This window comes from Pseudomonas agarici (assembly GCF_900109755.1).
Classification (GTDB): Bacteria; Pseudomonadota; Gammaproteobacteria; order Pseudomonadales; family Pseudomonadaceae; genus Aquipseudomonas; species Aquipseudomonas agarici.
Window position 1 is genome coordinate 57,672 of sequence record NZ_FOAR01000009.1, and the last position, 57,671, is coordinate 115,342.

45 protein-coding genes and 2 tRNA genes (2 of these 47 cut by a window edge) are annotated in these 57,671 nt (G+C 57.8%); 33 read left to right on the forward strand and 14 right to left on the reverse strand.

The window, feature by feature from the left end:
* Nucleotides 1-589, forward strand: partial view of a flagellar motor protein MotB gene (motB, locus tag BMX68_RS10560; protein WP_017133340.1) — the 3' portion only. 452 nt of this gene lie to the left of the window's left edge; the window shows 589 of its 1,041 coding nt (coding positions 453-1,041); its start codon lies off the left edge, out of view; it ends in the stop codon at nucleotides 587-589.
* Nucleotides 590-631: 42 nt separating this feature from the next.
* Here motB and rsgA read toward each other — a convergent pair whose 3' ends face one another.
* The gene (gene rsgA, locus BMX68_RS10565; protein WP_017133339.1) at nucleotides 632-1,663 is read right to left on the reverse strand and encodes a small ribosomal subunit biogenesis GTPase RsgA; all 1,032 of its coding nucleotides are present in this window, start codon (nucleotides 1,661-1,663) and stop codon (nucleotides 632-634) included.
* A 110-nt stretch (nucleotides 1,664-1,773) separates the two neighbouring features.
* Here rsgA and orn point away from each other — a divergent pair, with 110 nt between their 5' ends.
* The 5 genes from orn to BMX68_RS10590 all read left to right on the forward strand — a co-directional run bounded on the left by orn (nucleotide 1,774) and on the right by BMX68_RS10590 (nucleotide 12,150).
* Nucleotides 1,774-2,316, forward strand: coding sequence for an oligoribonuclease (orn, locus tag BMX68_RS10570; RefSeq protein WP_074862133.1), 543 nt, complete (start codon nucleotides 1,774-1,776; stop codon nucleotides 2,314-2,316).
* Nucleotides 2,317-2,400: 84 nt separating this feature from the next.
* The gene (locus BMX68_RS10575) at nucleotides 2,401-3,015 is read left to right on the forward strand and encodes a trimeric intracellular cation channel family protein (RefSeq protein ID WP_176986863.1); all 615 of its coding nucleotides are present in this window, start codon (nucleotides 2,401-2,403) and stop codon (nucleotides 3,013-3,015) included.
* Nucleotides 3,016-3,214: 199 nt separating this feature from the next.
* Nucleotides 3,215-7,207, forward strand: a complete 3,993-nt coding sequence (locus tag BMX68_RS10580; protein WP_248672855.1) for a hypothetical protein — start codon at nucleotides 3,215-3,217, stop codon at nucleotides 7,205-7,207.
* Between the two features lie 41 nt (nucleotides 7,208-7,248).
* Nucleotides 7,249-10,281: a hypothetical protein gene (locus BMX68_RS10585; protein ID WP_017133335.1), complete on the forward strand. Its 3,033-nt coding sequence runs from the start codon at nucleotides 7,249-7,251 to the stop codon at nucleotides 10,279-10,281.
* 12 nt (nucleotides 10,282-10,293) lie between these two features.
* On the forward strand, nucleotides 10,294-12,150 hold the full coding sequence (locus BMX68_RS10590) for a hypothetical protein (protein ID WP_074862137.1): 1,857 nt from the start codon (nucleotides 10,294-10,296) through the stop codon (nucleotides 12,148-12,150).
* 415 nt (nucleotides 12,151-12,565) lie between these two features.
* Here BMX68_RS10590 and queG read toward each other — a convergent pair whose 3' ends face one another.
* Nucleotides 12,566-13,654, reverse strand: coding sequence for a tRNA epoxyqueuosine(34) reductase QueG (gene queG, locus BMX68_RS10595; RefSeq protein ID WP_017133333.1), 1,089 nt, complete (start codon nucleotides 13,652-13,654; stop codon nucleotides 12,566-12,568).
* Nucleotides 13,655-13,717: 63 nt separating this feature from the next.
* Between queG and BMX68_RS10600 the strand changes: the two genes are divergently transcribed.
* The 12 genes from BMX68_RS10600 (at nucleotide 13,718) to BMX68_RS10655 (ending at nucleotide 28,076) form a co-directional block, all read left to right on the forward strand.
* Nucleotides 13,718-14,578 (forward strand): NAD(P)H-hydrate dehydratase, encoded by an 861-nt coding sequence (locus BMX68_RS10600; RefSeq protein WP_026013328.1) that lies wholly within the window; start codon nucleotides 13,718-13,720, stop codon nucleotides 14,576-14,578.
* Complete coding sequence (tsaE, locus tag BMX68_RS10605) at nucleotides 14,566-15,036, forward strand: tRNA (adenosine(37)-N6)-threonylcarbamoyltransferase complex ATPase subunit type 1 TsaE (RefSeq protein ID WP_026013327.1); 471 nt, start codon at nucleotides 14,566-14,568, stop codon at nucleotides 15,034-15,036. Before BMX68_RS10600 ends, tsaE begins: the two co-directional genes overlap by 13 nt.
* Nucleotides 15,037-15,039: 3 nt before the next feature.
* Nucleotides 15,040-16,467 (forward strand): N-acetylmuramoyl-L-alanine amidase, encoded by a 1,428-nt coding sequence (locus BMX68_RS10610; protein WP_208599957.1) that lies wholly within the window; start codon nucleotides 15,040-15,042, stop codon nucleotides 16,465-16,467.
* 11 nt (nucleotides 16,468-16,478) lie between these two features.
* Nucleotides 16,479-18,383, forward strand: a complete 1,905-nt coding sequence (gene mutL / locus BMX68_RS10615; protein ID WP_169316115.1) for a DNA mismatch repair endonuclease MutL — start codon at nucleotides 16,479-16,481, stop codon at nucleotides 18,381-18,383.
* A complete protein-coding gene (gene miaA / locus BMX68_RS10620; protein ID WP_017133329.1) occupies nucleotides 18,383-19,363 on the forward strand; it encodes a tRNA (adenosine(37)-N6)-dimethylallyltransferase MiaA in 981 nt (326 codons plus the stop codon). The genes mutL and miaA overlap by 1 nt, the downstream gene beginning before the upstream one ends.
* 93 nt (nucleotides 19,364-19,456) lie before the next feature.
* Entirely contained in the window at nucleotides 19,457-19,717 is a 261-nt protein-coding gene (gene hfq, locus BMX68_RS10625; protein ID WP_017133328.1) for an RNA chaperone Hfq, read from the forward strand.
* Between the two features lie 12 nt (nucleotides 19,718-19,729).
* Complete coding sequence (gene hflX, locus BMX68_RS10630) at nucleotides 19,730-21,040, forward strand: ribosome rescue GTPase HflX (protein ID WP_017133327.1); 1,311 nt, start codon at nucleotides 19,730-19,732, stop codon at nucleotides 21,038-21,040.
* An 88-nt stretch (nucleotides 21,041-21,128) separates the two neighbouring features.
* Complete coding sequence (gene hflK, locus BMX68_RS10635; protein ID WP_017133326.1) at nucleotides 21,129-22,298, forward strand: FtsH protease activity modulator HflK; 1,170 nt, start codon at nucleotides 21,129-21,131, stop codon at nucleotides 22,296-22,298.
* A complete protein-coding gene (gene hflC, locus BMX68_RS10640) occupies nucleotides 22,298-23,167 on the forward strand; it encodes a protease modulator HflC (RefSeq protein WP_017133325.1) in 870 nt (289 codons plus the stop codon). Before hflK ends, hflC begins: the two co-directional genes overlap by 1 nt.
* A gap of 299 nt (nucleotides 23,168-23,466) precedes the next feature.
* Nucleotides 23,467-24,654 (forward strand): ATP phosphoribosyltransferase regulatory subunit, encoded by a 1,188-nt coding sequence (locus BMX68_RS10645; protein ID WP_017133324.1) that lies wholly within the window; start codon nucleotides 23,467-23,469, stop codon nucleotides 24,652-24,654.
* A gap of 54 nt (nucleotides 24,655-24,708) precedes the next feature.
* Entirely contained in the window at nucleotides 24,709-26,001 is a 1,293-nt protein-coding gene (locus BMX68_RS10650; RefSeq protein ID WP_017133323.1) for an adenylosuccinate synthase, read from the forward strand.
* A 140-nt stretch (nucleotides 26,002-26,141) separates the two neighbouring features.
* The gene (locus BMX68_RS10655) at nucleotides 26,142-28,076 is read left to right on the forward strand and encodes a methyl-accepting chemotaxis protein (protein ID WP_026013326.1); all 1,935 of its coding nucleotides are present in this window, start codon (nucleotides 26,142-26,144) and stop codon (nucleotides 28,074-28,076) included.
* Between the two features lie 121 nt (nucleotides 28,077-28,197).
* On the opposite strand, the gene BMX68_RS10660 is transcribed toward BMX68_RS10655, so the two are convergent.
* Nucleotides 28,198-28,284: transfer RNA gene (locus BMX68_RS10660), tRNA-Leu, on the reverse strand.
* Between the two features lie 211 nt (nucleotides 28,285-28,495).
* Nucleotides 28,496-28,582, reverse strand: a tRNA-Leu gene (locus BMX68_RS10665).
* A 224-nt stretch (nucleotides 28,583-28,806) separates the two neighbouring features.
* Between BMX68_RS10665 and rnr the strand changes: the two genes are divergently transcribed.
* From rnr to dnaB, 7 genes are all read left to right on the forward strand, one after another.
* Nucleotides 28,807-31,413 (forward strand): ribonuclease R, encoded by a 2,607-nt coding sequence (gene rnr, locus BMX68_RS10670; RefSeq protein WP_017133320.1) that lies wholly within the window; start codon nucleotides 28,807-28,809, stop codon nucleotides 31,411-31,413.
* Nucleotides 31,410-32,171: a 23S rRNA (guanosine(2251)-2'-O)-methyltransferase RlmB gene (rlmB, locus tag BMX68_RS10675; RefSeq protein ID WP_074862140.1), complete on the forward strand. Its 762-nt coding sequence runs from the start codon at nucleotides 31,410-31,412 to the stop codon at nucleotides 32,169-32,171. Before rnr ends, rlmB begins: the two co-directional genes overlap by 4 nt.
* Before the next feature lie 250 nt (nucleotides 32,172-32,421).
* Nucleotides 32,422-32,844, forward strand: a complete 423-nt coding sequence (gene rpsF / locus BMX68_RS10680) for a 30S ribosomal protein S6 (RefSeq protein ID WP_017133319.1) — start codon at nucleotides 32,422-32,424, stop codon at nucleotides 32,842-32,844.
* A 28-nt stretch (nucleotides 32,845-32,872) separates the two neighbouring features.
* Nucleotides 32,873-33,103: a 30S ribosomal protein S18 gene (gene rpsR, locus BMX68_RS10685; protein WP_002551829.1), complete on the forward strand. Its 231-nt coding sequence runs from the start codon at nucleotides 32,873-32,875 to the stop codon at nucleotides 33,101-33,103.
* A 36-nt stretch (nucleotides 33,104-33,139) separates the two neighbouring features.
* A complete protein-coding gene (locus tag BMX68_RS10690; protein ID WP_017133318.1) occupies nucleotides 33,140-34,030 on the forward strand; it encodes a YybS family protein in 891 nt (296 codons plus the stop codon).
* 19 nt (nucleotides 34,031-34,049) lie between these two features.
* The gene (rplI, locus tag BMX68_RS10695; RefSeq protein WP_017133317.1) at nucleotides 34,050-34,496 is read left to right on the forward strand and encodes a 50S ribosomal protein L9; all 447 of its coding nucleotides are present in this window, start codon (nucleotides 34,050-34,052) and stop codon (nucleotides 34,494-34,496) included.
* A gap of 115 nt (nucleotides 34,497-34,611) precedes the next feature.
* Complete coding sequence (dnaB, locus tag BMX68_RS10700; protein WP_017125058.1) at nucleotides 34,612-36,009, forward strand: replicative DNA helicase; 1,398 nt, start codon at nucleotides 34,612-34,614, stop codon at nucleotides 36,007-36,009.
* A gap of 60 nt (nucleotides 36,010-36,069) precedes the next feature.
* Here dnaB and BMX68_RS10705 read toward each other — a convergent pair whose 3' ends face one another.
* Nucleotides 36,070-39,774: a dermonecrotic toxin domain-containing protein gene (locus BMX68_RS10705; RefSeq protein ID WP_143063274.1), complete on the reverse strand. Its 3,705-nt coding sequence runs from the start codon at nucleotides 39,772-39,774 to the stop codon at nucleotides 36,070-36,072.
* A gap of 176 nt (nucleotides 39,775-39,950) precedes the next feature.
* On the opposite strand from BMX68_RS10705, the gene BMX68_RS10710 reads away from it, so the two are divergent.
* On the forward strand, nucleotides 39,951-42,248 hold the full coding sequence (locus BMX68_RS10710) for a YgiQ family radical SAM protein (RefSeq protein ID WP_026013325.1): 2,298 nt from the start codon (nucleotides 39,951-39,953) through the stop codon (nucleotides 42,246-42,248).
* 124 nt (nucleotides 42,249-42,372) lie between these two features.
* On the opposite strand, the gene BMX68_RS10715 is transcribed toward BMX68_RS10710, so the two are convergent.
* The 3 genes from BMX68_RS10715 to ssp4 are packed head-to-tail and all read right to left on the reverse strand — an operon-like array spanning nucleotide 42,373 to nucleotide 44,644.
* Complete coding sequence (locus tag BMX68_RS10715; protein ID WP_017133313.1) at nucleotides 42,373-43,284, reverse strand: hypothetical protein; 912 nt, start codon at nucleotides 43,282-43,284, stop codon at nucleotides 42,373-42,375.
* Nucleotides 43,281-43,733 (reverse strand): hypothetical protein, encoded by a 453-nt coding sequence (locus BMX68_RS10720; protein ID WP_017133312.1) that lies wholly within the window; start codon nucleotides 43,731-43,733, stop codon nucleotides 43,281-43,283. Before BMX68_RS10720 ends, BMX68_RS10715 begins: the two co-directional genes overlap by 4 nt.
* Complete coding sequence (ssp4, locus tag BMX68_RS10725; protein WP_074862146.1) at nucleotides 43,733-44,644, reverse strand: Ssp4 family T6SS effector; 912 nt, start codon at nucleotides 44,642-44,644, stop codon at nucleotides 43,733-43,735. The genes BMX68_RS10720 and ssp4 overlap by 1 nt, the downstream gene beginning before the upstream one ends.
* Before the next feature lie 190 nt (nucleotides 44,645-44,834).
* Between ssp4 and BMX68_RS10730 the strand changes: the two genes are divergently transcribed.
* From BMX68_RS10730 to BMX68_RS25145, 3 genes are all read left to right on the forward strand, one after another.
* Nucleotides 44,835-45,323 carry an Hcp family type VI secretion system effector gene (locus tag BMX68_RS10730; protein WP_074862149.1) on the forward strand — a complete coding sequence of 163 codons (489 nt, stop codon included), beginning with the start codon at nucleotides 44,835-44,837 and terminating at the stop codon, nucleotides 45,321-45,323.
* A gap of 132 nt (nucleotides 45,324-45,455) precedes the next feature.
* Entirely contained in the window at nucleotides 45,456-46,049 is a 594-nt protein-coding gene (locus BMX68_RS10735; protein WP_017130262.1) for a hypothetical protein, read from the forward strand.
* A 361-nt stretch (nucleotides 46,050-46,410) separates the two neighbouring features.
* Nucleotides 46,411-47,283, forward strand: a complete 873-nt coding sequence (locus BMX68_RS25145; protein WP_017130261.1) for a hypothetical protein — start codon at nucleotides 46,411-46,413, stop codon at nucleotides 47,281-47,283.
* A 246-nt stretch (nucleotides 47,284-47,529) separates the two neighbouring features.
* Here the strand turns inward: BMX68_RS25145 and BMX68_RS25895 are convergent, their stop codons facing one another.
* Nucleotides 47,530-47,703, reverse strand: coding sequence for a hypothetical protein (locus tag BMX68_RS25895; protein ID WP_017130260.1), 174 nt, complete (start codon nucleotides 47,701-47,703; stop codon nucleotides 47,530-47,532).
* A gap of 513 nt (nucleotides 47,704-48,216) precedes the next feature.
* Between BMX68_RS25895 and azu the strand changes: the two genes are divergently transcribed.
* Nucleotides 48,217-48,660: an azurin gene (gene azu / locus BMX68_RS10745; RefSeq protein WP_074862152.1), complete on the forward strand. Its 444-nt coding sequence runs from the start codon at nucleotides 48,217-48,219 to the stop codon at nucleotides 48,658-48,660.
* A 36-nt stretch (nucleotides 48,661-48,696) separates the two neighbouring features.
* Here the strand turns inward: azu and BMX68_RS10750 are convergent, their stop codons facing one another.
* The 5 genes from BMX68_RS10750 to BMX68_RS10770 all read right to left on the reverse strand — a co-directional run bounded on the left by BMX68_RS10750 (nucleotide 48,697) and on the right by BMX68_RS10770 (nucleotide 53,892).
* Nucleotides 48,697-49,392: a hypothetical protein gene (locus tag BMX68_RS10750; RefSeq protein ID WP_017130239.1), complete on the reverse strand. Its 696-nt coding sequence runs from the start codon at nucleotides 49,390-49,392 to the stop codon at nucleotides 48,697-48,699.
* 109 nt (nucleotides 49,393-49,501) lie between these two features.
* A complete protein-coding gene (locus BMX68_RS10755; RefSeq protein WP_017130238.1) occupies nucleotides 49,502-50,524 on the reverse strand; it encodes a DUF1338 domain-containing protein in 1,023 nt (340 codons plus the stop codon).
* 264 nt (nucleotides 50,525-50,788) lie between these two features.
* A complete protein-coding gene (nadE, locus tag BMX68_RS10760; protein WP_017130237.1) occupies nucleotides 50,789-51,616 on the reverse strand; it encodes an NAD(+) synthase in 828 nt (275 codons plus the stop codon).
* A 36-nt stretch (nucleotides 51,617-51,652) separates the two neighbouring features.
* Complete coding sequence (gene pncB, locus BMX68_RS10765) at nucleotides 51,653-52,852, reverse strand: nicotinate phosphoribosyltransferase (protein WP_017130236.1); 1,200 nt, start codon at nucleotides 52,850-52,852, stop codon at nucleotides 51,653-51,655.
* Between the two features lie 134 nt (nucleotides 52,853-52,986).
* Complete coding sequence (locus tag BMX68_RS10770) at nucleotides 52,987-53,892, reverse strand: LysR family transcriptional regulator (protein WP_017130235.1); 906 nt, start codon at nucleotides 53,890-53,892, stop codon at nucleotides 52,987-52,989.
* A 325-nt stretch (nucleotides 53,893-54,217) separates the two neighbouring features.
* Here BMX68_RS10770 and amaB point away from each other — a divergent pair, with 325 nt between their 5' ends.
* The 3 genes from amaB to BMX68_RS10785 form a co-directional block, all read left to right on the forward strand.
* A complete protein-coding gene (gene amaB / locus BMX68_RS10775; RefSeq protein WP_017130234.1) occupies nucleotides 54,218-55,708 on the forward strand; it encodes an L-piperidine-6-carboxylate dehydrogenase in 1,491 nt (496 codons plus the stop codon).
* Nucleotides 55,709-55,949: 241 nt separating this feature from the next.
* Nucleotides 55,950-57,233: an L-pipecolate oxidase gene (gene amaA / locus BMX68_RS10780; protein WP_017130233.1), complete on the forward strand. Its 1,284-nt coding sequence runs from the start codon at nucleotides 55,950-55,952 to the stop codon at nucleotides 57,231-57,233.
* Between the two features lie 361 nt (nucleotides 57,234-57,594).
* Nucleotides 57,595-57,671, forward strand: the beginning of a protein-coding gene (locus BMX68_RS10785) for a branched-chain amino acid ABC transporter substrate-binding protein (RefSeq protein ID WP_017130232.1). It continues 1,057 nt past the right edge of the window; only the first 77 of its 1,134 coding nucleotides appear in the window; it begins with the start codon at nucleotides 57,595-57,597; the stop codon falls past the right edge of the window.

Here is a 57,671-nt window from a genome sequence, read left to right on the forward strand (position 1 = left end):
GGACGGCCTGCGCATCCAGATCATGGACGCCGAAAACCGGCCGATGTTCGATTCCGGTAGCGCACGCCTGAAGCCTTACTTCGAAGACATCCTGCTGGCCATGGCCGACACCATCAAGGCGGTACCGAACAAGATCAGCATCAGCGGTCACACCGATGCCAAGCCGTACTCCGGCACGGGCGACTTCGGCAATTGGGAGCTGTCGGCCAGCCGCGCCAATGCTGCCCGTCGTGCCCTGGTGGCGGGTACTTATCCGGACACGCAAGTGGCGCGAGTGGTGGGTTATGCCTCGTCGTCGTTGTTCGACAAAGCCAATCCGCTCAATCCAGTCAACCGTCGCATCGATATCGTGGTGCTGACCAAGAAAGCCCAGAAGGCCATTGAAGGTGAGCAGGGCAGCGATGATGGCAAGCCCGCGCCGGTCCCGACTCCGGGCCAGGGCGCGCCGGGCGAAGTGCCTGTCGACCCGAATGCGCTGCCGGCGGACAAGCAACCGCTGCCCGCCCATGAGGTGCGACAACGGTTGAATATCTTCGAGGACGGAGTGCTGAAAATGGATGAGCCGGGCCAACCCAAGGCCGGCTCATGAGCGAAGCCACAAGAGCGTCCTCCACGAGGTATCGGTAGTCGCTCAGTAGCCTTCTTGCGGCAAGCTGGCAATGATCGAGCGGTAACTATTCATTCGCTGCTGTTGCACGCGGCCATCTTCCAGGGCTTTGAGCAGAGCGCAGCCGGGTTCGCGATCATGTTTACAGTCGCGGAAGCGGCAGGTGCCGATCAGGTCGTTGAACTCGATAAAACCGGCTTCGACGTCGGCGCGGCTGACATGTCCCAGGCCGAATTCGCGAATCCCCGGAGAGTCGATCAGCTCACCGCCTCCTGGGAAATGGAACAACCGCGCGGTGGTGGTGGTATGGGTGCCTTGGCCGGACAGTTCGGAGAGTGGGCCGACGCGGGTGTCTACCTCGGGTAGCAGGCTGTTGACCAGCGAGGATTTGCCGACCCCGGACTGGCCGACGAACACGCTGATGCGCCCGTCCAGTTGGTGTTGCAGTTGTTCCATGCCGTTGCCCTGGTGGGCCGAGACCTCCAGCAAGGGATAACCCAATTGCCGATAGACGGTCAGCAGCGCATTCAGCGCCGCCGCGTTGTGCTCGTCGATCAGGTCGAACTTGTTCAACAGCAGCAACGGTCGGATGCCGGCATGTTCGGCGGCCACCAGATAACGGTCGATCAGGTTGGCATGGGGCTCGGGTAGCGGCGCGAAGACGATGACGATCATGTCGACGTTGGCCGCCACCGGCTTGAGCAGGCCGCGGCTGTCCGGACGCTTGAGTTCGGTGGTGCGCGGCAGTTGCGCGACGATCACGCCGATGCCCTGGTTGCCGGCGCGCCAGACCACCTGGTCGCCGGTCACCAGCGCCGGCAGGTTGGCCCGCAGATGGCAGCGGAACACCTGACCCTTGAGCTCGCCCTCCAACGCCTCGACTTCGACCTGCACGCCGAAGTGAGCGATCACCAGGCCGGTCTGCTCAGCCCCCAGGTCGCCGCCCTCCAACGCTTCTACCGCCTGGGATTCGCGTTTGGCGGCGCGTGCGGCGCGTTCGCCCTGGATCTTTTCGATGCGCCAGTTCTGGCGGCGATTGAGCTGGCGTTTGGCCATGGGTGTTCCGTATCGTTGAATCGGCGGGGAAGGTCGAGCGGTCGCGAGTTTAGCACGCCCGGCAAGCGCGGCCTGCGCTAAACTGTGCGGCTATGTCGAGGAGCCAACTCATGCTAAACCCACAGAACCTGATCTGGATTGACCTGGAGATGACCGGCCTGAATCCGGACACCGACGTCATCATCGAAATGGCGACGATCGTCACCGACAGCAACCTCAACACCCTGGTCGAAGGCCCGGTGATCGCGATCCATCACAGTGATGAAATCCTCGCCGGCATGGATGAGTGGAACACCCGCCAGCACGGCGGTTCGGGCCTGACCCAGCGCGTGCGCGAAAGCCGCATCGGCATGGCCGAGGCCGAGGCGCGGACCATCGCCTTCCTGGAACAGTGGGTGCCCAAGGGCAAGTCGCCGATCTGCGGCAACAGTATCTGCCAGGATCGTCGCTTTCTCGCCCGGCATATGAAGGCCCTGGAAAGCTATTTCCACTACCGCAACCTGGATGTCTCGACTCTCAAGGAGTTGGCCGCCCGCTGGGCACCGGACGTGCGTGACAGCTTCCAGAAGGGCAGCACGCACCTGGCGCTGGACGATATCCGCGAGTCGATCGCCGAGCTGCAGCATTACCGCAAGCACTTCATCAAGTTCTGATCCGCACCGGTGCTTACCGCGCTGCGCTCTTTTGGGGCGCGGCGCAAGCCAGTAGACTGCGGGCCTTCTCCTGCCCGGATCGCCATCATGTTGCTGATGCTTTACCTCGTCGCCATTACCGCCGAAGCCATGACCGGCGCCCTGTCGGCCGGGCGCCGTGGCATGGACTGGTTTGGCGTGGTATTGATTGCCTGCGTCACCGCGCTTGGTGGCGGTTCGGTGCGCGATGTGCTGTTGGGGCATTATCCGTTGACCTGGGTCAAGCACCCGGAATACCTGGTGCTGACCTCCGTGGCGGCGTTGGTCACAGTGTGCATCGCGCCGCTGATGCGTCATTTGCGTTCGCTGTTTCTGGTGCTCGACGCCCTGGGGCTGGTGGCTTTTACCCTGATCGGCTGCCTGACCGCCCTGGAAATGGGTCAAGGTATGATGGTGGCTTCGGTCAGCGGAGTGATCACCGGGGTGTTTGGCGGGGTGTTGCGAGATATTTTCTGCAACGATATTCCCTTGGTCTTCCGCCGTGAACTCTATGCCAGCGTGTCTTTTGCCGCCGCTTGGTGTTTTCTGGGGTGCACTTATTGGCAACTGCCCAGTGAGCAGGCGGTTTTGATCACCTTGTTCGGTGGTTTTCTGCTACGCCTCCTGGCGATTCGTTTTCACTGGGAAATGCCGAAGTTTGTTTATAATGACGAGGCTTAGTGGGCGTATATATCTACCTTTTTAACTCTCATTGTTGATTCGTTCGGGCAGTATCTGATCAATAAATTCCGTTTTTCTTTTGAAAAGGACAGCGAGTAGCCTTGTGACTCATAAGTAGTAATAAGGATATTACGATGTTGGACTCGATTTTCCCTGATGGCCGCCTTCCATGCATTATTACGCGGGAAGGGGTGATTGTATGAATACATTGCTGTTTGACTATGTCGGGAATCGTTATGAAATATCGGGCGATGCATTAGACAGCGACAGTCTTGCCTATCTTGGCGAAATTCAACGGGTCCTGGAAAAATATGAAGTTGTTTTTCCTGAGCTTTATCTGGAAGGTAAAGAAATACGTGCCAACCAACATGCAAAGGCCTATACGCTGGGCACCATTTATACCCAAGGTGCCAATGATCAGCGTATTATTTATCCCTGCTTTCGAGATGATTTTTTATTTGATTTCATTCGAGAAGTACCGTCTTTTTCTCTATGGAATGATCTGGATGGAGAGTTAGCCGCATCTTATGTGAAGCTCAAGTCGAACTTGATAAAGGATGGAACCGTTGACGAGCATCAGGTTAACCTGATGTTGATCCAGGATTTTATTGCCATGGTCAGTCCGGAGGGCGAGAATTTCAGGGCTAAAAAAGCAGAGCTGGATTTTTTGAAAGGCCTGGTCTCCCTCTATCAAGTTGGGGTGGCACAGGCGAAGGTTAGAAGTTTTCAGGGCGTGAGCCTGGTAAGTCCCACGACCGCAGATATCAGGGAGCGGCGCAAGCGTGCTGTCGAACATGCGTTAAATCTTCTGGTAGGTGACGATGTTGCCGATGTCAAACTTTATCAGGTGATTGCACAAAGAAGTCCCGATTCCATTGCGAGCATGTTTTTGATTTCAAAATACTACACGCGATGGAAAGGGCGCATCAATACAAGACAAGAATTTTCCAATTTTTTGCTTTCGAGTAACCTAGGGTCGATGCTGCCTGCTCTGTTTGCTGGATTTCATCAATTAAGTGCATTAAGAGCGCGGCGTGTGACACAAATTCTCCTGACACTCCCTAGCGAGGGTTCCCCTGCGTGGCGAACGATGCTGGTCAATATCCATGCCGAGTTTGATCTGTTCAGGCAACGAGCAGTGGGTAACATACTTAGGCCAGGGGGGCGTCACTACCTGGAGTTAGGAGCTGACTACTCAATCAGTAATACTGAGTTAGCCATAAAATACTCTGCCGCAGCGGCACAAGGCGTCGATTTTGATGGGATTGTCAATGTCATGGCTCATGGTCATGATATCGAAAGACGTTTGTCCGGGCATCCTGAAAAAGTTGCAGGGTGGCTATATGACAATATCTTCACCACCTATGGCGTGACGGGGTTCAGAAGATTGAGAGCGATCAATTTTCAATCTTGTTATATTCCTAAGGTACTGGCAATGCACATTACTTGTCTTCTTCTGGAGAAGGCGATAATTTTTTTTGAAAAAGATAAAATCCCTAATGTGATGGTTATTTCCAGTCCCCGGTCGCCGCTGGTATTGACTTCGCAGATGTTGCTCGGTCGCCCTCGATCGAACGCATGGCAAGAGCAGCATTTTGTTTTTCCAGGGCATGTACTCAAGGCCTTCCGGTATCTCATCGATAATTCCTCAGATATTCAAGTGGCAATCAGAGAGGACTTTTATTGGTCCTATGATTCCGCCAGTTCTAACTATCTTTCCTATGTGGACTACTTAAGGAGCACACACGTTTTAGAGGTGGAGCGGCTTTCCGCGTATTCGACAGATGTTTATTATGTCAATAGAGCATCGCTCGACTTTCTCAAGGGATTTACACGAACAAAAATAGATATCCGCAACAGCGCTATGTACCAATGTACTCAGTTGATCAGTGACACGTTCCCCGAGGCGGTTAGCGATATCCGCAAGCTAGTGGCGATTACTTCTATCGGTGCGCCATCAGAGCTGCTTCCGCTCGGCGATGTCGAAACCACCCGCAAAGTGATAGATTTTCTGGCGAGCTTGAAGTCAGCAAGAGATCGCCGCGATTTCCTGGGTGGTTATCAGATTTACAATGAGACAAAAGTAAAAATTCTGATTGACCCCTACGATCCCCATGGACCTGCGAAGATAAAGCATTTCACTGATCTTATCTTCAGACTGTGCAGCTCCTTGGCTCCTAGCAGTGAAGCTCGCTATGAGGCCGCTTATAAAAAACTCTTTCTGCTCGACAAGGAAGACTATCGGGCGATGACCGGCATTGATATCGATTTCGCCGCTCGTCAATTTTTCAAAAATTATCCGTATATACAGTTTGCTCCGGTGGAGTTTCATTCCTTTCAAGGGAGTAGCCCTCGGTCGGACATGATGACAGTGGACGTTGGCCTGCGGCAAAGTCTATTGAGTAGCGAGCAGTTCGGGGTGTCGACACGTGAGCTGAGGGCATTGCTGGAGGGCGGAGACGAAACAAAGATCCTTCCAGCCATGGATCGATTGGAAAGCAGCTTGAGGGAGAAGAAGCCGCTTCTCAACGACTCGCGTTCGCTGAAAAACCTGCAAGAGACCCAGGAAAATCTCGCTCGCACCAAGACCCGTCTCGAAAAAAAACAGCTATCGCCTGTCGTTCTGAAGACTACCGCCCGCGTGGCCGCCGGCTCCAGCCGGCTGCTCGGGGCTTTTGGGGTCTTCGTGGATTTTCGCACCCAGCCCTTCCACCTCGATTTCTCTTCGGTTAAATCCAGCCTGTTCACCACCAGCGATTCGCTGGCGGTGGTCAAGGGGGTCTTTGATTTCACCACTGATGTGGGGCCGGCACTGGCCTTGCGCCTGGCCTCCAGCGCGTCGCGAGCGCTCTGGCAGCCCCGGCTTGATCATCTCTTCTTCAAGCTGAATAAGGTGCTACTGCCCCTGGATGTGCTGTTCACGGCAGTCAGCCTGTATCGCAACGTTGAAGGCGCGCGGTTGGCGAAGACCGTCGAAGAGCAAGCGCTGTATATCACCATGACGGTGATCGATGCGGCTTCGTTCGGTGTGAGCCTGGCGGGATTTATCCTGATCGGTGTACCTGGGGTCGGGGTTGCCCTGATTCTGGTGGGCATGGCCTTGGCAGTGGTGAACATCCTTTTGAATGCCATCGTCAGTCTCTCCCAGTTGGAGAACTACCGCTGGGACGAGAAGGTGGGACTGTTCTTCAGCAATCTGTTCGGTGCTACGACGCTGCCGGGTATTCTGACCCAGCAGCAGATGCGCCAAGCGGCGGATCAGTTGTTCGCCGGCTTGCGGGAAGAGGGCATCGATCTGCTGCTGACGCCGATGATCAATGATGCGGACGACACTGACCAGACCAATCCGCTCAAGGATATCGGTGCGCACAGCCAGAGCGCCAGCGTCAAGGGTTATACGGTGTCGCCTTTGGGGCTTGGTCCCAATGATCTGAATACCCGGTCAGACGCTAACACTCAGGGAAAAAACCGGCAGGTCTACAGGGGCTGGTACTTGCGTCGCCGAGAGGCCCGCCGGGGGCAGGAGCGCAAGCTGATGGTGACCATGCCGTCCACGCCGAGCACGCGGCTGGAGGTGCTGGATTTCGGTCCGATCCCGACGATCCTGCTGTTCGGCGCCACGCCCCACTTGTTACTAGAGGCCAATCCGTTTGGCTGGGCGGCGGGAGAGTCGCCAGAGGAACAGGCCCTGAATAAATATCAGGTCAAGCTACATGCGCAGACGGCCTATACCCTGCAGTTCAAGAAAAGCGTGATGACGTCAAAGGACTTTGACTCGAACTTTGGCAGTCGCACGGAGCTGGTCGTCCCGCAAGAGGTCTTCCAGAAATTGCCGCAAGTGAGCCTGGACCTATCCGGGCAGGATCGCGAGACGCTGGCGGAACTGGACTTATCTCGGTCCTCGCTGGAGATCGTCAAGTTCAAGGGCAAGAGCACGTTTCGGCTCGACCTGGTGAACACAAATGGCCACAGCCATTGCGCGTTGGAGCAGGTAGTACGGACGGTTCAACTGCCTGCCTATATCCAGTTCAAGAGCGGCGAGACGCACCCGGTGATGGCGGTGGTGGGAGAGGGAACACGGGTTACGTTGAGAAACTCCACAGGCCATTCCCTGCTGTTGCTGAAGCGAGAGGTGCGTCGTTGCGATATCGATCTGCATGCCTCGGTCACGGGTTTTGCGATTTCCGTTTAGTTTTAAATAAAGTTGAAGCACTTTTTAAGGGAGTATAAGTGATGAGTGACAGGAAAGTAATAAAAATTACCGGTCATGGAGCCGCGACGGATTCCAGGCTGGATAAAGTCGAGTTGATTCTGACGGATACCTCTCTACGGTACTATGATCTCACCAGCCGACTAGATCCGCGGGTGACTCCCATTAAGAAGCAATCATTTAACGTGGAAGATCGTGATCAAGCCAAGCTGCGGGTGTCTTTGGAAGGCAATTTTTTTGTCAGCGAAGTCAAAGGCAATGAGTTGGTTTTAAGGAAAAACATAGAAAGCAATTTAAAAATTATTCTGCAGAATCAGACTATAACCTTGAACCCTGATCTCTATTATGGAGGTCGGTTATATAACGTTATGGAAATGGATCTGCCGCAGTTGCTTATTCCGGGTAATAACCAGCCGGTTATGTTGGGTAGTGCCGCTAGCCGTTCCTATGACTCGACAGCGCTGGTATTCAATGCAGAAAGAGAGGCGGAGCTTGATCGGTATCCGGGCGATTCCATTGTCAATTACGAGATCAGGCTTGCCCGGTATGACGGGCAACCGACAAACCCAACGGCGGGATATCTGAGTTTTGAGGAAATAAAAAACACCAAATCAAAGGGGTTTGTTATTCTTTCGAGTGCTCCAATGTCTGCTTTTGATTTGAGTTCAATCCAGTTTTCCTATCGTATTACGACGCGCGGAGGCACTCGGATAGATTCCTTGGGGGATGAAAAAAAGGATTTCTTGCAGGTTAGGGTCAGCGCCTCGATCCATCAGCTTATCGATATGAAAGCGATTAACAAAACGCACACCCTCGATTCTTTGGAGATGAAATATCTGTTGAATGGCAGGGACTTGTTCAGGTACTTGAATATAGCTTTTCCTCGATTCAGGGTTTTTTATGAGTCAGGCAGCGAAGTGGCCTATAACAGCGTGCATCATCTTGATCTTTCGACGGCGGCAAAAAAGACAGAGCATGGATTGTTGATCGATATGGCGTCGCTTGCTTCGGTCGATTCTCTTGATAAGAAATCTTTTTTACGTATAAAGGGATTAGTGTACTTTGAGCAGGGGCCCCCAGAAGTCGCTAATTTTTCATATGAGATGCTCGACTCAGACTATAAAACGATGAGCGAGGAACATTACGTTGGTCGCTGCCACTTCAGGCAGGTTGTCGAGGACGCTGCTTCGGCGCGCGTACTCAATCTGGATGTCCGAGGAAATCCCTATTATTTTGAAATGGATATCAAGGATCCATTAAAGGAAGGTCTCTCAAAGCATGGCCCTTCGGTCTGTTATTATCGAGTCCATCTGATTTCTCCTTTCCCCCCGGTCGCCATGGACCAGCTATTTTTTTCCGAGGTTGATTTTTATTTCAACAGAAAATTGACCTTTGCAGATATTGCTCAAGGTTTGGATCTCCCTTATGAGGAGTTGGATATAGCGCCTGTGGTCCAGGAGGCAAAGCTGGAAGAATTTCTTGAGGAGTATGTGCTGGCCTATACGGCTATTCCTTTCTCTTTTGAGCGGATGGCGAAAGATGTGCTTATGCGAGCGGCTTTTCCCCAGGCAGTAGCGAAGCATGTTTCTGTACATGGTTATTCTAGAACGGGAAGAAAGCTGTTCAGTACGCGCTGGTTGGAAAAAGACCAAGTCGAAGAAGATCCCGTTTGGTGGTGTGGAGTTGAAATGCTGGTGCTCTGTATCTGGATGAAAAAAGAGGCCCTTGCGCAAACTCCTTCACCTTATAGCTACCGTGCGGAAAGAGAGTTTGACGGTGGAACCTATGATGCTCCGTACTTCCTGAACGTGGAAGGGAAATTCAATCCTTATACCTACATTCCTTGCCTGAAAGGCAACCATATCTATGAGCTCGATCCGCTTTTCTCCAACACCCTGTATGTGGGGCAGGGGCGCAGCCGAGTTCAAGGCCGAGGTTCAGCCAACACGATTTACCTGATGTGGGATTCTCACACCGTCTTTGATTTCGCCGCGCAAGAAGACTTCCAGAAGAGGCTGGCGCCCTCCCGCCTGAAACTCATGGGGGTCGAGTTGGAGAGCGTCGTGATCCAGGTTCCGGGGCCGGAGGATGAGCGCTGGGGGAGTATCGTTCTGGAGTGGGCGCTGTTGGTTGATCCGGAAAAGGAACTGGCAGCAACCGAGGATCCTGCGGTTCTGGCCAGATTGAGGGGCAGTCGGGCATCGCTCAAAGAAGGGTCATTGACGCTGGTCAATTTCTTGAAAGAGCCGATTGGCGAGTTTCTTGAAATCGAGATAAGGGGGCGTCTTTATGCCTTGGAAGTATCACCTAACGACGGCAAGATTTATTGGCGGCGACAAGTTGATCTCAGCCGTGAAACGTTGGGTGAGAAAACAGTGCTTCGGCGCTGGAGCGACAAGACCGAATACGTATTGCGAAACAGCATTTTAGGCAAACCCAATACGCCTGTTTATCCCAGCGACGACGGCCTGGATATCCTGATCGCTCGTGGAGAGGTGGCCTATCTGCATGGCGGCAAGCATGAGACTCAACTGGTCGGCAATCTGCCCGAGAACTTTTTTTACCTCGATCAGGGTGGCGCCGACAGTGTGATCGCCAACGGTTATAGAAACACCATTGAGATTTCCAGCGCGTTGGGTGGAGACAAGGTCCTCTTCCTGTCGACTAAAAAGGAGGCAACCCATTTCATCTCTGCTTCCGGCATCAGTTTCAGAACGGCTCAAATACAGGACGACGACCTGTTCTTTTTCCTGGAAGCCGAGACCTACCTGCTGACGATCTGCCTGAAGGGCGTCGTAGCGTGGCCGCGCTCCGCGCAAAGCCGAGTCAGGCTATTGCTTGAGGAGGGGACCTTCAGCGCCGATCAGTTGATTGATTCTCTGCGATGGTTGGCGTTGAGTCATCGAGAAGAAGCTTACCGGTATCAATCTGCCTTGCCGGAGCCGGCCCTGCAACAAGGGTTTACTCAATTGGCCGATAGAGTAGCCAAGGATGAACACTCGAGGGGCTATCTGAAAGATCAGATCAAACAATATGACGTTGTCGAAAAAGAATAAGGAGAGTCCCTGATGTCTGTGCAAGCCAAGCTATTGGAGATGAATGAAAGTCGTTATAAAGTGGCGTGTCCTTTTTATGGAGAAAAGGACTATACGTTCACGTTTGAATTTGCGGCGGTCAACGCCGTCTGGCAGGTACATGATGCCGATTCCGCCAGTCTTGTCGCCAAGCCGAATATCTGGATGGGCGAAGAGAAAGAAGATCATTATACCGTTGAGCAGCGGCAAGGAGCGACGGGTGAACGGGTGTTTGCTTATCGGCTAGGCCGCAGTTTTACCCTGGTCTGCCTGAACGATCAGTTGTACCTAATGCTTAGAATCTGGGAAGAAAATAAAGAGGGAGAGGTTTCATCGGCAAGTCGACGCAATAAAAGCGCGGTTAAAGTCGCCACTCGAATGGTTTCAGGAAAAACCGAGCCGCTGATTTTCTCCCACCAGGATCCCTGTGTCATCAAGTTGGAAACACAGGCCGGTCTCTCGACGATCAAAGTCTGGAATACAAAAAAAACCGGGGAGGCGCCTTATATTCTGGGTGATTTCGGTGATGCGTTCAAAGATTTCTTCTCCGGCTTCGGCGAGTTCCAGTTCAATACGATTCCGCTGGACATAAAAAATGCCCAGCACTCCTTGCGTATGGAGAGAGTGGCGGCCTGGGTGGGCAACACTCGGCCAGAGAGCGAGGGGAATTTCAGAGATTACCTGGAGGAAAGAAAAGCGCTGTTGAAGTGCTTTGGGTATCGACAACTCCCCCTTGAGCGATTAAGCGCTCATTACCCGCTACTGAAGAACAGATGGGGGACGCTCGATAACAGTCTGTTTTACTCCGTGGAAAGCGCTGACTTCTCCATCGGGGCGGATCGAGGGCTCTGCTTTGATGCCTTCAGGAATAAATGTTCTATTTCTTTGACGCCCTCGGCAGATCGAGGTGTCTCCAGTGCTTTCATGTTGGATGTGAGGCTAAAAGACCCACGGTCAGTCGAAATCCAGACGGTGGCTTCGTTGATTAACACATGGAGTCAGTCAGAAACTGTTTTCTCAAGGCGAAAGTACGGGTTTGATTTAAAAAAAATCGTTGAGGATGTGGAGCGTTTCGATCCGGCTGAACCCTTTGTGGCCGGCGCGCATTATAAAGATCCAAACCTCGCAGTCGTCATTAAGAGCAGCACATTGGCGAGTAGCCTCGCGAATTTTATCGGGCAGTTGAGTGCGTCCGATTTTGCCCTCAAAGGGCAGTTGAAGGACACAATGAATCAGCTTCAGTTCAAACTGAACGAGGATAAAAAAATACTCTACACCCGTCGCACGGATATTGGTGTTCTCACCTGTAAAACCTCCGCACCCGAGAGCAGTACCGTGTTCTCCGTGCAGATTCTAAGGCAAATGAGGTCAGGCTCGGCGGATGGAGACCCGAGTTATGAGGAGAAGATGGTTTTCAACGACCATCAGGGGCACGAGCGTGGGGCCATAGACTTGAAGGGGTTTCCCTGTTTCCTGCTGCTCTGCCTGAGTGACGATCGAAAGGCGTTCAATTTGTTTGCGGCACGGACCGACAGCGATCTTTGTACCGGGTTGGAAGCTTCTTTGACTTATGCGATGTCTCCCTCCACCGATCAAGCGACATCTAGAAAAGATCAAACCATCGATGAAGTCATTCTGACGCTTGGCCGGGGAACAGGAGCGGGGAATGGCCCGATGATCTCGATCAAGGATTTGAGTCTTTGGCGCAGCGCCTTGTGGCGACGTGAGGGGTTGCTGACAGCGGGGGAGAGGATTGACAGGGACTATAATGTAAAAACATTGGCCCATCTGAGTTTTTCTGGCTCGCTCGGTTCTCTGATCGAACAATATGAAAAATCTTCGAAGTTCTAGTGGCCTGTACGGTGAGTTCGTTAGCTCAAGTTCGGATGCCATAAGTCCCTGGCCAAGGCGCTGTGACGAGTCATAGCCGGGCTATAGCGAGGAACAGCAACGCAGGCCAGGGATTTAGGGCGCCGAAATGGACTCATAGAACTCACCACACGAGCCACTAGGTGGGCGTATGCAATGCTTATTGTTTGACTACAGCCTGAATCAATATGAGATACCAGGCTTCGGACTGGACGGCGCAGAGAATTGTATATCCCTGTTTCCGGGTTGGACCTGAGCAGGAATGGTAGGAGCACGGGTCACGTTGAGGCGCTCGACAGACCATGTCCTGCTGTTGCTGAGACGGGAGGTGCGTCGTTGCGATATCGATCTGCATGCCTCGGTCACGGGTTTTGCGCTTGCTGCCTGACTCGCGAGATTAGCGGCGCACGCCACTCGGTGTCCCACGCTCGGTATGTTGATGCAGTGCCCACTGCACATGTTCCCTGACCAATTCCGAGGGATAGTCCCGGCGGGAGTTGAGTGCCTCAAGCACCACAATCGTCGACGGTGCGTTGCCCAGGCCGACCGCCAGGTTGCGTAGCCAGCGCTCGTAACCGGCCCGGCGCAGCGGTGAGCCCTCGGTGTTTTTCAGAAAGGTCTCTTCGTCCCAGAGGAACAGTTCGGCCAATCCGGCATTGTCCAGGCTGTGCCGGGGCTTGAAGTCGCCCTCGTCGGACGTGCGGGCGAACCGGTTCCATGGGCAGACGATCTGGCAATCGTCGCAGCCGAACACCCGGTTGCCGATCAACGGACGCAAATCCTCCGGGATCGCAGTCTTCAACTCGATGGTCAAGTACGAAATGCAGCGCCGCGCATCCAGCACATAAGGCCCGACGAACGCCGCCGTCGGACAGATATCCAGGCACGCCGTGCAGCGCCCGCAATGCTCAGTGACGTGGGGAGCATCTACTGGCAACGGCAGGTCGAGGAATAGTTCGCCGAGAAAGAAGTAGCTGCCGGCCTTGCGGTTGAGCACCAGGGTGTTCTTGCCGATCCAGCCGAGCCCGGCCTGCTCGGCGATGGCCTTCTCCAGCACTGGGGCGCTATCGACGAAGGCGCGGTAGCCAAACGGGCCGATGACCTGCTGGATACGCTCGGCCAGTTGTTGCAGGCGTTTGCGGATCAGCTTGTGATAGTCGCGGCCCAGGGCGTAACGCGAGACATAGGCTGTTTCCGGCTGCCCCAGACGTTGGGCCATTTGCGTGTCGCCGGGCAGGTAGTCCATGCGCAACGACACCACTCGCAACGTACCGGGTACCAGTTCGTCGGGGTGCGAGCGTTTGCTGCCGTGAGCGCCCATATAGTCCATGTCGCCCTGGTAGCCGGCGGCCAGCCAGCGTTGCAGGTGTTGCTCGTGCTCGCCCAGCTCGACGCCCGCGATGCCGACTTGCTGAAAGCCCAGCTCACGGCCCCATTGCTTGATGGATTGAGCGAGAGCGGGAAGATCGACGCTATTTACAGGCATGAGACAGGAGAAACCTAGGCTTTGATGCGTATAATTCTGCCAGACATCAGAGCCGAACGACGCATGCCGCCGACTAAACCGCCTTTTCCCGATATTCAGTCACTGACACTCGCCACTTTGCCGAGCCTTCCCGCACGGCAACCGGACGCTCACAAGGGCCAGTTCGGGCATGTGTTGTTGATCGGTGGTGATCGACGTTTCGGCGGGGCGATCCTGCTCGGTGCCGAAACGGCACTGCGCGGTGGCGCGGGGCTGGTCTCTCTGGCGACGCGGCCGGAACACGTGGCCGCCGCGCTGGCGCGTCTGCCGGAAGTGATGGTGATCGGCGTCGAGTCGGCCAATCAACTGATGAGCGTGCTCGAGCAGGCCACGGTGCTGGTGGTCGGTCCGGGGCTCGGGCGGTTCGCCTGGAGCCGCAGCCTGTTGTCGCTGGCCGCGAATGCCACGATGGCGCAGGTCTGGGACGCCGATGCCTTGAACCTGCTCGCAGTGGGGGAGGCGTGGCTGCCAGCTGACTGCGTGATCACCCCGCACCCCGGCGAGGCCGCGCACTTGTTGGGCTGGTCGACAGCGCAGGTGCAGGCCGATCGTGTCGCCGCCGTGCGAGCCCTGGTCGAGAAATACCAGGCGGTATGCGTGCTCAAGGGCGCCGGCAGTCTGATTGCCGCCCCCGATGGACGACTGTCGGTTTGTGAGCGCGGCCATCCGGCAATGGCCACGGCTGGGCTGGGGGATGTCCTGGCAGGCCTGATCGGTGCCTTGCGGGCCCAAGGCCTGGCCGCATTCGACGCGGCCTGCCTGGCGGTCTGGTTGCATGCCCGCGCCGGCGAACTGCAAGGCAAAAATGGTCGTGGGCTGGCGGCCAGTGATCTGATTCCAACCATCCGCCAATTGCTGGAGGAGCAATCGCCGTGTCTGAACTAACCCTGCAATTGATGAATGAAGAGAGCATGGTGGCGTTCGGTGGGAAAGTTGCCGAAGTAACCGGCGGCGTCGGTGTGATCTTTCTCGAAGGCCAACTAGGGGCCGGCAAGACCACCCTGTCGCGCGGCATCATTCGCGGCTTGGGGCATGTCGGAGCGGTCAAGAGTCCGACTTTTACCCTCGTCGAACCGTATGAGTTCGCCGAAATACGGGCTTACCATTTCGATCTGTATCGCCTGGTCGATCCCGAAGAACTCGAATACCTGGGCATTCGCGATTATTTTGACGGCGATGCGCTGTGCCTGGTGGAGTGGCCCGAAAAAGGCGCAGGCTTTTTGCCAAAGCCTGACCTGACCATTACCATTAGCCCGCATAATGGCGGGCGTTCGTTGTGTCTGCTGTCCCAGGGCTCGCGAGGCGAGGCCTGGTGTGCCGCATTGGCATTGGAATTCAAATAGATGATGGGGTTTGGTATGCGCATTCGCGCGTTGGTTGCTGTCGTAGGACTGGTGCTTACGGCACTGGCCGTCGACGCTGTAGCGGCGACACAGGTCAAAAGTGTTCGACTGTGGCGAGCCCCGGATAACACACGACTGGTATTCGATCTGTCCGGTACCGTTCAGCACAGCGTGTTCACGCTGACCGCCCCCGACCGCCTGGTGATCGACATCAATGGCGCAACCCTGGCCAGTCCATTGAACGTACCAACGGCCAATACGCCAATCACCAGCATCCGCACCGCCCAGCGCACGCCAACCGACCTGCGGGTGGTGATCGACCTGAAGAAGGTCGTGACCCCGAAAAGCTTCACCCTGGCGCCGAACGCCCAGTATGGCAACCGCCTGGTGGTCGATCTGTTCGACAACCCTGCCGATGCGGCGCCACCGCCAGCACCGACAGCCGCCGTGGCAACTGTACCGGCGGTTCCGGTGAGGGCGACGGAGCCGGCGATCAAGCTACCGCCGGCGCCATCGGGCCAGCGTGACATCATCGTGGTGATCGATGCCGGCCACGGCGGCGAAGACCCAGGCGCCTCGGGCTCCCGTGGCCAGCACGAGAAAGACGTGGTGCTATCCATCGCCCGTGAGCTGCAACGCCAGGTCAACGGCCAGAAAGGTTACCGTGCCGAGCTGACCCGCACCGGCGACTACTTCATTCCATTGCGCGGCCGTACCGAGATCGCTCGCAAGAAGGGCGCCGACCTGTTTGTCTCGATCCATGCGGACGCCGCGCCTTCGGCCGCGGCCTTCGGTGCCTCGGTGTTCGCCCTGTCCGATCGTGGCGCCACCTCCGAAACCGCCCGTTGGCTGGCCGACAGCGAAAACCGCTCCGACCTGATCGGCGGCGCCGGTAACGTCAGCCTCGACGACAAGGACAAGATGCTCGCCGGTGTCTTGCTCGACCTGTCGATGACCGCCTCCTTGACCTCCAGCCTCAACGTGGGCCAGAAAGTGCTGAGCAACATCGGTCGGGTCACGCCGCTGCACAAGCCGCGTGTCGAGCAGGCCGGATTCATGGTGTTGAAGTCGCCGGATATTCCGTCGATCCTGGTGGAAACCGGGTTTATCTCCAACTCCAACGAGGCGGCCAAGCTGGCGTCCTCCAATCATCAGCAGGCACTGGCACGTTCGATCAGTGCCGGTATCCGCCAGTTCTTCCAGCAAAACCCACCACCGGGCACCTACATCGCCTGGTTGCGCGATTCCGGCAAGATCGCCCAGGGGCCACGTGACCATCGCGTGGCGCCGGGCGAAACCCTGGCCATGCTCGCCGTGCGCTACCAGGTGTCGGCGGCGACCTTGCGCAGTGCCAACAACCTGTCCAGCGACGAGTTGAAGGTGGGGCAGAACCTGACCATTCCCGGTACTGAACTGGCGGCCAAACAATGAGCGATGCCATCTTGAACGAACATGCCCGTATCGAGTTGCTCAGCCCGCGTCTGGCGAACCAGATTGCTGCGGGCGAGGTGGTCGAGCGACCGGCCTCGGTGATCAAGGAGTTGCTGGAAAACAGTCTGGACTCCGGTGCCAAACGTATCGAGGTGGACGTCGAGCAGGCTGGAGTCAAACTGTTGCGGGTACGCGATGACGGCAGTGGCATCTCTGCCGATGACCTGCCGCTGGCCCTGGCACGTCATGCCACCAGCAAGATCCGCGACCTGGAAGACCTTGAACGGGTGATGAGCCTCGGCTTTCGCGGTGAGGCCCTGGCGTCCATCAGTTCCGTGGCGCGCCTGACCCTGACCTCGCGGACCCGCGACGCCGATCAGGCCTGGCAGGTAGAAACCGAAGGTCGCGACATGGATGCCCGAGTACAACCGGCGGCCCACCCGGTGGGCACGTCGGTGGAAGTGCGCGACCTGTTCTTCAATACGCCGGCACGCCGCAAATTCCTCAAGGCCGAGAAGACCGAATTCGACCACCTGCAAGAAGTGATCAAGCGTCTGGCGCTGGCGCGTTTCGATGTGGCCTTTCACCTGCGCCACAACGGCAAGAGTATTCTCAATCTGCATGAGGCCCATGACGATGCAGCCCGTGCCCGGCGTGTGGCGGCGGTCTGCGGTTCGGGTTTCCTCGAACAGGCGCTGCCCATCGAGGTCGAGCGCAATGGCCTGCACTTGTGGGGCTGGGTCGGCTTGCCGACGTTCTCTCGCAGCCAGGCGGACCTGCAGTATTTCTATGTAAACGGTCGCGCGGTACGCGACAAACTGGTCGCTCACGCGGTGCGCCAGGCTTATCGCGACGTGTTGTTCAACGGTCGGCATCCGACCTTCGTGTTGTTTTTCGAGGTCGATCCCTCGGTGGTCGATGTTAACGTACACCCGACCAAGCACGAAGTACGCTTTCGTGATGGGCGCATGGTCCACGATTTTCTCTACGGCACCCTGCACCGTGCCCTGGGCGATGTGCGCCCCGAAGACCAGTTGGCGGCACCGGCGGCAGTGACCGGCATCGTTCGCCCGAGCGGGCTCGACGCCGGTGAGTTCGGCCCCCAGGGCGAAATGCGCCTGGCCGCGCATTTGCTCGAGCAACCGCAGGCGCAGCCTTCGGCGCCTTTTGTGTCAACTGCCGGATCGTCTTCCGGGGCCGGTTATCAGTATCAATACCGCCCACAATCGACCCAGATGCCGCCGGCGGCAGAAGCACAAAGCGCTTACCGTGAGTTCTTCGCGCCGTTGCCCGAGGCTGGCGTACCGAGCCTGCCTGAGAGTCAGGGTGATATTCCGCCGCTGGGTTATGCGCTGGCGCAACTCAAGGGCATTTATATCCTCTGCGAAAATGCTCAGGGCCTGGTGCTGGTGGATATGCACGCCGCCCACGAACGGATCATGTATGAACGGCTGAAAATTGCCATGGCCAGCGAAGGGCTGAGTGGCCAGCCGCTGTTGGTGCCCGAGTCCCTGGCCGTCAGCCAGCGCGAGGCCGATTGCGCCGAGGCGCATGTCGGCTGGTTCCAGCGCCTGGGTTTCGAGCTGCAACGCTTGGGTCCGGAAACCCTCGCCATCCGCCAGATTCCAGCGTTGCTCAAGCAGGCTGAAGCCAACCGACTGGTGCAGGATGTGCTGGCGGACCTGATGGAGTACGGCACCAGTGATCGTATCCAGGCACACTTGAACGAGCTGCTCGGGACCATGGCCTGCCACGGTGCTATTCGTGCCAATCGGCGCTTGGCGCTGGCGGAAATGAACGGCTTGCTGCGGGACATGGAAAACACCGAGCGCAGTGGTCAGTGCAATCATGGTCGGCCCACCTGGACCCAGCTTGGGCTGGATGATCTGGACAAACTGTTTTTGCGTGGCCGCTGATGACGGATTCCAAGGCATTACCGCCGGCCATTTTCCTCATGGGCCCGACGGCGGCCGGCAAGACCGACCTGGCCATTGAGTTGACCAAGGTCTTGCCCTGCGAGTTGATCAGTGTCGACTCCGCTCTGGTGTACCGGGACATGGACATCGGCACCGCCAAGCCTGCGAAAGAGTTGTTGGCGCAGTTTCCGCATCGCTTGATCGATATTCTCGATCCGGCACAGAGTTATTCGGCGGCGCAATTTCGCTGCGATGCGCTGGCGGCCATGGCCGAGATCACCGCACGGGGGAAAATTCCCCTGCTGGTTGGTGGTACAATGCTCTACTACAAGGCTTTGCTTGAAGGTCTGGCGGATATGCCGGCGGCTGATCCGCAGGTTCGTGCAGACATTGAAGAAGAGGCTGCGCGTCATGGCTGGCGAGCGCTGCACGATCAATTGGCCCATATCGATCCGGAATCGGCGGCACGTATTCACCCCAATGACCCGCAAAGATTGAGCCGGGCATTGGAGGTCTATCGGGTCAGCGGGTCGAACATGACAGCCCTTCGGCGGCGACAATCTGCGCAAAGTACTGAGGTAGGCGCTTCGGGACGCCCGCAATTACCCTATACTGTCGCCAATCTGGCCATTGCCCCGGCAAGCCGCCAGGTATTGCATGAACGAATTGCACAAAGATTTACACAAATGTTGGAACAGGGATTCATTGACGAGGTCGTAGCCCTGCGTAGCAGAGGTGACTTGCATGTCGGGTTGCCCTCTATACGTGCTGTAGGTTACCGACAAGTCTGGGATCATCTGGATGGCAAGCTGGCGCCAGCCGAAATGCGGGAGCGAGGCATCATTGCCACGCGCCAATTGGCGAAGCGCCAGTTCACCTGGTTACGCAGTTGGGCTGATTTACACTGGCTGGACAGCCTGGATTGCGACAATCTGCCACGCGCCTTGAAATACCTTGGGACGATCTCCATATTGGGCTGAGTCCATGCAATGGCCGTCTATCCTTGGGGGAGTGGCGGCATAAGCCACCTGTTTACTCATTTTTTACTATTGATCCTTAAAGGAGTGCGGCACATGTCAAAAGGGCATTCGCTACAAGACCCTTACCTGAATACCTTGCGTAAAGAAAAGGTTGGGGTTTCCATCTATCTGGTCAACGGGATCAAACTGCAAGGCACGATCGAATCCTTCGACCAGTTCGTGATCCTGCTGAAGAACACCGTCAGCCAGATGGTCTACAAGCATGCTATCTCGACAGTGGTGCCGGTTCGTCCAATTCGTCTGCCTAGCGCAACCGAATCCGAACAGGACGACGCTGAGCCAGGTAACGCCTGATAGGAGTCTCCTTTGTTCTTTGAGCGCCACGGTGGTGGTGAACGGACAGTCCTCGTTCACTTGGAAGGTCAGGACCCTGAGGCGCGCGAAGATCCGCAGGAGTTTCAGGAGTTGGCGCTGTCGGCAGGTGCCGAGACCGTCGCGTTTTTCAACGTGCCGCGTCATCGACCTACCGCCAAGTATCTGATTGGCACTGGCAAGGTTGAGGAGCTTCGCGACCTGGTCAAGGCCGAACAGGTCGATATCGTGATTTTCAATCACATTCTCACCCCCAGTCAGGAGCGTAACCTCGAACGTGCTTTCGAGTGTCGCGTGCTTGATCGCACGGGCTTGATTCTCGATATTTTCGCCCAGCGCGCGCGCACCCATGAAGGCAAGTTGCAGGTTGAACTGGCCCAGCTTGAGCATATGAGCACGCGCCTGGTCCGTGGCTGGACGCACCTTGAGCGGCAGAAGGGCGGTATCGGCCTGCGCGGTCCCGGTGAGACGCAACTGGAAACCGACCGGCGCCTGTTGCGGGTGCGTTTGCGACAGATCAAGAGCCGGCTGGAAAAGGTCCGCAGCCAGCGCGAGCAATCCCGTCGTGGGCGCAAGCGCGCCGATATCCCGACGGTGTCGCTGGTAGGCTATACCAACGCCGGCAAGTCGACGTTATTCAACGCCGTCACCGAATCCGATGTGTATGCCGCCGACCAGTTGTTCGCCACCCTCGATCCAACCTTGCGCCGTCTCGATCTAGAGGACCTCGGGCCAGTCGTGCTGGCCGACACGGTGGGTTTTATCCGGCATCTGCCCCACAAGCTGGTCGAGGCTTTCCGGGCTACGCTCGAAGAGTCGAGCAACTCCGACCTGCTGCTGCACGTGATCGACGCCGCGGAGCCGGACCGCATGCTGCAGATCGAGCAGGTAATGGTGGTGTTGGGCGAGATCGGAGCCCAGGACTTGCCGATCCTTGAGGTGTATAACAAACTCGACCTGCTTGAGGGTGTCGAGCCGCAGATCCAGCGCGCTGAAGACGGTAAGCCACAACGAGTCTGGCTTTCGGCGCGTGACGGTATCGGCCTTGAATTGCTCGAACAGGCGATTGCCGAGTTGTTGGGCAGTGATTTGTTCGTTGGTACCTTGCACTTACCGCAGCGTTTTGCTCGACTGCGTGCACAGTTTTTCGAGTTGGGCGCAGTTCAGAAAGAAGAACATGACGAAGAGGGTGCCTGCCTGCTGTCGGTGCGTTTGCCCAGGGCCGAACTCAATCGAATGGTCTCGCGCGCGGGAATGACGCCGGCGGAGTTCATCGAGCAACACACTTTGCAATATAAAGCCTGACAAAGCGGTTATGCCGCTGTAGCAGGCATTCTGTAGCATGGGGCGGCGCGCCGTGGGCGCGTCTTTGCTTTATCAGATGGAGAGCGCTATGGCTTGGAATGAGCCGGGTGGCAACTCGAACAATCAGGATCCTTGGGGTGGCAAGCGCCGTAACAATGGCGACCGCAAGGGGCCTCCGGATCTTGACGAGGCCTTCCGCAAGCTGCAGGAAAGCCTTAATGGGTTGTTCGGTGGCGGAAAGAAACGCAGTGACGACGGTGGCGGATCGAGCAGCCGGGGCGGTGGTTTCGGCCTCCTGGGCATCGGCCTGGTCGTGCTGGCGGCTGTCTGGCTGTACAGCGCGGTCTATGTCGTGGACGAGCAGGAGCAGGCCGTGGTGCTGCGCTTCGGCAAGTACTACGAGACAGTCGGCCCGGGTCTGAATATCTATTTCCCGCCGATCGACAAGAAGTACATGGAAAACGTCACGCGTGAGCGTGCCTATACCAAGCAGGGGCAGATGCTGACCGAAGACGAGAATATCGTCGAAGTGCCGCTGACCGTGCAGTACAAGATTACCAACCTGCAGGATTTCGTGCTGAACGTCGATCAGCCGGAAATCAGTCTGCAACAGGCCACCGACAGTGCGCTGCGCCATGTGGTAGGTTCCACCGCCATGGACCAGGTGCTGACCGAAGGTCGTGAGCTGATGGCCAGCGAAATCAAGGAGCGCCTGCAGCGGTTCCTCGATACCTATCGCACCGGTATCACCGTGACCCAGGTGAACGTACAGAGCGCTGCGGCGCCTCGTGAAGTTCAAGAGGCCTTCGATGACGTGATCCGTGCCCGTGAAGACGAGCAGCGTTCGCGCAACCAGGCCGAGGGTTATGCCAACGGCGTGGTTCCGGAAGCCCGTGGTCAGGCCCAGCGTATCCTTGAGGATGCCAACGGCTATCGTGATGAAGTTATCTCCCGCGCCAAGGGTGAGGCCGACCGCTTTACCAAATTGGTCGCCGAATACCGCAAGGCACCTGAAGTCACCCGTCAGCGTCTGTACCTGGACACCATGCAGGAAGTCTTCAGCAACACCAGCAAGGTGCTCGTGACCGGCAACAAGAACGGCCAGAGCAACCTGCTCTACCTGCCGTTGGACAAGATGATCCAGAACAGTTCGGGCGCTAATCCGCCAGTAACCGGTTCGGCCGCCGCCTCCAGTAACTCGGGTGCCGTGCCGCATATCACTGACCTGCCGCAAACGCGCACGAGGGAGAGCCGCTGATGAGCAATAAATCGCTGATCGCCCTGATCGTTGGCGTCGTTGTCGTACTGGTCGGCTGGAACTGCTTCTACATCGTGTCGCAGACCGAGCGGGCCGTACTGCTGCAATTTGGTCGCGTGGTCCAGGCGGATGTCCAGCCGGGCCTTCACGTGAAGGTTCCCTACGTCAACCAGGTGCGCAAGTTCGATGCGCGCCTGATGACCCTGGATGCCCCGACCCAGCGCTTCCTGACGCTGGAAAAGAAAGCCGTGATGGTCGATGCCTACGCCAAGTGGCGGGTCAAGGACGCCGAGCGCTTCTACACCGCGACTTCCGGTCTCAAGCAGATCGCCGACGAGCGTCTGTCGCGCCGCCTGGAGTCGGGCCTGCGTGACCAGTTCGGTAAGCGCACCCTGCATGAAGTGGTGTCCGGTGAGCGTGATGCGCTGATGGCGGATATCACCTCCTCACTGAACAAGATGGCCGAGAAAGAGCTGGGGATCGAAGTGATCGATGTCCGGGTCAAGGCCATCGACCTGCCGAAGGAAGTGAACCGCAGCGTGTTCGAGCGCATGAGCACCGAGCGTGAACGTGAGGCTCGCGAGCACCGCGCCAAAGGTAATGAGCTGGCCGAAGGCATTCGTGCCGATGCCGATCGTCAGCGCCGCGTGCTGCTGGCTGAAGCCTATCGCCAGTCCGAAGAGGCCCGCGGTGATGGTGATGCCCAGGCGGCGGCTATCTATTCCAAGGCATACGGCCAGGATCAGGAGTTTTATGCGTTCTATCGCAGCCTGCGCGCCTACCGTGAAAGCTTTGCGAACAAGAGTGACGTGCTGGTCCTGGATCCAAGCAGTGACTTCTTCCATTACCTGGAAAAAGCCAAGCCCTGATCCATCGCGCATCAACACTCCCGCCGGGCGGCTAAAACGCCTGGCGGGGTGATCCTTTCGGAAAACGTGTGTATGATGCGGTAGCCGGGAAATTCCCGGCTTTTTTGCGTCTGTATGGTTGATTAACCGGCAGGCCGGCAAAACCGAGTTGGCTGATTCGACAGGTTTTTCGAGGAAAGTGGTAGGCGAAGCCGTTTGCGGCTGTTCGTCGCGTCGTGCTTGCGCGCGCGTTAACCATTTTCTGCTTCACTCAAGGCTCGCCTTTAGGCTTGCCGCCCGGATCATAGGGGAAAGGCGTAATGGCAACGGTAGACCGCTGGCTCCTGCCAGATGGTATCGAAGAAGTACTGCCGCCTGAAGCGGCGCGCATCGAGGTGGCGCGCCGCCAGGTGTTGGATCTGTTCCAGAGCTGGGGCTATGAGTTTGTTGTTACCCCGCATATCGAGTACCTGGAGTCCTTGCTGACCGGTGCGGGGCAGGACCTGGACTTGCGTACCTTCAAGGTGATCGACCCGCAGTCGGGTCGGCAAATGGGTTTTCGTGCCGATATCACGCCGCAGGTGGCGCGTATCGACGCCCATACCCTGCGTCGCGAAGGACCGAGCCGCCTGTGTTACGCCGGCAGTGTGCTGCATGCTCAGCCGCGGGCCTTGTCGTCCTCGCGCAGCCCGATCCAGTTGGGGGCCGAGCTGTATGGCGATGCCAGCCCGAGCAGCGACGTGGAAGTCATCAGTCTGATGCTGGCGATGCTGCAACTGGCCGACGTGCTGGATGTCCATATGGATCTCGGGCATGTCGGTATCTACCGTGGCCTGGCCCGTGCGGCCGGCCTGTCCGGTGAAGTGGAGCAGCAACTGTTCGATGCCCTGCAACGCAAGGCCATCGATGAAGTGATCGACCTGACCGCAGGCCTGCCGACCGAGCTCGCCGCAATGCTGCGTGCGTTGGTTGATCTGTGCGGCGGCCGTGAAGTGCTGGCGGCTGCACGTGTGCGTCTGGCGGGGGCTCCGGCACCGGTCACAGCGGCGCTGGACGACCTGCTGGCGATTGCCGAGCGGCTGTCGGCGCGGTTCCCGGATCTGCCGCTGTACTTCGATCTGGGCGAGTTACGTGGCTATCACTACCACACCGGCGTGGTGTTCGCGGTGTTTGTCCCCGGTGTCGGGCAGGCCATCGCCCAGGGCGGTCGTTATGACGATATCGGCGCGGACTTCGGTCGTGCGCGCCCGGCAACGGGGTTTTCCACCGACTTGAAAACCCTGGTGACCTTGGGGCGTGCCGAGATCGAGTTGCCATCTGGCGGTATCTGGATGCCTGACAGTGCGGATGCGGCACTCTGGCAGCAAGTCTGTCAGTTGCGCGGTGAGGGGCAGCGTGTCGTCCAGGCCCTGCCTGGGCAGACACTCGCCGCCGCCCGTGACGCGAACTGCGACCGGCAATTGATTCTGCAGAATGGGCTTTGGCAAGTATTGCCGCTGGCTTCTTGAGTTTTCCTGCCGGCGGCTGCCGGCACCAAGTTTGCGCGAATGAGGACAAGTGTTATGGGTAAGAATGTCGTAGTCCTGGGCACCCAATGGGGTGATGAGGGCAAAGGCAAGATCGTTGATCTGCTGACCGAACATGCTGCCGCCGTGGTGCGCTACCAGGGTGGTCACAATGCTGGCCATACCCTGGTGATCGACGGCGAGAAAACCGTCTTGCACCTGATCCCTTCGGGCGTGCTGCGCGAAGGTGTGCAGTGCCTGATCGGCAATGGCGTGGTGGTTGCGCCGGATGCCCTGCTGCGGGAAATCACCAAGCTGGAGGAGAAAGGCGTGCCGGTGCGCGAGCGCCTGCGTATCAGCCCGTCCTGCCCGCTGATCCTCTCTTATCATGTAGCCCTGGACCAGGCCCGCGAGAAGGCTCGCGGCGAGCTGAAGATCGGTACCACCGGTCGTGGCATCGGCCCGGCATACGAAGACAAGGTCGCGCGTCGCGGTCTGCGTATCGGCGATCTATTCCACCGCGAACGTTTTGCCGCGAAGCTGGGCGAGTTGCTGGACTACCACAACTTCGTGCTGGTCAATTACTACAAAGAGCCGGCCATCGACTTCCAGAAGACACTCGACGAGTGCATGGAATACGCCGAGTTGCTCCAACCGATGATGCTCGACGTCACCGCCGAGCTGCATAACTTGCGTCGCGCTGGCAAGGACATCATGTTCGAAGGCGCCCAGGGTTCGCTGCTGGACATCGACCATGGCACCTATCCTTATGTCACCAGCTCCAACACCACCGCTGGCGGTATCGCCACCGGTTCGGGCGTGGGACCTATGTACCTGGATTACATCCTCGGCATCACCAAGGCCTACACCACCCGTGTGGGCTCGGGGCCGTTCCCGACCGAGCTGTTCGATGACGTCGGCGCCTTCCTGGCTAAGCGTGGTCACGAGTTCGGTGCAACCACCGGTCGTGCTCGTCGTTGTGGCTGGTTCGATGCGGTCATCCTGCGCCGCGCCATCGACGTCAACAGCATCTCGGGTCTGTGCCTGACCAAGCTGGACGTGCTGGACGGTCTTGAAACCATCAATATCTGCGTGGGTTACAAGAACGAAAACGGTGCGGTCATTGACGCCCCGACCGATGCCGACAGCTACATTGGCCTGGAGCCGGTGTACGAGCAGATGCCAGGTTGGAGCGAGTCGACCCTGGGTGCCAAGACCCTGGAAGAGCTGCCGGCGGCTGCCCGTGCCTACATCAAACGCATCGAGGAATTGGTCGGCGCGCCGATCGACATTATCTCGACGGGTCCGGATCGCAACGAAACCATCGTTCTGCGTCATCCTTTCGCCTGATAACGTATTGATGTAAATCACAAAGGGTCCCTTACAGGACCCTTTGTCGTTTCTGTCTGCAGTACGGCACGGCCCTTGCTGGGATTATCCTCTAACAAGTGCGCCATCAAATTAATGGCGCCAAAGGGGAGGTGTCTCCAGTGTCGGCCGTTCTCTCACTGCTACAAAGCCGTTTGCTGCGGCCTGTGTTCGTTACGCTCGGTATCGCTCTTTTGGTACAGGTGCTGGTAGCGGTCGCCCTGACGCGAAGCACGGTCACGGCCCTTGAGGCCGATCTTGCCAGTCATCTGGATATCGATAGCCAGAAACTTTCCAGCGAGCTGGAGCAGGCTAGTAAGGAAGTGACGTTGAGCCTCGACACGCTTTCTTCCAGTACGCGCCAGCGCCTGACCGGCGGTTTGTCTTCGCGTCTTGAAAGTGAACAGGCGCAACTGCGTGCTACCTTGGAGAAGGATTTGCGGGAGTCGGCCAACGATATGGCGCAATTGCTCGCCTCCGTCGCTCCCCGGGCGATGTGGGACAGTGACGTGCCAATCCTATCGGAATTTGCCCGTCGCGCCCAGCGCAATCCGAATGTGCTGTTTGTGGTGTACGACGACGCCAATGGCGAGCACCTGACCCGTTACCTGAATCGGGGCAATCCGATCAATCAGGCCCTACTGGAAAAGGGCCAGGGTGAGGGAGCGCTGGATAAGGTGTTGAATGCGGCGAAAAACGATCCATCGGTCTACTACCTCGAGGCGTCGATCAATCCTAATGGCGTAGAGATCGGCAAGGTCCTGATGGGGGTTTCGACGGCCTCGGTCGAAGCTGATCTGAAAGCCCTGGACCAGCGTTTCTCCGCCTTGATCGCCAGTAGCGACAAGCTGGTGGGCGACAGTTTGCAGAGCGCTGCGACCGAGAGTTCGACGGCTATGCGCGCACGTTTGCAGTCGGCACAGTCCACGGCTGCGCAAATGCAAGTAAATATCGCCAGCACCGTCCAGGACGCGGCGCGGACCCTGCGGTGGCGGATCGGCCTGGGCCTGGCACTGGTGGGTCTGGGCGTACTGCTGGTGCTGACGGTGATGTTGGGATGGCGAGTGGTGAGCAAATTGCACCTGCTGATTGGCGCACTGAATGACCTGGCGGCAGGCGAGGGCGACCTGACCAGACGGGTTCGGCTCAGCAGCAATGACGAAATCGGCGACATGGCCGCGGCGGTCAATCGCTTTGTCGACAAGTTGCAGCCCATCGTGCGTGAAGCGGGAGAGGTGGCTCAGCGTACCGGTGTCGAGATCGGAGCCATGAGTTTGCGTAATGCGGGCGCCGACAAGGCGGCTCAGCTACAGCGTGACGAAGTGGAGCAGAGCCTGCGGGCGCTGGAGCACATGGCGGATGAGGCGCAGGCGGAGAGTCAGGCGATGCAGGCGGCGCTCCAGCAGATGGTCGATATTCGCCAGGCCACCGACGAAAATACCCGCACCTCGACCCAGGTCGGTGGCCTGATCGAGGCCCTGGCGGTGCAGGTCGATACGGGCTCCCAGGTGATCGAGCGGTTGGCCCGCCAGAGCGAGCAGATCGAGGTGGTGCTGACAGTGATCCACGGTATTGCCGAGCAGACCAATCTGCTAGCGCTCAACGCGGCCATCGAGGCGGCGCGGGCAGGTGAGACCGGTCGCGGGTTTGCAGTGGTGGCGGATGAGGTGCGGGCTCTGGCGAGCAAGACCCAGAGCTCCACGGGGGATATCCAGGCACATATCGGCGCCTTGCAACTGGGCGCCCGCGAGGCGGTGGCAGCCATCGAGCAGGCAGGGCGGCAGGCGAGCGAAGGGCTGGCGGTGTTGCGTGCCAGCGTCAAGTTGCAACAGTCAGTGCAAACCTCGGTCGAGCAGGTGCATACGGCCATCGCCCTGGCGACCCAGGCTGCGGCGCAGCAAGCCGAAGGCGCGCATGCGGTACGTGGGCGGGTGCAGGTAATTCATGCCCAGGCCGAGCGCTCGGCGCAGGCGGTCGTGGAAACAACGGCTAGCGGTCAGGTGCTCGACAGCCTAGCTGCGCAGCTCAAGGCGAGTTTGGGGCAGTTTCGGGCCTGACCAGAAATGGGAAAGGCTGGAGGGCGACGGTGGTGTGGTTAGAAAGAATGCTAAGGCCAGAAACGCAAAAACCCGCTTTCGCGGGTTTCTGGAAAACCTCAGAATCTCTGAAGCCTTGAATTGGTGCCCAGAAGAAGACTCGAACTTCCACGACCTTGCGGTCACCAGCACCTGAAGCTGGCGTGTCTACCAATTTCACCATCTGGGCAGCATCTTCAGCGTTGCAGCCGTTGACGTGGCGAACTATACGGAGGCTGTTTTGATCTGTAAACCCCTGTTTTGCTTTTAATAAATCAAATATCAGGAGGGCGGGCGTCGGTTGCGGCGCGCTGGCGGGGCGAGGAAATCATGGGGCTAGAAACGCAAAAACCCGCTTTCGCGGGTTTCTGGAAGACTTCAGAATCTCTGAAGTCTCGAATTGGTGCCCAGAAGAAGACTCGAACTTCCACGACCTTGCGGTCACCAGCACCTGAAGCTGGCGTGTCTACCAATTTCACCATCTGGGCAGTCTCTACAACGTCTCCGTCGCAGATGGCGCGCACTATACGGAGGCACTCGTGTACTGTAAACCCCTGTGATTGAAAAAGTAAAAGAAATATCGCGAACGGTCCGCGGCGATGCCTGAAGCCACCGAGAAAGGGGTTTTCAGGTGTCATCCGTGCCTGAAATTTCCCGTTTTAATACGCGTATGCCAAACTAACCCGCATATAGACAAGGTGAAATTTATCTAATGGCCGATTGGCAGTCCCTCGATCCCGAGGCCGCTCGTGAAGCGGAAAAATATGAAAACCCTATCCCTAGCCGTGAGCTGATCCTGGCGCACCTCAGCGAGCGCGGCTCGCCGGCGAGTCGCGAACAGTTGGTGGAAGAGTTCGGTCTGACCACCGAAGACCAGTTGGAGGCCCTGCGCCGCCGCCTTCGTGCCATGGAGCGCGATGCCCAACTGATTTACACCCGCCGCGGTACCTACGCGCCAGTGGACAAGCTTGACCTGATCCTTGGTCGTATCGCCGGCCATCGTGACGGTTTCGGCTTTCTGATCCCCGACGACGGCAGCGACGATCTGTTCATGAGTCCGGCGCAGATGCGTCTGGTGTTCGATGGCGATCGTGCCCTGGCGCGGGTTTCCGGTTTGGATCGGCGTGGTCGGCGCGAAGGGGTGATTGTCGAAGTGGTGTCCCGTGCCCACGAGACCATCGTTGGCCGTTACTTCGAAGAGGGCGGTATCGGTTTTGTCGTGGCCGACAATCCGAAAATCCAGCAGGAAGTGCTGGTTACGCCGGGGCGCAATGCCGATGCCCGTGTCGGGCAGTTCGTCGAGGTGAAGATCACCCACTGGCCGACACCGCGCTTCCAACCCCAGGGCGACGTGGTCGAAGTCGTGGGCAACTACATGGCTCCCGGCATGGAAATCGATGTGGCCCTGCGCACCTACGATATTCCCCATGTCTGGCCCGAAGCCGTGCTCAAAGAAGCGGGCAAGCTCAAGCCGGTTGTCGAGGAGAAAGACAAGGAGAAGCGCGTCGACCTGCGCCATCTGCCGTTCGTCACCATCGACGGCGAAGATGCCCGCGACTTCGATGATGCGGTCTATTGCGAAGCGATCCCCGGCAAGCTGCGCCTGTTCTCCGGTGGCTGGAAGCTGTACGTGGCGATTGCCGACGTTTCCAGCTACGTGAAGATCGGCTCGGCGCTGGATGCCGAGGCCCAGGTTCGCGGCAACTCGGTCTATTTCCCGGAGCGCGTGGTGCCGATGCTGCCGGAAGAACTGTCCAACGGCCTGTGTTCGCTGAACCCGCATGTCGATCGCCTGGCCATGGTCTGTGAAATGACGATGTCGAAAAAGGGCGAGATGACCGACTATGTGTTCTACGAGGCGGTGATCCACTCCCATGCCCGCCTGACCTACAACAAGGTCAGCTCGATCCTGGAACAGCCGAAAACCACTGAGGCGAGGAAGCTGCGCGGCGAGTATTCGCAAGTGACCCCGGACCTCAAGCAGTTGTACGCGCTGTACAAAGTGCTACTGGCGGCTCGCCATACCCGTGGCGCGATCGATTTCGAAACCCAGGAAACCCGGATCATCTTCGGCTCCGAGCGCAAGATCGCCGAAATCCGTCCGACCACCCGCAACGACGCCCACAAGTTGATCGAGGAGTGCATGCTGGCGGCTAACGTGGCTACCGCCGAGTTCCTCAAGAAACACGAAATTCCGGCCCTGTACCGGGTGCATGATGGTCCTCCGCCGGAGCGCCTGGAGAAACTGCGAGCATTCCTTGGTGAGCTGGGCCTGTCCCTGCATAAGGGCAAGGACGGTCCGTCGCCGAAGGATTACCAGGCTTTACTGGCCAGTATCCAGAGCCGTCCGGATTTCCATCTGATCCAGACCGTCATGCTGCGCTCCTTGAGCCAGGCGGTGTATAGCGCCGATAATCAGGGCCACTTCGGCCTGAATTACCAGGCCTACACCCACTTCACCTCACCGATCCGTCGCTATCCCGACCTGCTGACGCATCGCGCGATCCGCAGTGTGATCCATTCCAAGCAGAACACCCCGCATGTGCGGCGTGCAGGCGCGATGACGATTCCGAAGGCGCGGATCTATCCCTACGACGAGGCAATCCTGGAGCAGTTGGGCGAACAATGCTCAATGAGCGAGCGGCGTGCCGACGAGGCGACCCGCGACGTAGTGAACTGGCTCAAGTGCGAGTTCATGAAAGATCGCGTGGGCGAGTCGTTCCCCGGCGTGGTCACTGCCGTGACCGGTTTTGGCCTGTTCGTCGAGTTGACCGATATCTACGTCGAGGGTCTGGTACATGTCACCGCCTTGCCGGGCGATTATTACCACTTCGACCCTGTGCATCACCGTCTGGCGGGCGAGCGTAGCGGACGCAGCTTCCGTCTCGGCGATACGGTGGAAGTGAAGGTCATGCGCGTCGATCTCGACGAACGTAAGATCGACTTCGAAATGGCCGAGAAAACCCTCAGCGCGCCTATCGGTCGCAAGAAGCGGGCTGCTGAAACCGGCGCTCCGGTCGCCCTTGAAAAAGCTGTCGAGCCGCTCAAGGCCGGGCGCCGCACGGCCGCCGAGAAGAAGTCGAGCGAAGTCTATCGCCCAAGCGATGCCGCTGCGAAAAACGCTGAAGTGCGCAAGAGCCGCGAGATGAAGCAGGCGCTGCTGGCTGAAGCGAAAAGCGGTGGCAAGGCCAAGGCCGATGGCAAGCCCGGTCGTGGTACTACCTCGGAGAAGCCGAGCAAGCATCGTAAAGGTCCACCCAAGGCGGGCAGCGGTCCGGCGAAAAGTGGCGGGCCCCGTAAACCTAAGGCCAAGTCATGAGTCAGTTGGAAAAAATCTACGGCGTGCATGCCGTGGAGGCGTTGTTGCGTCATCACCCCAAGCGCGTCAAGCAGATCTGGCTGGCTGAAGGTCGTAGCGACCCACGGGTCCAGGGCTTATTGCAGCTTGCCAGTGAAAACAAGGTGTCCGTTGGCCAAGCCGAGCGTCGCGAGATGGATGCCTGGGTCGAGGGGGTGCACCAGGGTGTGGTGGCGGAAGTCAGTCCGAGCCAGGTCTGGGGCGAAGCCATGCTCGACGAGTTGCTTGATCGCACCGAGGGCGCGCCGTTGATCCTGGTGCTGGATGGCGTGACCGACCCGCACAACCTCGGCGCCTGCCTGCGTACCGCCGATGCGGCGGGTGCGCTGGCGGTGGTGGTGCCCAAGGACAAGTCGGCGACCTTGACGCCGGCCGTGCGCAAAGTCGCCTGTGGCGCGGCGGAAGTGATTCCGCTGGTGGCGGTGACCAACCTGGCGCGTACCCTGGAGAAACTCCAACAGCGCGGCCTGTGGGTGGTCGGTACGGCCGGTGAAGCCGAGCAGGAGCTGTATCAGCAGGATCTGACCGGCCCGACGATCCTGATCATGGGCGCCGAAGGCAAGGGCATGCGCCGTTTGACTCGCGAGCACTGCGACTACCTGGTGAAACTACCGATGGCTGGTAGCGTCAGTAGCCTGAACGTCTCGGTGGCCACTGGCGTGTGCCTGTTCGAGGCCATGCGCCAGCGCAGCGTCAAGGCTGCTACCAAAAAGTCTTGACCCGGGAAGCCGGTCTCTGTGATGGATTGCCCCTGTGGCTCGCTCGCCACAGGGGTTGTCTGCGTAAAGTCGATGGGCTGCTCAAATAATCGCCAATTACCTTGCGCCGCTGCCGCCCGTTCTCTACAATTGCGCCCCTTGCCGTGATGGCTGGCGCATTTGTGCCTGTTCGAAGGCAAGACACACCCGTGTCATTCACTCCTTGTCTGACCGCTTTTAAGTGGCAGGCTACAACCCGTAAGGAGCATTCATGCGTCATTACGAAATTATCTTTTTGGTCCACCCGGATCAAAGCGAGCAAGTCGGCGGCATGGTTGAGCGTTATACCAAGCTGATCGAAGAAGACGGCGGCAAAATCCACCGTCTGGAAGATTGGGGTCGTCGTCAACTGGCCTACGCAATCAACAATGTTCACAAGGCTCACTACGTGATGCTGAACGTTGAATGCACCGGCAAGGCCCTGGCCGAGCTGGAAGACAACTTCCGCTACAACGATGCTGTGATTCGTAACCTGGTCATCCGTCGCGAAGAGGCCGTTACCGGCCAATCCGAGATGCTCAAGGCTGAAGAAAACCGCAGTGAGCGCCGTGAGCGTCGCGACCGTCCTGAGCACGCCGACGCCGAAGGCGTTGAGGGTGATGACAGCGACAACAGCGATAGCGCTGACGAGTAATCCACGGACCTTTTGAGGAGCCTATTACATGGCACGTTTCTTCCGTCGTCGTAAATTCTGCCGCTTCACCGCTGAAGACGTGAAAGAGATCGATTACAAAGATCTCAACACCCTGAAAGCTTACGTATCCGAAACCGGCAAAATCGTTCCGAGCCGTATCACCGGTACCAAAGCTCGTTATCAGCGTCAGCTGGCTACCGCTATCAAGCGCGCCCGCTTCCTGGCCCTGCTGGCCTACACCGACAGCCACGGCCGCTGAGACCGGGCCGTCGACAAGTAGTAAGGGATTGAATGTATGCGTGCCTTAGCTGACTTCATCATGCGGGGACGCGTGCAGGCCACGTTAGTAGTGGCCGGATCTGCGGCATTGCCGCTGTTGTTCTGGTTGAGTGCCGCCGCCGGATGCCTTGTGCTCTTGCGGCGTGGTTCGGATGCCTTGAGCGTCCTGGGTATTGGGTTGCTGTCAGTGTTGTTGAGCTGGCATTTCCTGAAAGATCCGACGGCCCTTTTGGTGCTGTTCGGGGCTTGCAGCCTGGCGTTGGTTTTGCGCGCCGGGCATACCTGGAACCGTGTGCTGCTATGCAGCATGGCCGTGGGATTGTTGTGTGCGGTGAGCCTGGGAACGGTGTTCAGTTCCTTCATCGAGTCACTGGCACGGACGTTCGAACACGTCCTGCCGCTGGCGATGGGTGAGGTCTACGAGAAATTCTCGGCAGACCAGAAGGCGTTTCTCACTGCCCTGATCGTTCCGCTGATGATCGTTTCGACAGCCATTTCGTTGCAGGTCTTTAGCGTGCTGTGCCTGATTCTTGGGCGCTATTGGCAGGCGTTGTTGTATAACCCCGGTGGTTTCGGGCGCGAGTTTCGCGCTATCCGACTGCCCAAGAGCGTGGCGTTGTCGCTGCTGGCCGTCATGTGTGTCGCTCCGTTTTTTGGGTTACATGCACTGATTTTGTTGCCGTTGTGCGGCGTGCCGCTGATCTTCGCCGGGCTGGCCCTGATTCATGGGTTGGTGGCGCAGAAACGACTGACCACTTTCTGGTTGGTGGGAATATACGTGACGTTGTTGCCTTTCATGCACTTGCTCGGTCCGTTGCTCGTGGTCCTGGCCATTGTCGACAGCCTGATTGATTTTCGCGGTCGTCTCGCGTCGAAAGACGCCGATAACGCGAACGGTGAAGGTTAAAAGTTAAGAGGATTTCCACATGCAACTGATCCTTCTGGAAAAAATCGCCAACCTGGGCAACCTGGGCGATAAGGTAAATGTTAAGGCTGGTTACGGTCGTAACTACCTGCTGCCTTTCGGCAAAGCCACCGCTGCGACTGCTGCCAACCTGGCTGCGTTCGAGGAGCGTCGTGCCGAGCTGGAAAAAGCCGCGGCGGACAAGAAAGCTTCGGCTCAATCGCGCGCCGCTCAACTGGCTGAACTGGAAGTGACCATCACTGCCACCGCCGGTGACGAAGGCAAGCTGTTCGGTTCGATCGGCACCCACGACATCGCCGATGCCCTGACCGCCTCTGGCGTTGAAGTGGCAAAAAGCGAAGTGCGCCTGCCGAACGGTACCATTCGCAACGTGGGCGAATTCGACGTGGCCGTGCACCTGCACGCCGAAGTCGAAGCAACCGTCCGCGTTGTTGTGGTGGCTGCTTAAGCGGCACTCAATCGTCTGGCGGCTTGCCCGCCAGGCGGTTAACATCGGGCACGACTCTGTTCATTCAGGTCGTGCCCTTTGTTTTTCTGCACTCACCATCTGATTTCAAGTGGCCATGAACGATATCTCCGCTCCCGAGCAATATGATCTGCAAACCGCCGCCCTGAAGGTGCCGCCGCATTCCATCGAGGCCGAACAGGCCGTGCTCGGTGGCCTGATGCTGGACAACAATGCCTGGGAACGTGTACTTGACCAGGTTTCGGATGGCGATTTCTATCGACATGACCACCGCCTGATTTTCCGTGCGATCGCCCGACTGGCCGATCAGAACATGCCGATCGACGTTGTGACCCTGGCCGAGCAATTGGACAAGGAAGGCCAGACCTCGCAGGTCGGTGGCCTGGGCTACCTTGGCGAACTGGCGAAAAACACCCCGTCGGTCGCCAACATCAAGGCCTACGCCGCAATCGTGCGCGAGCGTGCGACCCTGCGCCAATTGATCGGTATCAGCACGGAGATCGCCGACAGCGCCTTCAATCCCGAAGGCCGCACTGCCGCCGAGATCCTCGACGAGGCCGAGCGGCAGATCTTCCAGATCGCCGAAGCGCGTCCGAAGACCGGTGGCCCGGTGAGTGTCAACGACCTGCTGACCAAGGCCATCGACCGCATCGATACGCTGTTCAACACCGACAACGCCATCACCGGGCTGTCCACCGGCTATACCGACCTGGACGAGAAGACCAGCGGCCTGCAACCGGCGGACCTGATCATCGTCGCCGGCCGTCCGTCGATGGGCAAGACCACCTTTGCCATGAACCTGGTGGAAAACGCCGTGTTGCGCAGCGACAAAGCGGTGCTGGTGTACTCCCTTGAGATGCCCGGCGAGTCGTTGATCATGCGTATGCTTTCCTCGCTGGGGCGGATCGACCAGACCAAGGTTCGTGCCGGACGCTTGGAAGACGATGATTGGCCGCGCCTGACCTCGGCGGTCAACCTGCTCAATGATCGCAAGTTGTTCATCGACGATACCGCCGGCATCAGTCCCTCGGAAATGCGGGCGCGGACCCGACGCCTGGTACGCGAGCACGGCGATATCGCCCTGATCATGATCGACTATCTGCAACTGATGCAGATTCCCGGTTCCAGCGGCGATAACCGGACCAACGAAATTTCCGAGATTTCCCGCTCCCTCAAGGCCCTGGCCAAAGAGTTCAACTGCCCGGTGGTGGCCCTTTCCCAGCTCAACCGTTCCCTGGAGCAACGACCAAACAAGCGTCCGGTGAACTCCGACTTGCGCGAATCCGGAGCGATCGAGCAGGACGCCGACGTGATCATGTTCGTGTACCGCGATGAGGTCTATCACCCGGAAACCGAGCACAAGGGCATCGCCGAGATCATTATCGGCAAGCAGCGGAACGGGCCGATCGGCTTTATCCGGCTGGCCTTTATCGGCAAGTACACGCGCTTCGAAAATCTGGCACCGGGTAGCTATAACTTCGACGATGACGAGTAAAGGTTCCACGCCTCAATGGCTTGGCGCTAAAGTCTCCAGTATCTGAATCTGTCGCCGGTTCTAAAGGTCCGTCTCGGGCTCGGCGAATGTGCTACGAATCCCCTCTTCGGTATAACCGTAATTCCAACGCAATTCTTCATCGGCGGGAATGTCCCGAGTGGTGAAGAAAGCGCTGAGGAGGTACGATTCCAAACGATCCTTTGCAATCTCGACATCGACGGGAAATAGTGCTCCCTCGGTGTTGTAACCGCTGCTGGCTTGCCGCACAGGGAGGTCTCCCTCGTATTCAAAAATGGAATTGATCCGCGAAATAATATTGTCTCCTGTCAGCACCAGCCGGTCCCATTTCGGCCTGCCGGTCGGAGGGTCGGGCAAGATATCGATCACAAACGGATCCTTGCGGGCACTGCTGACGTGAAACGGGATGAAGTTACCGCCATAGACTCCGATGGCTTCCCCGGCCTTCAAGGGCTTTCTGGCAACAACCATGGCTTGACCGATCATGCTTTGTTCCTGGGGAAACTTGGCATCTTCGGCGGTGAACGCCCGCACCAGTAGCTTCTCCTCGTAGAGCTTGGCGACCCCTTCATGGTTATCCCATCTCAAGTACGGCAGGATGTCCTGGGCCTGGTAATGTAGCCCCGATCCTGTGGGGTCACTCGTTCTCTGGATTCTCTTGATGCGCAACGGCCTGCCCAGCAGGTCCCGCAAGGGATAGCGACCATTGTTCACTCGGTCATATTCGCCCATTCTGTTGGGCTGGTGCTGATAGGATTTGATGGCTTTCATACGCTGTAGGTCTTCGTCAGTGAAGGGCTCGGGCTCAACGTATTCAAGTGCCGTCACCATGTTCGACTCACTTTCCGGCAGCTCGATCTTGCTCTGTACCGGGCCTGGAGCGCCGCCTTTCAAGCCGATGGCGGGGTTGATTTCCCAATGCCCGTCCCTCAGCCGCACCACCGGGCGATAACAGCGGAAAGGATTGCGAGCGTCGATCAGCTTCCAGCCGAAATCTGAAGACTCGACCTGAAAATAGCGCCCTCCCTCTTGGATGTAGTGTCGTGAAAAGGTGTCCTGATAGAGGCCTTCGCTTACGGGAGTGAGCTCGCTCGGTGGTGTTGCCAGCGCGAAGTGAGTGTCCAGTGCGTGGCCAGTCTGGTAAGGCCGCGAGGGTGGGGGGGCGGGAATTCGACGCATGACTGCCGGCGAGGTACTCAGTTGCCTGATTTTGTGAATCAACGCTTGTTTGAGGGCGCTGTTTCGATTGGGGCCTCTAAAGCCCAGATTGTCCAGCTCGGTTTCGGGGAGAGCTTGCCCGATGGCCGAATAAAGGTCGGTCGGTGCGAAGATTTGCAGGCTGTCGGTATCGTAGACCCGATAGCGTGAGCCTTCGCGCAGCAGGCGCTTGACGCTTGCAGCGGCGTGGTTCCCGACGGTGGCGGTGGGAGGTTCAGTTGGCGTGGCCGAATACAGTTCCAGGCGAACGTCGCCCGACCAGCCTGGCAGCGCTTCAAGTGTCTGCAGCACTAACTGGTCCGAGGCCGGATTGAATGTCGTGCGCAGATAAAGGCCTTCATGGACCCGGGCGGTGTCCACGTCCTGCATGAACAGCTCGGCTTCGTCTTTCAGGTAGGGCGGCAGGCTTTTCTGGCCCTGGATCTGCAGGGCCTCAGCAGGGTTGATGGATTTTGCCATAGCTTGGACATAGCTTTTGGGCAGGTCTGGAAAGTCCCGGCGGATCTGCTCAGGCAAGGGGCCTTCGACCTGTTCGCTCTGTTGATAAAGCTCCTCGAAGCGTTTCGATGCGGTTTTCCCGATGGTCCCGGAAGGAGTAGCACCGTCGTTGACGGGGGGGCTGGCATGCAGTTGTTGATGTTGGATTTGCCTGTCGAACTGGAAGCGTTTCAGCGTATCGAGCAATTGTGCCGGCGGCGATTGGTTATCACGATGAAGTTCAAGCAGCAGATTCGAATCGCTGGCGCTGGCGTGTAGGATCGGAGCCAGGTCTTCGGTGGGAGTGTCGGCGGCAATCGGTCCCAAGCGCCGGAGCCGTTTCAGTTCGCTCCAGTCCTGTGGGTTTTCGTGCAGGGTACGCCAGGCGCCGCTGCCGTTTTGCAGTAAAGGTGGTGAGTACGCCCAGGGGTCGTCGGGATGTCGAATGGACCACCCGGACGAGCTGCTATCAGGACCCACCTCATAGAGATGCCCGTCCAGAGACAGATAGTGCTTGCCTTGATAGTCGTACAGGCCCTGCTCATCGGGGAGCAGCGCTTCAGGCAGTTCAAAAGATTGGCGATAGGGCGCCAGGTCCGATTTCCACAAGCTAAACCGAGTGGGTGAGAGCTTCACGCGAATCAGTGAGTTGACGAAGCCGGCGGCCTTGATGGCGCCCGCGCTTGCCCCCATCAGGGCGACCTGTTCGGCGACGTCCATCAGGTAGTTAAGCGCTTCAACCTTATCATCGCGTCTCCAGGCCTCGAATCCCTGGTAGACCCCCTGGAGCAACTGTGCCCCCGTGAAGATCAGCAGAATGTCGCCTACTACGGGGATGAACGACGCGGCGAGGGTCAATGCCCCCAGGCCGGCGTTTTCGTACACCTGTAGCTGGCGTTGACGGGCTTGGCTGTCGATATCCGCCGTGGGCACGACGACCTCCCGCCCGTGCCGTTCGCTCTGTTGTACGCGCCGGTCACGAAGGCTCTGGAATACGTCGCCGCTGATGGGTTGCAGCGCCAGCCAAAGTGGCGGGGGCAGTGGAATCGGGCCAGACGGTGGTCTCCATTTTTGCCGCATGGCTTGTCTGATCAACTGATTGAGCAATTGTCCCCGATCACTGATCGGTAGGAATCGCGAAAAGAAGCGCTGGTAGCTGCGTGATAACAGCCTGTGGATTAACTCGTCTTCGAAATCCTCGAGTGAGTCGTAGCGTGCCAAGGGGGCGATAGGATCCTGCGGTATGTAGACGATGCACGGATGCGTTCCATCGTTGGCGTCCAAGCCGATAACCAACACCTCACTGACATCCAGATCGAGGAATTCGAGCAACGAGCAGGGTTGAGTATTGCGCCTGACGACATAACGGGCATTCAGTACGTCGAGCAATACTCGGTAGCAGTCCGTCGAGATCTTTTTTTGCAGGATAGCCATGTGTATCGCCACGGCAAAGGCGTCCTTGTAGCTTTTGATCAGGAGGTCTTGAGTGCTGCTTTCGATATCGTCATCGGCTGGGTCGGCTACCCTGAGAACGGACCGAAGGTGAGCCTGATAAAGTCCACCGAAGTCAAGACGGCGGCAGACCAGAGCGAACTCCTCGGGTTTGATCCGGGTTTTGCTGTTTCGATCTCCAGCGGTCAGGTAAATCCCTGAGCCCGCGCCGTAGATGTCGATGCCGGTGAGCGCTTCTTCGAAGTTGCGCAGGCTGGCGGACAAAAGTGTTTGTTCGGTGGTTTGGCCCTGAACCGAGATCAATCCGAAGAAATAGTCGTTTTTGCGCACGTGAACGAAGGTCGCCCGCTCGACATCGAGGGTGAGTCGGAAATTGACGGCGATGACCTGTTCCAGCAGTGGCTTGACGAAGTGCGCGGGCGATAGCAGTTTTGCCATCATCTGCTGGACCTCATGCTGGGAATTGAAACTGGCCAGCAGGTTCTGGCGCAAGGCGCTGCGTTGCTCGCGGGAGGCATCGAGCAGCCATGCCGGCAAATGTTCTTTGATCACGTGGAAATGAGTCTGTGCGTCGGGGAGCGGGAGAGAGGATGGAGTCATGACGGAGGCCTTGCCGGTTCGTTGAGGCATCAGCTAACGCCAAGACGCCTGTGCGATGGCGCTAGATAGTTGTCGGCCCGCACTCGGGGGTGGGTGCAGGTAAAACCGTCAGGCTTGATCAAAATTTGTGCTATATTCCGCGCCCGCGAATTTTCATCTCGACACCGGTCATCGCCATGCAAGCAGCCAAGCCGTTATTTGACTATCCCAAGTACTGGGCCGAATGTTTCGGGCCAGCGCCCTTTCTGCCCATGAGTCGGGAAGAGATGGATCAGCTTGGCTGGGATTCCTGCGACATCATCATCGTCACCGGTGACGCCTACGTTGACCATCCGTCCTTCGGCATGGCGATCATCGGTCGGCTGCTGGAGTCCCAGGGGTTTCGCGTGGGGATCATTGCCCAGCCGAACTGGCAGTCCAAGGATGACTTCATGAAGCTCGGCGAGCCGAACCTGTTCTTCGGAGTCGCGGCCGGCAACATGGACTCGATGATCAACCGCTACACCGCCGACAAGAAAATTCGCTCCGACGATGCCTATACGCCGGGCGGCCTGGCCGGCAAGCGTCCGGATCGCGCCAGCCTGGTCTATAGCCAGCGCTGTAAGGAGGCCTACAAGCATGTGCCGATCGTGCTCGGCGGTATCGAGGCTTCGTTGCGTCGGATCGCCCACTACGATTACTGGCAGGACCGTGTGCGCAACTCGATCCTGATCGACGCCTGCGCCGACATCCTGCTTTATGGCAACGCCGAGCGGGCGATTGTCGAAGTGGCCCAGCGCCTGTCCTACGGCCACAAGATCGAAGACATCACCGATGTGCGCGGCACCGCGTTCATTCGTCGCGACACGCCGCAAGGCTGGTACGAAATCGACTCCACGCGCATCGACCGTCCAGGCAAGATCGACAAGATCATCAACCCCTACGTCAATACCCAGGACACCCAGGCTTGTGCGATCGAGCAGGAAAAAGGGCCGGTGGAGGATCCGCAGGAAGCCAAGGTGGTGCAAATCCTCGCCAGCCCGAAGATGACCCGCGACAAGACCGTGATCCGTTTGCCGTCAGTGGAAAAGGTCCGCAACGACGCCGTGCTCTATGCCCACGCCAACCGTGTGCTGCACTTGGAAACCAATCCGGGTAACGCCCGTGCGCTGGTGCAAAAGCATGGCGAAGTGGATGTCTGGTTCAACCCGCCACCCATCCCGATGACCACCGAAGAGATGGACTACGTGTTCGGCATGCCGTACCAGCGGGTCCCGCATCCGGTGTATGGCAAGGAAAAGATCCCAGCCTACGACATGATCCGTTTCTCGGTGAACATCATGCGTGGCTGCTTCGGCGGTTGTACTTTCTGCTCGATCACCGAGCACGAAGGACGGATTATCCAGAACCGCTCCGAAGAGTCGATCATTCGCGAGATCGAGGAGATTCGCGACAAAGTCCCAGGTTTTACCGGGGTGATTTCCGACCTCGGCGGCCCGACCGCGAACATGTACCGCATTGCCTGCAAGAGCCCGCAAATCGAATCCGCGTGCCGCAAGCCGTCGTGTGTGTTCCCCGGTATCTGCCCGAACCTGAATACCGATCACTCGTCGCTGATCCAGCTCTATCGCAGCGCCCGTGCGTTGCCAGGGGTGAAAAAGATCCTGATCGCCTCCGGCCTGCGCTATGACCTGGCGGTCGAGTCACCGGAATATGTCAAAGAGCTGGTGACCCATCACGTCGGTGGGTACCTGAAGATCGCCCCGGAACACACCGAGGAAGGTCCGCTCAACCAGATGATGAAGCCGGGCATCGGCAGCTATGACAAGTTCAAGCGCCTGTTCGAGAAGTATTCCAAGGAAGCCGGGAAAGAGCAGTACCTGATTCCGTACTTCATCGCCGCGCATCCGGGCACCACCGACGAAGACATGATGAACCTGGCACTGTGGCTCAAGGGCAACGGTTTTCGCGCCGATCAGGTGCAGGCCTTCTACCCGTCGCCGATGGCCAGTGCCACGGCCATGTACCATTCGGGCAAGAACCCGTTGCGCAAGGTTACCTACAAGAGTGAGGCGGTGACCATCGTCAAGAGCGAAGAGCAGCGCCGGTTGCACAAGGCGTTCCTGCGCTACCACGATCCGAAGGGCTGGCCGATGCTGCGCGAAGCGTTACTGCGCATGGGGCGTGGCGACCTGATCGGGCCGGGCAAGCAGCAGTTGATCCCACTGCACCAGCCGGCGACCGACAGCTACCAGAGCGCCCGCCGGAAGAATTCGACGCCGGCTGGCAGTCACAAGGTGGCGAAAGAAACCACCACCAAGATCCTCACCCAGCACACCGGCTTGCCGCCGCGTGCCAGCGACGGTGGCAATGCTTGGGACAAGCGCGAACAGGCCAAGGCCGCCGCGTTCGCCCGCAACAAGCAAGCCGCCAAGGAGCGAGCCGACGCGGCCAAGGGCAAGAAGCCGGCGCGCAAACCGGTGGTGCCGCGCTGAAATCACGCGGCGCCCAGTGGCTCCTCGATACCCGCCACCAGCCTCCTAAGCCCGGCGCAAGCCGCGCTTAGGAGGCTGGTTGGAAATTTCACGAACATCCCCGCCGTACTTGATGACGCAGCCGTCAGCTTTCCTTTCGTTTCGCGGGACTGAGCAACTGTCTTTCAAGCAGAGTCAGTCGTCGACGGACTCTATCTCTGACCAGCATGACGCTGATTGCCCGACGATATTTTCGGCTGCTGATCACCCACAGACCCAGCACGCAAACACCCAGGGCAAGTAGTGCCACAAGGGTATATCGGGTCTCCTGCAGCAGCATGAGATTGATGGAAAAACTGGCGATTAACGATAGAAACAAAATCCATACCGGCCAAATGTGCCCCCTGAACTGTAAGAAACAACACCATGAAAGCACAAGGACAGTGGCTGCCTGGCCACTGAGAATAAATTCGAGTTCATGAAGATTAAAAGCAAAAAACTGAGGCAGCAAAAGGGGGATCGCAATAACGAGTGAGAGGATTGCCGATAGGCAGACGAGCCCCAAAACCCAGGTAAACCGGGTGATATAGGGCACGAAGGCCATATATTCCGCTAGCTTCAGCTCTGCAAGTTGCTCGGTTTTTCGTTGCCGTGCCCTGGTGAGAGCCACGCATGCGGCCATGGCCCGGCTAAAACGCCGGCTACCCAATAAACCGAGTCCCAGTGCGCCGCCGAGCAGGCTAAATAGGCCGAGCCAGCGATTGCCCTCAAGAAAACCAGTAAAAACTGCTATTACCAGACCGTTCAGGCGGGCAAAGGTAATCAATAGCTTCTTCGTTTCGACGGTGATAAAGCAGCTGCCGAGAAAGATAACCACGCTCAATAAAACAGCGAGGCGATTGATATCGCGCCATCCCAATGTAGAAAATTTTTCCAGGAATGCTTGAGTCACCAGAACGCCGCATATCCAGGCAATGGCTAAAGTGGAAAAGGTGGTGATAATGACAGGAAGAAATCTTAAAGCATGGCGGGTTCTTAAAAGTATAAATACATTCATGATTTTGCATGCCCTGCGCAGCGCTGGTGATGGCGCCATAGACGCAACTTTACGACATCCCGTCTCATTGCATGCTGGGACGTGCTGTTGAGCAACAGCAACCCCAGAAGAGGCGTGACCAGGCCGAGTATATAAAGAACAGGCGGAGCGCCGTACAGCAGTGTTGGCAAACTCAGTAACAGACAGCTAACCAATACCGCGACTTTAAACCAAACCCAGTGAACATGCCCCCACAGGATCGCGCTTTCGGCAAAAGAAAAGGCCATTACCACGGCGACGCCCCCGAGAACGACAACCGTGGATTGCACTCCAATAGGGGCTGATGGCAAGTAGGTCAGCATCAGCAGCAGTGCGGTGAATACGATGGAGAAGCACCCCAGTATTACTCCAGCTCCCCCCGTAAAGCTGTAGCGCGAAAGAGCGAGCAGTGGATTGAACTCTTGTCTCATTATCTCGCCTCTTCATATAGGCCAATAGCCAAGGCATTCACATTTCCTGAAAAAGCACTCCCGGAAAAGCTTAGAGTAGCGGCGACAGAGTCTTTGATATGAATCATTGTTGATTGATTGATAGCATTCTCTGAAAAACTTTTTGGTAGTTCTTTGGTCGCTTGCTTCAGTTTTATAAGTTTCCGAGTTAAGCTAGGATTTTTGATCGCCAGTACATTCTTTGTCAACTTTGCCCGCTCCTGGCGACTCATGCCTTTCAATACTTGACGGAAATTTTTGTTGATTGCCAATTTTATAATTTCCGTCACTCTCAAAGTTGTATATCCCGAAGCCCCTGCTCCTAACAAAGAAATATCATCGAGAGCCGCCACCATCCCTTGATACCATTCCTTGCTATCGAGTCGGTCGTTAAGCTTTGGGTTCACTAACTCTATAGCCACTCTGGTACCTCCGATGAGACATTGAGCGGAACTGGCGCTAGCAGCGGAAAGGCCGATAAAAGCAATGATTGAACTGGCACCTGAAGTGAATGGAATCAACACACTCCCAGCTCTCACCACCACCCAACTGAGATATGCTGCCGAGCAGGCTAATCCCATGCTTACCAGCTCCGCGACTAAACGCGACTCTCGCGGCTGCGTCTCCAGCGCCCGCGCAAACTCCAACGGCGCCATGTACCTGGGAGCCTCACGCAATATCACCTTTTTCGGCACAATGCTGCAAATCACCTGGAACTCGCGCAACGTTACTACCGTGAAATCGCTTTCGATGTACACCACGCCAGCGCCCGCTATCGCCGGGTCCGCATCGATAGCGCGAAATAGGCGTGGCAGATCGACTTTGCCCTCTACGCGCTGCCGAGCGTTGCTGTGCGCCCCGGGAACACCGCTTTTCAATAATTCGGAAATCATCCCATCATTCCCTGACCTGTTATGACGGTCTGGGAGCATAAGCAGTCCAATCAGCGGAAAATGTAGGACTTGCGAGTTAATGAGGTGGGCACATTCCCTTTCGCTGTTCCGCGCCTTGATCCAGACTGCCCCCTGCGAGGACAGTACCTGCCAACGCCAGTTCGGCGTGGATCAACGACACGGAGTGTGTATGGCAACCGATATGTTTTTGAAGCTGGGCGATATCAAAGGTGAGTCCAAAGACCAGCAACACCGGGACGAGATCGAAATCCAATCGATTCAATGGGGCATGAACCAGTCCGGCTCCATGCACACGGGCAGCGGTGGCGGTTCCGGCAAGGTCAGTATCAACAACTTGTCCTTCAGTAAATCCATGGACAAGTCATCCCCCAATCTGATGGCGGCGTGCTCCAGTGGCAAGCACTTTCCCGAAGCGACGCTCACCGTGCGCAAGGCCGGCGGCACCAGCCCGGTGGAATACCTGGTGATTACCCTCAAAGAAGTGATGGTGGCGTCCTATGGAACCAATGGCAATCAGGGTGAGGATATTTTGCATGAGGATATAGCGCTGAACTTCGCCAAGGTCGAAGTCAGCTACCAGCCGCAGAAAGCCGATGGTGGCAAGGATGGCGGGGTCATCAAGTATGGCTGGAATATTCGTGAGAACGTGAAGATTTGAACGAATCGCCCATTTTTTTCCTCGACAGTGAGCACCATCTGCCAGTCAAGCCAGTACTGATGATGTGCTTTAGTCACTTTTGTTTTTTGAAAAACATATGCAGTACTTTTTTATCAAGGAGCGAAAGTCACCATGCAGCAAAACCCTTATGCAACACCCGTTGCTGAACTGTCTGAGAGTCATGCCGAAACCCCCAGTTTTTTTGTTGTTTCCTGCTCGAAGCTCATCATCATGAATATGGGGACACTGGGTTATTATAGTTTTTATTGTTACTATAAAAACTGGAAAAACTACAAGCAGGCCTCGGGTGCTGCTATCTATCCGTTAGCTCGAGCTTTTTTTTCGATAATCTACATTTTTCCGTTGCTTTCCCTGATTCATGTGAAGTTGAAAAGCCAAGGTGATAAGCCACTGTGCCCGCCTTACTTGCTGGCATCGCTGATCATCGTATTGGGTTTTTCCGAGATGCTGTCTGAGTGGCTATTTAGCATGCCGTTCAGCACGGCGATGAGGTACGGCGTAATAGGCGCTCAGATCGGCTGGCTTATCTTCGTACAGCGAATGATCAATCGGGCTGAAGGCGATCCCGAAGGTAAAGGCAATTCTCGCCTGACACCGCTGAACTATTTTGGGGTCTGTGTTGGCCTGACCCTGTGGGTGCTGATGATTTACGCGATCACTGTATTACTGATGAACGGCGAGCTGCCATTCGGCATCAGATTGTAGGTCGGGTTTAGGAGCCGTGGTGTTCAATCGCTCGTAACTAACGGCGAGTGAGCGAGGATTGTTCGTGTGGCCGATGATCACATACGACCCCGCGTGGGCTCTACGGGCTGGCGTTGTTGCTCCCCTTGTAAGGGTTGTTGTTTCTCAACAGCCAAGGCCTGCGGGACATGTGCGGAAAACGGGTACAAGTCCGCCATCAACGCCAGAGCCTGCGCCGCTCCTTGTCGAGCGGCGATAGGGTGCTCAAACGGAGGCTTCCGACTCCGAGCACGCGCTGCCGGTCAAGCCCGTAAGCCTCGTTCTTTTTCAAGGTGGGTGTCAGATCAAGTCGAGACTTTTACAAAAATATGAGGTTAAAGGGATGAATGTGTTGTCCATGTTGTCAGCTGGTGACAAATGTCGGTTTTTACCTATATTGATTCTCTTACTTCTGATCGCCATCCTCTCGTGGCTCAGCAGTGCTTTTCTGATCCAGGATTTTGCCAGTCGAGTGCTATTTCTAGGTAAGTATAATTCTATTCTAGTAAGCTTGGTTTTAAGTGTTTTATTGGTTTTTTTCGCATGCCTGGCTAGTCGAATATTGATGGGGCGTGTCGTGTTGTTTTTTACCCTGCAATGTTTGTTGCCGGCTACCATCTTGACCTTTATCGGCGGCAATCGGCTACTCTGCTCCTTGACTATATTTCTGGGGGTTCTCGGATTATTTGTAATGGGTCGACGACGTTGTTTGCAAGCTATTCATGTTTTGGGCGCGTCCAATCACCAGCCTGATTCGATTATCCTCTCGTTGAGATTGAATCACTATATGTGGTGGCAGCCGTATGCGGCGCGGTATGGGTTGATTCACATAGGTGTATGGATGTCTGCAACATTTTCATTGACAATGACTGGTTTAGCGCTAATGAACTATTACTTGCTTCCATATGGTTATATGCCGTTTGCTTGTGTTGGGGCGGCCCTCTTGATGTGTGGGTCCTTCTTTTTCTCGATTCAAGGAAGCTTCAAAGGCGCTTGGGTGTTGTTTTTTATATTGATATTTTGCCTGTTTTCCTGCCTGCCATTGATATTGGAATTTCGGCACAAGACTTTGGCGCTGTTGAGTTTTGTATTTCCAGCGGTCGGTTTGTATTGGATGAGTACTCGCCGATACCAGCGGGGCCTCAAGGTTTTGGCGGTAGCTCGACGAGCTCGTCTAAGGCTCGAGGCATTGGAGGCAGCCATTCTTAAAACCTGAGCCTGCCCGCCTTTTTTTGTGCGCCCTTGCGTACCACGCCCTCAAACTGGCGCGATTCTGCTGTCGCGCTTGGCTGAGCGAGTACAACCCACGCCGAAGGCGCAGGATTTGCAGGATGGCATTTTGCGCGCTTCGGTTTAAGCCCTGGCTCGCAACTGGTACGCCGAGTCGATCCCTATCGTGTCGCGGGCTTTACCTGACGCTTACAAGGCTGCACACACAAGTCCGGTTCTGACAGGGATGATCTCAAGCGTCCGGCGCTTGCTCTTTTTCTTCGCTATCTTCAACGGTGACGCTTTCTGCTTCGGGGTTCAGCAACGCATCGGCCTCGGCTTTCTTGCGTTGTAGCTTTTCCTCTTTCTTCTGTTCCTTGGCCAGATCTCGTTGACGTTTGGCGAAGGAGTAATTGGGTTTGGCCATGGGCGATCCTCTGGGGTCGAAGGTGAGGTTGAGCGGCGCATATTCTGCCTGTGTTCGTCACGCAGCACACGTAACAATGACACCGGCCCGGCAAGCTCAGTCTCCAGAGTAAAGGTTGGCCGACCAGGCTCCAAGCTTTAAAGCTCGTGTAGTGGCGTTTCACAGATGCCGCAGGCACCACAGGCGTAGGCGGCGAGCAAGCTGTATAGCAAGCTGTTGAGAGGCATGGCAGACGCTCCGATAGATAATGAAGGACTAAGCTCGGTACGACATGTATCTGCGCTCGCCCGGGCGGCGCTGAAAGCTTGCTCGCCTGGCCTTCGCTCGAGAACATTTGTTACGGACCCTAATCCTAGGCTTGGCCGGCTCGTCTGGTTGGTTGATTGTATCCATCGAGGCGATAGCCTGGAATTGTATACAGTCTATTGAGTCAGATCATGGAAAGCCTGGGTGTTTTTTGCCAGTCTTCCCGTTTGATCCGTTGATTTTCATACCCTACCTCGGAGATTTACGATGTTTGCTAAAGTCGTTGCGGTGTCTTTGTTGACTCTGGCCAGTGGCCAATTGTTGGCTGCCGACTGCTCGGTCACTGTCGATTCCACCGATCAGATGTCCTTCAATACCAAGGAAATCACGATTGACAAAAGCTGCAAGACATTCACTGTGAACCTGACCCATTCCGGCAGCCTGCCGAAGAATGTCATGGGCCATAACCTGGTGTTGAGCAAGACCTCCGATATGGCCGGTATTGCCACCGATGGCATAGCCGCCGGGATCGACAAGAATTATCTGAAAGACGGCGACGATCGTATCATCGCCCACACCAAGATCATCGGCGCTGGCGAGAAGGACTCGGTGAGCTTTGAGGTGTCGAAAGTGGCCGAGGGGCAATACGGGTTCTTCTGCTCGTTCCCAGGTCATATCTCGATGATGAAAGGCACTGTCACGGTCAAGTAACGGCCTTTGTCGCACCTGATCCCGCGCCGTGCGGGATCAGGACTGATCGCTTCTCCTTAGCTCCAGGCGAATCGTCCTTCCCTCCAATTCCTGGCGGCTGAATACGCCACCAAGCTGTTTGCGCTTGTAGTCATTGCTAAGCACCTGCCATTGTTCGTCGACGCTGTAGCAATTCAGGGTTTTCTGTGGCTCGACACCTGCCGGCGCCTCCTGTTCTTGCCAGTCGCAGAGGCCGCGATAGTGTTTTTCCCCCAAAGACGGAAAGCCCGACACGCCCGCGCGCAGATCATCGCGCAGGGTAATGGCGCCGCTGTTGGTGATGCTGCGTTGATGGTGGTCCTGGCCATAGAACGCTTCGGTCTCGAAGCTCACCTCGCTCAGGGAGAGCTGGCAATCAGGCAGTTCATAGCCGGTGGGGATGTTGAAGTCGAAGTCGCGGTTGGCGTCTGCCGGACGAGTGTCGAAATGCAGCGTCGGATGCAGGTAGGGACAGCCCGCCTGCTGGCGGTCGGGTGCGTAGCGGGCGCTGGCGCGCAAGGCCGTCTGGCTGGGCATGGCGCCGGTCAGGGTGAAGTATTCCTGGCTGGGGCGCCCGTTGGCGGTGGCGCTTGACTGACGGGTGGCAATGGCGATCCAGCATAGCGCTCCGATCAGCCCGATCAGCGGGATGAACCAGGGGCGCTGGAACAGAGAGGTGGCGCGGATATGAGGAGTTTTGTGCTGGAACAACATCGGCGGCAGTCCTGACCAACAAGGGTTGGCGCAGACTGCCGAGGTGTGTTCGGTGTCTCAAGAGTTACCGAAGAAAAAAGAAATTTCCTACGAGATGCAGGCGGCTGTTTCAAGCTTTCGAGGCCGTCATCTTGAAAATGCCCTGGGCGTTGCTGCTGTCGAAGTTCAAGTCGAGCCGGTTGGTTTGCGGATCGATCCGGCGCTGGATGAACTCGACGAAGGAGCCTGGGACTGAATGTTCGCGGTACTGGCCTTGGGCGTCGATCAGTCCGCGGCTGACTGTGCAGGCGCGGTAGGCGGTCTGCATCACCCGGCCTGAAGCTGAGACTTCGATGCTGTCCTTCATCGGGCGCTGGCGTTGCTGCTGTTGCGCTACCGTGGCCTCCAGGTCGGCGACGCGGTCGGTGAGGTGGTTGAAGCTGTTGCCTTCGGTGGCGATCCAGGCCATTTCCGCGCTTTCGGCGAGCAGGGCTTGGTAGTCCGCCTGGTGCACCGCGCCGTGTTGCCGGCCAAAGGCCCGGTACAGCGCCGGCAGCAGGACCAGGGCTTCGGCCAGGTGGCAATGGCGGGTCAGTCGCAGGCGCTGGAGAATGCTCAGATGTTCAGCCTGCAGCGGATCACGGCTGGAGGCGAGCACACGTGCGACGGCGTTCTGGAAGGTTTCGCTGAAACGTCCCGGATGCAGTTCGGAGACAAAGAACTGGGCGATATCTTCGGGTAGGTCCATCTGGCGATAGCCCCAGCCAGTCATGCCCAGCCTGGTCAGCGGATAGGTACGCACATCGGTGAAGCCCAGGGGCTCCAGCAATCGCGAGAAAGCCAGGCGCCCGCGCGGCAACTCGCCGTTCTCGCTCCAGTCGACAGTGCGGATGGCGCCGTGGTCGAACACCACCTTGCGCCCGTCTTCGGCTTGTTCTTCCACATAATCGCGGCCATCGGGAACGGCCTCTACCAGTTTGTGGAACAGACACAGGTTCAGGGCTTCGGCCAACCAGACCCGGTGCAGGGCGTCGTCGCCGTGGGAGAAATCATGCAATGCCGGCGGCACCTCGACATGTTTTTCCAGCCACTGGGCGGCAGGTTGGCCGAGCACGGAAGCGACAAGGGCGAACAGGCCTTCGAAGGAGGACATTGGGGCAGGACTCGGGCGACAAAAATGAGCCCCTATGAAAGCCTTTGAATGGGAACCGGGCAAGCGAAAAAAAAAGCTGGGGTCATTCCGTTTTGTCGGGTTCAAGCGTGAGTGCGCCAATCCGATGTGGCGAGCGGGTAAGCCCGCCCGCCCTTTCCATCTAGTGGCCTGTACGGTGAGTTCGTTAGCTCAAGTTCGCAGGCCACACGTCCAGGGTCAGGGCGCTGTGACCCGCTAGCCGGGCTATGGCGAGAAATAGCAACCCTACGGTGCGAATGGCATCTCGCGCTTATGGTGAGTCTTTTCGTAGGTCCGACAGATGATATCGAAGGCTTCCTGGCGTACTGGTTCACCGTGCAGGAAGGCGTCGATTTCGGCATAGGTCACGCCATGAGACGCTTCATCCGGCTTGCCCGGCGACAAGTCTTCGAGATCGGCGGTGGGTATCTTTTCAACCAACGATTCAGGTGCCCCGAAGCTGCGGGCAATCGCCCGGACCTGGTTCTTTACCAGACCGCTGAGGGGCGCCAGATCACAGGCACCGTCGCCGAATTTGGTGAAGAAGCCCATCACCGCTTCCGCCGCGTGGTCGGTACCGATGACCAAACCATTGGCGGCGCCGGCGATGGTGTATTGCGCGACCATGCGCATACGCGCCTTGGTGTTGCCCAGCACGAAGTCTCGCGAGACCGCCGCCTTGCCCTCAAAGGCGGCGACTTCGCTGGCCAGCGACTTGACCGCCGGGCCGATGTTTACGGTATGGCACTCGTCAGGATCGATGAAGTTCACCGAGGCGGTGGCGTCGTGTTCGTCGAACTGAGTTTCATAGGGCAGGCGCACGGCGATAAAACGGTACTGCGTATCGCCAGTGCTTTCACGCAGTTCACGTATGGCGCGCTGGGCCAGCAAGCCGGCGGTCAGGGAGTCGACGCCGCCGCTGATGCCTAGCACCAGGGTCTTGAGGCCCGAGTTGCGCAAGCAATTGTGGATAAAGGCGACGCGTCGGGCCATCTCGGCCTCGAGGGCCGCGTAGTTGGCGAACGGCGGTTGGACCTTGAGCTGTTCAGCAATCTGGCGCTGTACCGTTTGCATGATTCACTCCTCACGTAACATTCAATCGAAAACAGATTAATCGGTCACCTGGAACACATGGCGCAGGTAGGCAACGAAGTTCGGATCCTTGCACTGGGCCTTGCCCGGCTCGTCGGAAATCTTCGCTACGGGCTGACCGTTGCAGGCGGTCATTTTAAGCACGATGCTCATCGGGTCCACACCTGGAATGTCACAGGTGAGGTGGGTGCCGATGCCGAAGCTGACATTGATCCGCGCGCGCAGGGCGCGGAATATCTCCAGAGCCTTGGGCAGGCTGAGGCTGTTGGAGAACACCAGGGTTTTGCTCATCGGGTCGATGCCCAATTGGTGATAACGGGCTATGCATTTTTCGCCCCAATGCACCGGGTCGCCGGAGTCATGACGCAAACCGTCGAACAGCTTGGCGAAATACAGGTCGAAATCGCGCAGGAAGGCGTCCGTGGTGATGCAATCCGTCAGGGCGATACCCAGTAGCCCGCGGTACTCGCGAACCCAGCAATCGAGTGCGGCGATCTGGCTGTCGATCAGCCGGGGGCCGAGTTGTTGGTGGGCCATGATCCATTCGTGGGCCATGGTGCCCAAGGGTTTCATGGCGAACTCGCGGGCCAGGTGCACATTGCTGGTGCCGACGAAGCGCCCTGGGAAGTCATGTTTGAGTACGCTGACCACCTCCTCCTGGACCCGGTAGGAGAAACGCCGGCGAGTGCCAAAATCGGCGACCTGCAACTCGGCGAGCTCGTCGGCGGTGGCGTTGGCGGTCAGCCAGTCGAACTTGCGATACAACTGCTCGCGGGCTTGGCTCAGCAGGGTTTGCTGATAGCGGTAGCGGTTGCGCACCTCACTGACGATCGCCAACAGGGGCACCTCGAACAGAATCACGTGCAGCCATGGTCCGCGCAGGCGGATGAATAGCTCGCCGTTTTCGATCCCGGCGTGCACGTAGCGCAGGTTGAAGCGGAACAGGCCGAGAAAGCGCAGGAAGTCCGGCTTGAGGAAGCTGATGCGCTCCAGGAAACTCAACTGATCGGCACTCAGGCTCAACTCTGCCAGGCACTCGATCTGGTAACGAATTTGCGTCAGGTAGGGACGCAGGTCTTCGCTGTTGCGGCAACGAAAATCCCATTCGACTTCGACGTTCGGGTAGTTGTGCAGTACCGCCTGCATCATGGTCAGTTTGTAGAAGTCGGTGTCGAGCAGGTTCTGCACGATGCAATCGCCGAAGGCCTTATCGCTCATAACGAATATCTCCATGCCGGTCACCGCTGACGGCGTTCTGGCAGTGTTTAAGTGAGTGCCACTAGTGGCGCATACCCGTGGGCCGTTTTACCAGCGATTTTTATCGAGACAGCGTGCCCGCTCATCGGCGGGGATCAGGCGTGAATGGGAGGGGCAATCTGCTCCAGCATCCAGCGCACGAAATCCCGCACCTTCGGCACGTCCGCCGAATGCTCCGGGTACGCCAGGTAATAGGCGTCATGGCTGGGCATCGCATGCTGCCAGGGAACGACCAACTTGCCGTCGGCCAGTTCCTCTTCCACCAGGAATCGTGGCAGCAAGGCCACGCCACAACCGACCTGCGCTGCGCGAATGCATATGTAGAAGGTTTCGAAGCGCGGCCCGTGGTAGCTGTGCTCGGTCTGATAACCTTGGCTTTCGAACCAATCATGCCAGGCCTGGGGGCGTGAGGCGTTCTGCAACAGGACCAGGTCGCTCAACTGCCTCGGGTCGACGAACGGCTTGTCCGGCAGGCTGGAAGGCGCGCATACGGGCACCAGTTCTTCGCTGAACAGCTTCACGCACTCGGTGCCTGGGCGCGAGCCCGGGCCGAAATAGAATGCCAGGTCGCTGCGGCCTTGCAGGAGGTCGTCGGCTTGCTGCTCGTTGCACAGATCCAGGTGAATGTGCGGGTGACGCAGGCGCCACCCCTTGAGCCGTGATACTAGCCAGCGAGCGCCGAAGGTCGAAGGCGTGGACACTCGCAGGACTTCGGTCTCGCCGCCGTAGGAGCGCAGGTAATGTGTCGATATTTCCATCTGGGTCAGGATTTTTCGGACTTCAATCAGGTATAGATCGCCCGCTGGCGTCAGTTGCAGGCGCCGCCGAATCCGGCGGAACAGCAGGTGCTGGAGTAACGCCTCAAGCTGCGCGACCTGTTTGCTGACGGCGCTCTGGGTAAGATTCAGCTCTTGCGCCGCGCGGGTGAAGCTCAAATGGCGGCTGACGGCCTCGAAGCATTGCAGGGCGGTGATTGAGGGCAGGTGTCTTTTATTCAGCATAAACGGGCCTTTTTTCCTGTTGCTTGCGCTGCATGAATAAACGGAATGATATCTCGCCTAAAGGTCGTTTGTTGGTAAGTCTCGGCACCGCTACAACTAGATGCCTGTGTGGTGAATTTTATGAGTCAATTTCGGATGCCACACGTCCCTGGCCGGCGTTGCTGTTGCTCGCCATAGCCTGGCTAGACGAGTCACCGCGCCTTGGCCATGGACGTGTGGCCTCCGAACTCGAGCTAACGAAGTCACCGTACAGGCCACTAAGCGGTTCGAAATGCCGTGTTTCTCGGCTGAAGATTTCCAATTCCCGTCTCAAGGAGTGACTCCCATGATTACCGCATTGCTCGATCGTCTTGGCGTGAACCCGGCGTTGTATCAACAGGGCAGGCAGCCTGTGCATTCGCCCATCGACGGCAGTCGCATCGCCTCCGTGAGCTGGCAAAGCCCAGCCGAAGTGGAACAGCAGGTCAGCCGCGCCGAGCGCGCCTTCGAGGCCTGGCGCAACGTACCGGCACCGCGTCGCGGCGAGCTGGTGCGCCGGTTCGGTGAAGTCCTGCGCCAATACAAGGCCGAGCTGGGCGAGTTGGTGTCTTGGGAAGCCGGCAAGATTACCCAGGAAGGCCTGGGTGAAGTGCAGGAAATGATCGATATCTGCGACTTTGCGGTCGGTCTGTCGCGCCAGCTCTACGGTTTGACCATCGCCTCCGAGCGTCCGGGCCATCATATGCGCGAATCCTGGCATCCGCTGGGGGTGGTCGGGGTGATCAGTGCCTTCAACTTCCCGGTCGCGGTCTGGGCCTGGAACACCGCACTGGCGCTGGTCTGCGGCAACGCGGTGATCTGGAAACCGTCGGAAAAGACCCCGTTGACCGCGCTGGCCTGCCAGGCGCTGTTGGCGCGCGTGCTGAAAGACTTCGACGACGCCCCGGAGTCTCTCAGCCAGGTCATCATCGGTGGTCGCGATGCTGGCGAAGCTTTGGTCGATGACCCGCGTGTGGCGCTGATCAGCGCCACCGGCAGTACTCGCATGGGGCGCGAGGTGGCCCCGAAGGTCGCCGCCCGTTTCGGTCGTTGCATCCTTGAGCTGGGTGGCAACAACGCGATGATTCTCGGTCCGAGCGCCGACCTGGATATGGCGGTGCGCGCCATTTTGTTCAGCGCCGTCGGCACCGCTGGTCAGCGCTGCACCACATTACGCCGACTGATTGCCCACGAATCGATCAAGGATGAGATCGTCAACCGTCTCAAGGCGGCGTACTCCAAGGTGCGCATCGGCCATCCGCTGGAAGGCAACCTGGTCGGTCCGCTGATCGACAAGCATAGCTTCGAGGCCATGCAAGATGCCCTTGAGCAGGCCTTGAGCGAGGGTGGCCGGGTATTTGGCGGCAAGCGCCAGTTGGCGGAGCAGTTTGCCAATGCCTATTACGTCTCGCCAGCCATCGTCGAGATGCCGGAGCAGAGCGAAGTGGTCTGCAGCGAGACCTTCGCGCCGATCCTGTATGTGATCGGCTACAGCGACTTCGCCCAAGCCTTGCGCCTGAATAATGCGGTGCCACAAGGCCTGTCGTCGTGCATCTTCACCACAGACGTGCGCGAGGCCGAGCAATTTATGTCGGCGGTGGGCAGCGATTGCGGGATCGCCAACGTTAATATCGGCCCGAGCGGGGCGGAGATCGGCGGGGCGTTCGGCGGTGAGAAGGAAACCGGGGGAGGGCGTGAGTCGGGTTCGGATGCGTGGCGCGGCTACATGCGGCGCCAGACCAATACCGTGAACTACTCGCTGGAGCTGCCGTTGGCCCAGGGTATTACCTTCGACTGACGGAGGCGCTAGTGGCCCGTGTGGTGAGTTCTATGAGCCAATTTCGGCGCCACCGGCCCCTGGCCGGCGTTGCTGTTGCTCGCCATAGCCCGGCCAGACGGGGCGCAGCGCCTTGGCCATGGACGGGTGGCTTGCGAACTTGAGCTAACAAACTCACCGTATAGGCGACCAGGCCGGCCTTCGCCACACGATGAAGCAAGTTTGGAATGGGTTGTTTGGGTTTCATTTTCGGAGTCTGGCAATGCCGTTACGCGAAGAGTGTCTATGGGAAAAACTGACGCCGCAGCGACCTGCGGCGGCGCGCTTCAAGGGTGAGTTGAGCGTCGATGTCTGCGTGATCGGCGCCGGTATCACCGGCCTGTCCGCGGCAATCCACTTGTTGGAGCAAGGCAAGCGCGTCTGCGTGCTCGAAGCCCATCGCGTCGGCCATGGCGGCTCCGGGCGCAATGTCGGACTGGTCAATGCCGGCCTGTGGATTCCCCCGGACGAGATCGAGGCCGGTTTCGGCGCAGCCGTGGGCAGCCAGCTCAATCACATGCTCGGCGGCGCTCCGGCGCTGGTGTTCAGTTTGATCGATAAATATGCCATCGATTGCCAACTGCGCCGTGAAGGCACCTTGCACATGGCCCACAATGCCCGTGGCGAGGCCGATCTGCGCCGCCGCGAAGAACAGTGGAAGCGGCGTGGCGCGCCGGTGGAGCTGCTGACCGGCGGCGCTTGCGCAAGTGCAACCGGGACCAAAAAGATCGCTAGCGCGTTGCTCGATCGACGTGCCGGCACCCTCAATCCCATGGCCTACACCTCGGGCCTGGCCCAGGCCGCCGCCGGACTCGGCGGGTTATTGTTCGATCATTCACCGGTCACCCGCCTGGAGCGTCAAGGCCTGCGCTGGTCGGTGTGCACGGCTGCTGGGGCGGTCAGCGCCGAGCAGGTGGTCATTGCCTCTAACGCCTACACCGAAGGCGAGTGGACCGAGCTGCGGCGCAATTTCTTTCCCGGTTACTATTATCAGGTTGCGTCCAGTCCGTTGACCGAAGAGGCTGCGCGGCAAATCCTGCCGGGAGGGCAGGGGGCTTGGGATACCCGCCAGGTGCTCAGCAGCATCCGACGCGATGCCGACGGTCGACTGCTGCTGGGCAGCCTCGGCAATGGCAACCGCAAACCCGCCTGGTTCCTGCGCACTTGGGCCGATCGAGTGCAGCGGCACTATTTTCCCTATCTGAAAAAGGTCGATTGGGAGTACACCTGGACCGGCTGTATCGCTTTTACCCCCGATCACCTGATGCGCCTGTTCGAGCCGGCGCCCGGCTTAGTGGCGGTTACCGGTTATAACGGTCGCGGCGTCACCACCGGAACGGTGGTCGGCAGGGCCTTCGCCGATTACCTGTGTAACGGAAATCCACTGGCCTTGCCGATTCCCTTCGGACCAACGCGTCCGGTCCCGGCGGCGGGGCTGCGCAGTTGCCTGTACGAGGCCGGATTTTCGCTGTATCACGCGGGGCAGTGTCTGCGAATTGTTATTTGATACAACAAAAGCGCCCATCCGGACGGCGCTTTTGCCCAATGCAGCTAGCCTGTAATGGTGCGCGATGTAGCAGTTGCGCACAGGGAATGTGCAGTTCGGTGACACGCGTTGTTACAGGGCGGTTGCACGCCTTTTCAGTTGCGTGGTTGCAGTAGTGGCACTTTGAAGTTGCACCTTTTTAAAAAAAGGTTTCACCTTCAGCGGTTTAGACGGTTGCACGTACCGGTAAAAAGCGCCCGAAACAGACCATAAAACAATAAGACAGGGACTTTTTGCAGAACAAAAAACCTATGGCACGCCCCTTGCTCTGAGCGTTCAGTGAAGTCGCAGTGCCAATCTAAAAAAATCGGAGCACCACCTCATGTCCCAGACGTTTTACAAGAAAGGCTTTGTAGCCCTCGCAGTGGCTGCTGCGTTGGGTGTTTCTGCGTTTGCTCG

Bases quoted from the DNA above. Each gene is read 5' to 3' on its own strand.
- BMX68_RS10750 (WP_017130239.1), bottom strand. From the start codon at position 49,392: ATGTTGTTCCAGCACAAAACTCCTCATATCCGCGCCACCTCTCTGTTC.
- rlmB (WP_074862140.1), top strand. From the start codon at position 31,410: ATGAGTCAGTTGGAAAAAATCTACGGCGTGCATGCCGTGGAGGCGTTG.
- nadE (WP_017130237.1), bottom strand. From the start codon at position 51,616: ATGCAAACGGTACAGCGCCAGATTGCTGAACAGCTCAAGGTCCAACCG.
- rnr (WP_017133320.1), top strand. From the start codon at position 28,807: ATGGCCGATTGGCAGTCCCTCGATCCCGAGGCCGCTCGTGAAGCGGAA.
- BMX68_RS10580 (WP_248672855.1), top strand. From the start codon at position 3,215: ATGAATACATTGCTGTTTGACTATGTCGGGAATCGTTATGAAATATCG.
- rsgA (WP_017133339.1), bottom strand. From the start codon at position 1,663: ATGGCCAAACGCCAGCTCAATCGCCGCCAGAACTGGCGCATCGAAAAG.
- rpsR (WP_002551829.1), top strand. From the start codon at position 32,873: ATGGCACGTTTCTTCCGTCGTCGTAAATTCTGCCGCTTCACCGCTGAA.
- orn (WP_074862133.1), top strand. From the start codon at position 1,774: ATGCTAAACCCACAGAACCTGATCTGGATTGACCTGGAGATGACCGGC.
- BMX68_RS10590 (WP_074862137.1), top strand. From the start codon at position 10,294: ATGTCTGTGCAAGCCAAGCTATTGGAGATGAATGAAAGTCGTTATAAA.
- rplI (WP_017133317.1), top strand. From the start codon at position 34,050: ATGCAACTGATCCTTCTGGAAAAAATCGCCAACCTGGGCAACCTGGGC.
- amaB (WP_017130234.1), top strand. From the start codon at position 54,218: ATGATTACCGCATTGCTCGATCGTCTTGGCGTGAACCCGGCGTTGTAT.
- BMX68_RS10690 (WP_017133318.1), top strand. From the start codon at position 33,140: ATGCGTGCCTTAGCTGACTTCATCATGCGGGGACGCGTGCAGGCCACG.
- BMX68_RS10710 (WP_026013325.1), top strand. From the start codon at position 39,951: ATGCAAGCAGCCAAGCCGTTATTTGACTATCCCAAGTACTGGGCCGAA.
- pncB (WP_017130236.1), bottom strand. From the start codon at position 52,852: ATGAGCGATAAGGCCTTCGGCGATTGCATCGTGCAGAACCTGCTCGAC.
- BMX68_RS10755 (WP_017130238.1), bottom strand. From the start codon at position 50,524: ATGTCCTCCTTCGAAGGCCTGTTCGCCCTTGTCGCTTCCGTGCTCGGC.
- dnaB (WP_017125058.1), top strand. From the start codon at position 34,612: ATGAACGATATCTCCGCTCCCGAGCAATATGATCTGCAAACCGCCGCC.
- BMX68_RS10650 (WP_017133323.1), top strand. From the start codon at position 24,709: ATGGGTAAGAATGTCGTAGTCCTGGGCACCCAATGGGGTGATGAGGGC.
- amaA (WP_017130233.1), top strand. From the start codon at position 55,950: ATGCCGTTACGCGAAGAGTGTCTATGGGAAAAACTGACGCCGCAGCGA.
- rpsF (WP_017133319.1), top strand. From the start codon at position 32,422: ATGCGTCATTACGAAATTATCTTTTTGGTCCACCCGGATCAAAGCGAG.
- miaA (WP_017133329.1), top strand. From the start codon at position 18,383: ATGACGGATTCCAAGGCATTACCGCCGGCCATTTTCCTCATGGGCCCG.
- hflC (WP_017133325.1), top strand. From the start codon at position 22,298: ATGAGCAATAAATCGCTGATCGCCCTGATCGTTGGCGTCGTTGTCGTA.
- ssp4 (WP_074862146.1), bottom strand. From the start codon at position 44,644: ATGATTTCCGAATTATTGAAAAGCGGTGTTCCCGGGGCGCACAGCAAC.
- BMX68_RS10720 (WP_017133312.1), bottom strand. From the start codon at position 43,733: ATGAGACAAGAGTTCAATCCACTGCTCGCTCTTTCGCGCTACAGCTTT.
- BMX68_RS10585 (WP_017133335.1), top strand. From the start codon at position 7,249: ATGAGTGACAGGAAAGTAATAAAAATTACCGGTCATGGAGCCGCGACG.
- BMX68_RS10705 (WP_143063274.1), bottom strand. From the start codon at position 39,774: ATGACTCCATCCTCTCTCCCGCTCCCCGACGCACAGACTCATTTCCAC.
- hflK (WP_017133326.1), top strand. From the start codon at position 21,129: ATGGCTTGGAATGAGCCGGGTGGCAACTCGAACAATCAGGATCCTTGG.
- BMX68_RS10645 (WP_017133324.1), top strand. From the start codon at position 23,467: ATGGCAACGGTAGACCGCTGGCTCCTGCCAGATGGTATCGAAGAAGTA.
- BMX68_RS10715 (WP_017133313.1), bottom strand. From the start codon at position 43,284: ATGAATGTATTTATACTTTTAAGAACCCGCCATGCTTTAAGATTTCTT.
- BMX68_RS10770 (WP_017130235.1), bottom strand. From the start codon at position 53,892: ATGCTGAATAAAAGACACCTGCCCTCAATCACCGCCCTGCAATGCTTC.
- BMX68_RS10610 (WP_208599957.1), top strand. From the start codon at position 15,040: ATGGGGTTTGGTATGCGCATTCGCGCGTTGGTTGCTGTCGTAGGACTG.
- queG (WP_017133333.1), bottom strand. From the start codon at position 13,654: ATGCCTGTAAATAGCGTCGATCTTCCCGCTCTCGCTCAATCCATCAAG.
- BMX68_RS25895 (WP_017130260.1), bottom strand. From the start codon at position 47,703: ATGGCCAAACCCAATTACTCCTTCGCCAAACGTCAACGAGATCTGGCC.
- hfq (WP_017133328.1), top strand. From the start codon at position 19,457: ATGTCAAAAGGGCATTCGCTACAAGACCCTTACCTGAATACCTTGCGT.
- BMX68_RS10730 (WP_074862149.1), top strand. From the start codon at position 44,835: ATGGCAACCGATATGTTTTTGAAGCTGGGCGATATCAAAGGTGAGTCC.
- BMX68_RS25145 (WP_017130261.1), top strand. From the start codon at position 46,411: ATGAATGTGTTGTCCATGTTGTCAGCTGGTGACAAATGTCGGTTTTTA.
- BMX68_RS10600 (WP_026013328.1), top strand. From the start codon at position 13,718: ATGCCGCCGACTAAACCGCCTTTTCCCGATATTCAGTCACTGACACTC.
- azu (WP_074862152.1), top strand. From the start codon at position 48,217: ATGTTTGCTAAAGTCGTTGCGGTGTCTTTGTTGACTCTGGCCAGTGGC.
- BMX68_RS10735 (WP_017130262.1), top strand. From the start codon at position 45,456: ATGCAGCAAAACCCTTATGCAACACCCGTTGCTGAACTGTCTGAGAGT.